This is a genomic window from Streptomyces sp. CS113 (assembly GCF_002188365.1).
Classification (GTDB): domain Bacteria; phylum Actinomycetota; class Actinomycetes; order Streptomycetales; family Streptomycetaceae; genus Streptomyces; species Streptomyces tendae.
This window is the reverse complement of sequence record NZ_KZ195574.1, coordinates 8374138-8429553: the sequence shown is the minus strand read 5'-3', so window position 1 is coordinate 8429553 and position 55416 is coordinate 8374138. Positions and strand designations below refer to the sequence as shown.

Here is a 55416-nt window from a genome sequence, read left to right as displayed (position 1 = left end):
AACGGGGTCGTCGGCCTCAAGCCGACGTACGGCCTCGTCCCCCGGCACGGCGTCACGTCCCTGTCCTGGTCACTGGACCACGTCGGCCCGATCACCCGCACCGTCGAGGACGCCGCGCTGGTCCTGGCCGCCCTGGCCGGACACGATCCCCGCGACCCCGCCTCCCTGACCGCACCCGCCACGCGGTACCGGCCGGCCGCGGGCACCGACCTCACGGGGCTGCGCGTCGGCGTGCCGCGCAATTACTACTTCGACCACGTCGACCCGGAGGTGGAAGCCGCCGTCCGGGACGCCATCGACCAGCTCGAAGCACTGGGCGCGCGCCTCGTCGAGGTCGAGATCCCCATGACGCGCTACATCCAAGCCACCCAGTGGGGCCTGATGGTGCCCGAGGCCACCGCCTACCACGAACGCACCCTGCGCACCGTCCCCGAGCTCTACCGGGCCGACGTGCGCGTCCTGCTGGAGGCCGGTGAACTGATGCCCGCCGGTGACTACCTGCGCGCGCAGCGCTCGCGCACCCTCATGCGGCGGGAGTGGGCGGCTCTGCTGCGGGAGGTGGACCTGGTCGCCGCCCCCACCGTCCCGGCGACCGCCGTCGAGGCCGGGCAGGAGACGATCACCTGGGCCGACGGCACGGCCGAGGCCGTGTCCGACGCCTATGTGCGCCTGTCGTCCCCGGCCAACATCACCGGCGTGCCGTCCCTGTCCCTGCCCGTCGGTCACGACACGACGGGCCTCCCTATCAGCATGCAGCTGCTCGGCCGGCCGCTCGGCGAGCACGTGCTCCTGCGGGTCGGTCACGCCTACGAACAGACCCGGCCCGCCCGCCGGCTCGCACACGTCGCGTGAACGAGACGCCACCCCTAGAGGCAATACTTTTGCTTTAGGCTGGTGCTCATGAGCAGGCAGATGGTGCGTCCCGGCGGGCGCAGCGCCCGGGTGCAGGCGGCGGTGCACGGCGCCGTGCGCGAGCTGGCCTCCGAGGTGGGGCGGGACGCCCTGACCGTACCGCTGGTCGCCCGGCGCGCGGGCGTGACACCGTCGACGATCTACCGGCGCTGGGGCGACCTCCAGGAACTGCTGTCGGACGTCGCGGTCGAGCGCCTCCGCCCCGACACCGCGCCCAAGGACCACGGCGCCCTGTACGCCGACCTGGCGGCCTGGGCCGAGCAGTTCCTCGACGAGATGGCCTCCCCCACCGGCCGCTCCTACATCCGCGACGCCCTGCTCGGCGACCCGGACGGCAGCAACGCCGGGCAGTGCTCCGCCTACGCCGCCGAGCAGCTCGGGACCGTCCTCACCCGCGCGGCCGGACGCGGGGACGACCCGCCCGACGTCGAGACCGTCATGGACCGCGTCGTCGCCCCCTTGATGTACCGCATCCTCTTCCGCCCGGACGGGCTCGACGCCCCGTACGCGCACCGGCTCGTCGCGGAGGTCCTGGGGCGGACCGCCCGCTGACCGGCGGCGCCCCCGCGACGTCGGCCGTCTCTCTCCCCCACGCGCTGCCGCCCGCCTTCGAAACGCTGGCGGAGCGCATCAGGGATCAGTGTTCCCGGTGCCCCGCCGCCCTCCAGTGGGTACGGAACCCGGCAACACCGCCTCGACGAGAGACTGGACATGACTGGACACGAATCCGCTCACCACCCGCCGCAACGCGTCGGCGTCGTCGCCGAGTCCCTGCCCGGGGAGACCCGCGTCGCGGCGACGCCCTCGACGGTCCGCCTGCTGCTCGGCCTCGGCTACGAGGTCGTCGTCGAGCCCGGAGCCGGCGCGGCCTCCGGGTTCGACGACGCGGCCTACTCCGCGGCGGGAGCGAGTCTCGGCGGAGCCTGGGCCGCGGACGTCGTGCTCAAGGTCAACGCGCCGTCCGACGCCGAGATCGCCGAACTGCGCGCGGGGACGACGCTGGTGGCCCTCGTCGCACCGGCGCAGCGGCCCGAGTTGCTCGAGGCGCTCGCCGCGCGGGACGTCACGGTGCTCGCCCTGGACGCGGTGCCGCGGATATCGCGGGCGCAGTCGATGGACGTGCTCAGCTCCATGGCGAACATCGCCGGGTACCGGGCGGTGATCGAGGCGGCGCACGTCTTCGGGCGGTTCTTCACCGGTCAGGTCACCGCGGCGGGCAAGGTGCCGCCCGCGAAGGTCCTGGTAGCCGGGGCCGGGGTAGCGGGGCTGGCCGCCATCGGGGCCGCCTCCAGCCTGGGCGCGATCGTGCGGGCGACCGATCCCCGGCCCGAGGTCGCGGACCAGGTCGCGTCGCTCGGCGGCGAGTACCTGCCGGTGCACGCCGCCCAGGAGAGCGGTACCGACGGCTACGCCAGAGCGACCACCGCGGACTACGACCGGGCCGCCGCCGAGCTGTACCACGCGCAGGCCCGGGAGGTGGACATCGTGATCACCACCGCGCTGATCCCGGGCCGCCCGGCACCCCGGCTGCTGACCGCCGAGGACGTGGCCGCGATGAGACCGGGCAGCGTCGTCGTCGACATGGCCGCCGCCCAGGGCGGCAACGTCGAGGGGACCGTCCCGGGCCGGAGCGTGGTGACCGGCAACGGCGTGACCGTCATCGGCTACACCGACCTGGCGTCGCGGCTGCCCGCCCAGGCGTCCCAGCTGTTCGGCACCAACCTGGTCAATCTGCTCCGGCTGCTCACCCCGGGCGGGGACGGCCGGATCGTCATCGACTTCGACGACGTGGTGCAGCGGACCGTGACCGTGGTCCGCGCGGGCACGGTCACCTGGCCGCCGCCTCCGGTTCCCGTGTCCGCGGCCCCACCTCCCACCGCGCCGGCGGCGGCGTCCGCCGCCGCACCGGTGGGCGCGAGAGCGCCCAGGATCACCCCGGCGGGGCGCTTCGGCCTCATCGCCCTCGGCATGCTGGCGACCTTCCTGCTGGTCGCCTTCGCTCCGGCCCAACTGGCGGAGAACTTCACGGTGTTCGCACTGGCGGTGGTCATCGGCTACTACGTGATCGGCAAGGTCCACCACTCCCTGCACACGCCGCTGATGTCGGTGACCAACGCCATCTCGGGAATCGTGGTGATCGGTGCCCTCGTGCAGATCGGGCACGAGAGCACCCTCGTCACCGTGCTGTCCTTCGTGGCGATCCTGCTGACGAGCGTGAACATCTTCGGAGGTTTCGCCGTCACCCGCCGCATGCTGTCCATGTTCTCGAGAGGCGAGCCCCGATGACGTCCATGACCGCCTCCCGCGCCGCCGACCTGGTGGCGGCCCTGCTGTTCGTCCTCAGCCTCGCCGGTCTCTCCCAGCACCGGACGTCACGCGCCGGCGTCGTCTACGGCATCGTGGGCATGGCCCTCGCCCTGGTCGCCACCGTCGTGGTCTCGGCGCGGAGCGTCTCCGCCGGGCCGGTCGCGCTGATCCTGCTCGCCACGGTGATCGGCGCCGCGGCGGGCCTGTGGCGGGCGCGGCGCGTGGAGATGACGCAGATGCCCGAACTGATCGCGGTGCTGCACAGCTTCGTCGGTCTCGCGGCCGTCCTGGTCGGCTGGAACAGCTACCTGGAGGTCGAGGCCCACGGATCGCGGGGCCGGATCGCCGCCGATCTGATCCGCATCCACCACGCCGAGGTGTTCATCGGCGTCTTCATCGGCGCGGTCACCTTCACCGGCTCCGTGGTCGCCTATCTGAAGCTGTCCGGGCGGATCAAGTCCCGGCCACTGACGCTGCCCGGCAAGAACGCCCTCAACCTGGGCGCGCTGGCCCTGTTCGTGGTGCTCACGGTCTGGTTCACCGTCAGTCCGGGTCTCCCGCTGATGGTGGCGGTCACGGTGCTGGCGCTCGCCCTGGGCTGGCATCTGGTGGCCTCCATCGGCGGGGGCGACATGCCCGTGGTCGTCTCGATGCTCAACAGCTACTCCGGGTGGGCCGCGGCGGCGGCCGGGTTCCTGCTCGACAACAACCTGCTCATCGTCACCGGGGCACTGGTCGGTTCCTCCGGTGCGTATCTGAGCTACATCATGTGCCAGGCGATGAACCGCTCCTTCCTCTCCGTGATCGCCGGTGGCTTCGGCATCGAGGCCCCGCCGGGCGGCGACGACGAGCAGGGCGAGCACCGCGAGATACGGGCGCACGAGGCGGCCGAACTGCTGGCGCGGGCGCGGTCCGTGGTGATCACCCCCGGTTACGGCATGGCCGTGGCGCAGGCCCAGCATCCGGTCGCGGAGCTGACCCGGCGGCTGCGCGAGCGCGGGGTCGAGGTGCGCTTCGGGGTCCACCCCGTCGCCGGGCGGCTGCCCGGGCACATGAACGTGCTGCTGGCCGAGGCGAAGGTGCCGTACGACATCGTCCTGGAGATGGACGAGATCAACGACGACTTCGCCGACACCTCGGTCGTGCTGGTCATCGGTGCGAACGACACGGTCAACCCCTCGGCGACCGAGGACCCCGCCAGTCCGATCGCGGGTATGCCGGTGCTGCGGGTCTGGGAGGCGGAACAGGTCGTCGTCTTCAAGCGCTCGATGGCCTCCGGCTACGCGGGCGTGCAGAATCCGCTGTTCTTCCGGGAGAACAGCAGCATGCTCTTCGGCGACGCCAAGCAGAGCGTCGAGGACATCCTGCGGGCCCTCGGCCCCGAGACCGGCCGAGAGCCCGCCGCCCCCGTACGGGGGGTGACGGCGGCGCGGTGACGCGGATGCTCAGGAGGGGGCGCGGGGTCGCCCCGGTGACACCGTCCGGGTGCGAGCCTCACCCGCGGGCCGGCTCGAAGGCCTGGGCGACGGCGAGGCTGTCCTCGTAGACGTGGTGGCGGGTGATGAGGCCGTTCTCGACAGTGAGGTGGAGGGCGAAGCGGGCGCGGTACGCGCGTCCGGTGGGGCGGGCGGTCTGGCGGATCTCGCCGAGTACGACCGCGTCGGTTCCGTCGACGAGGACGCGCTCCACCTCGGTGGCCGCCTGGTCCGGCACGTGGTGCGCGGCGAGCTCGCGGTAGTGGGCCGCCGCGTCCGCGCGGGTGGACCGGTGCCGGATCCAGGGCGTTGCGGGACGGCCGTGCTCGGCCTCCGGCCAGTCGAGTCTCCAGTCGCCCTGTTCGGCGTACAGCTCGGCGATGTGCCCGGCATCGCCCGTGCCGATCCTGCGCAGCAGCTCTTCCACGACAAAGCGGGTCCGCGTAGATGTGGGCGTGGCCATGGGGGACCTCCTCCGGAGCCGCATCCCGTCGATGCGGGGCTGCCGCCCATCCTGTCGACCCGCACCGGGCGGGGCGATTACCTCCGGAGTAGGGGCGGACTGGCCTCAGGAGCCGTCGAGCCACTGGGCGAGGGCGGCGGCCTCGCTGTGGTCCACGTCCTTGGTGGCCGTCAGCAGGGTCACTGTGGCGTCTGCCGAGAGGTCGCGCAGGCGCTCGACTGCGGCCTGGTGGTCGGGGTCCTCCAGCTCGGCGTAGTAGCGGCGCCGGAATTCGTCGTACCGGTCGGGATCGTGGTGGTACCAGCGCCGCAGATCGGTGGAGGGTGCGACGTCGCGCAGCCACTTGTCCAGATCGGCCTTCTCCTTGCTCATGCCACGCGGCCACAGACGGTCGACGAGCACGCGCTTGCCGTCCTGCGGTGCGGGGCTTTCGTAGATCCTCCGGTATCCGACCCGTGCAGCCATGACCCACCTTCCGGAGACGAGAGACGACCCGGGCAGCGCCCGTCCCTTGCGCTGTCCCGTCCAGGTGAACCGCCACGGCGGGCCCAAACACGGGCCGGCGGCGGGCCCTCGTCAGGGTCGCACGTGCGGCCAGCCGGCCAGTCCCTCCGTGCCGGGAGGCTGCGCGACGGCCTGCTCCACGGAGTCGTGGAAGGCGTAGACCGCCCCCAGGCCGCCGAGGGCGAAGACGTGCAGGAGCCGCCGGTCGGAGCAGGCGATCCGCAGTGATCCCTGATGGCTCCGGATGCTCTTGGTCACCGACACGATCATGCCGAGGCCCATGGAGTCGATGAACGGGGTGTCGCACAGGTCCAGGACGAAGTGCCGGTGGCCCGCGGAGAGGCGTCGGTCCACCTCGGCCCGGACGAGCGGCGCGAAGGCGATGTCGATCTCGTCGTCGGCCCGGACGACCGTCCAGCCGTTCGTCACCCGGCTTGCGACCTGCTCGTGCGGCCCTGCGACGCCCTGCTCGCTCACGCTTCGCTCTCCTGCCGTACTGTCCGATTTACCCGTCTCATCCAGGAAACGCGGGACGGCCGGGTGTCACAAGAGCCCGGTTTTCAGATGGTGAGCGAGAGCCCCCGGGACACCCGCTCCGCGGTGGTGAGCAGCGTCGCCACGGCGTCGTCGAGGCGGGCCGTGCGGCTGACGTCCAGGGAGATGCCGAGCGATCCGATGGTATCGCCGCGGCGGACCGGGACCGCGACGCAGGCGGTGCCCAGACGGTACTCCTCGATGTCGGTCACGGCCGGGCGGTGCGGGGAGGCGTCCAGGCGCCGCAGCAGCTCGGCGCGGTAGGTGATGGTCCGCGGGGTGAGGTCGTTCATCGTGTGGCGGGAGAGGTACTCGGCGCGGGCGTCGGCGTCCAGCTCGCGCAGCACGCTCTTGCCGAGCGCCGTGGCGTGTCCGGCGTCCTCGAACCCGACCCAGAGATCGACACGGGGGGCCTTGGGCCCGTCCACGATCTCCGCGACCCGGATCTCGCCGTCCTCGTAGAGGGTCAGGTAGGCCGCGGCCGACAGGCCGTCCCGCAGCTCGGTGAGCGTGGGACGGACCCTGCTCAGCGCCGTCTGGTCGCGGCTTCCCGCGTGCAGCGCGCCCAGTCTCTCCCCCAGGACGAACGTGCCGTCCTGGAGTTTGCGCACGTAGCCGTCGTGGACCATGGTCCGCAGCAGGTGATACGTGGTCCCCAGCGCCAGGCCCGTCTCGCGCGCCAGCTGCTTGGCCGGTACGCCGCTGTCGTGGGCGCCCACGGCTTCCATCAGCCGAAAGGCTCGCTGCACCGAGGAGATGAGCGTGGGGCCCTCCTGACCGCTCATCCCTCCACACTGCGCCCCACCGGAGGGGTCCGGCAAGTGCGCACTACGGCTTGATGCCCACCCCGGCCCACAGGCTGACCTGGGCGTCGGTGGGCGCGTCCGCCCCGGTGGCCGGTGCCGGTCGCCAGCGGTGGCCGACGGTCACGCCGGGTTCGAGGAGGTCGAGCCCGTCGAAGAAGCGCGTGACGTCCTTCTGCGAGCGGAACTGCACCGGCGTGCCCGCGCCGGTGTAGATGTCCGTGACCTTCTCCCAGGTGGGCGGGTCGAAGTCCGGCGTGCAGTGGCTCAGCGCGAGGGCACTGCCCGCCGGGAGTGCCGCCATCAGCCGGTCGACGATGCCGTACGGGTCGCGGGCGTCGGTGATGAAGTGCATCAGGGCGTTGAGCGACAGGGCGACCGGCCGGGACAGGTCGAGCACCTCGGCCAGCTCGGGCGCGGCCAGCAGGGAGTCGGGGTCGTTGACGTCGGCCTCGATGTAGGTGGTGCGGCCCTGCGGGGTGCTGCGCATCAGGCGCTCGGCGTACTTCAGGACGAGCGGGTCGTTGTCGGCGTAGACCACCCGGGCCTCGGGGACCACGGACTGCGCCACCTGGTGCACGTTCGGCTCGGTGGGGATGCCCGTGCCGATGTCCAGCCACTGCCGGATGCCGTGCTCCTGCGCCAGTACCCGGGTGGCGCGGTGCATGAAGGCGCGGTTCTCCCGGGCACACGTGAAGATGCCCGGGTAGGCCTCGGCGACCGCTTCGGCGGCCTGTTTGTCGACCGGGAAGTGGTCCTTGCCGCCGAGGTAGTAGTCGTACATGCGGGCCGAGTGCGGCCTGCTGGTGTCGAGGCCCCGCGCGGCGTGGGTGTTGCTCATCCTGCTCCCTTCGGAAGGCCGGCCGTGAGGTGGTCCGCCATGCCCTGCTTGACTCCCCGGACGAACGCGCCGATCTCCTCCGGCGTGTAGATGAGTGCGGGGCCGGACGGATCGGTCGACTGACGCACAGCGACGCGTCCGTCGGCGAGCCGTTTGGTCTCCACGCACTGTCCGCCGTTGGGTCCGCTCCACGGGCGTTCCCAGCCGCTCTCGCCGAGGTCGCGGGCGGGCATCCCGTTGTAGACGGGGTCGTCGGTGCTGCTCATGAGTACTCCTTGCGCATGCGGTTGAGGAGGGCCGTGCTGTCCCGTGTCGAGGTGAGCAGCGACATCCTGTTGTGCGCCTCCAGGTGGGCGACGACGTCGGCCCGTTCGTCCAGATACATCGACGCGGAGAGGATCTCGCTGTAGACGACGTCGGGCAGCTCCGGCTCCTCGAACCTGAAGTAGGTGAAGGGTGCGCAGGCGCCGACGTGGGCGCCGACGGCGAAGGGCAGGATGTCGATGCTGACGTGCTCCAGCTCGGACGCCTCCAAGAGCCGCTCGATCTGCTCGCGCATCACGTCCGGACCGCCGACGACCCGGTGCAGCACCGCTTCCTCCATGACCACCCAGAGGGTGGGCGCGTTCTCCCGCTCCAGCAGGCTCTGCCGCCGCAGCCGCAGCCCGACGCGGCGTTCCAGCTCCTCCTCGGAGCCGTTGGGAAAGCCGCCGCCCAGGACACCGCGGGCGTACGCGGGGGTCTGGAGCAGCCCCGTGACGTAATGGGGCTCGTAGGTGCGCAGCGTGCCGGCGCCGGTCTCCAGACTGACGTACGCCGTGAACCAGTTGGGCAGCACGTCGCGGTAGGCGTGCCACCAGCCGGGCTTGTTGGCCTGCTCGGCGAGCGCGACGAACTCCTCCGTCTCCTGCTGCCCGGCACCGTAGGTCTGTAGGAGCTTTTCGACATAGAGGGGTTTGAGGGCGACTTCGGCCTTCTCCAGCCGGCGGATCGTCAGGGGGGTGACCCGAAGTGCCTTGGCGGCGTCGGCCAGTGAGGCGCCCGCGCCCTGCCGCATCTCCTGGAGCCGACGGCCCAGGATCATGCGCAGCACCGTCGGGGCGCTGGTGCCCGCGCCGGACCGAGCTTCACTCACGCCCCACCTCCTGATGGGCTGTCACCGGCGCCATTGTGGCAGCGACTTGGTGATGACACCAGACTGAGCGGAGCTTCCTGAAATTATCAGGGATTCGGTTGCAGCCTGAACTGGACGGCGAGCATAGTTGCGTCTGTGAGCCCGCCCGTCCGACCGCCGTCCCCGCAGCGCCCGCCGAGGCCCGCTCCCCCCATCGCGACCGTCTCGACCGGAAGGCGATCACCGTGACCCCCCACACGAGCCCTTCGCCCGGGCTGTTACCGCCGACGCGTCCGGACCGGGAGCTCTGGTTCGACCTTCCCTCGCTCCGGATCAGTGTGCGGACGGCGCGCGACACGGTGCGCCGCCAGCTCCGCGCCTGGCGGCTTCCCGGCGACGTGTGCACCGACGCGGTGCTGCTCGTCTCGGAACTGGCGACGAACGCCGTGCTCCACTCGGGCAGTGACCGCATGCTGTGCGGCCTGTCGCTGACCTCGCGCGCACAACTGCGGATCGAGGTCCACGACGCCGGGAACACGTCGACCTGTCCGACCGGTACCCGTTCCGGCCCGCAGGACGAGAGCGGCCGGGGGCTGCTGATCGTGCAGCAGCTCGCGGACTCCTGGGGGACCGCGCGGTCCGGCCGCACCGGGGGCAACACCGTCTGGGCGGTTCTCCGGATCGAGCTCTGATGCCACCGGGACGGACCGCCGGAGACCGTGTCGACGCGGTTCCATGAGTACGAGCGTCGACGCGCTCTCCTGAGTACGGGCTGAGTATCCGCGCTCATGTCCCGGCGCGTGGCGCAGGCCACACTCCGAGGCATGACGAACCTCCCGCCCCCGGCCGAGGAACTGCGGATCCTCGACGCCGAGCTGCGGCAACTCGACCTGCGTCGCGACGTCCTGCTGCGACGCCGTGCGTGGCTGGTCCACACCCTGCGGGCGGCCGCCGCCCCGCAGCCCGCCCGGGGTGCCGGAGCGGCACCGGACGGCCGGCCCGCCGCCCCGGCCACCGGTGACCTCACCCGTCGGCCGGAGGCCACCGCGCCCGGCGTGCAGAACGTGCTGCTGGTCCTCGGCGGTGTACTGCTGACGATCGCGGCGATCGCGTTCACCCTCGTCAGCTGGGGTCACCTGGGCATCGCGGGGCGCGCGCTGGTGCTGGGCGCGCTGACCGTGGGGGCGCTGGGTGCCCCGGTGGCGTTGCTGCGGCGCGGGCTGAGGGCGACCGCCGAGGCCGTGGCCGCTCTGGGGACGGCGCTGACCGTCCTGGACGCGTACGCACTCCACGAGGTGGCGTTCACCGGCACGGACGGTGTCGGGTACACGGCCGCCGCGTCGGCCGTCCTGGCCGTGCTGTGGGCGGCGTACGGTGTGCGCCTCGGGCTCTCCCACCCCCTCCCGCTGGCCGTGGCGACCGCCCATCTGCCCCTGCCGCTGTGGGCGATCGCGGTCGGCGCGGGTCCGCTCCCGCTGACCGCCGTGCTGCTGGCGACCGCCGCCGGCGGCACCGCCGTGGCACTGCGCGCCGCGGCGGGGCCGGTGCGGGTGGTCGCCGTCGTCGGCGCGCTGGGGACGGGCACTGTCGGTGTGCTGTCGGCCGGGTGGCTCTGCTGGAGCGCGTCCGACCCCGGCTCGGCCGCACGGGCGGCGGCGCTGCTGGTCGGGGCGGCGGTGATCGCCCTGGTGGCCGGCTGCTTCGTGCCGCACCGGGAAGTCGCCGTGGCCGCCGCCGCGGGCGCGGGTCTGTGTCTGGTCGCCGGGGCCGGAGGAGTGCTGCGGGTCTCGGTGCCCGGCGAGTGGACGGTGCCGGGATGTCTGCTGTGCGCGATCGTGCTGCTCGCGGTGGAGCGGACGTCCCTTCCGCTGCCCCTGCGTCAGGGACTGGTGCGCGCTTCGGTGGCGGTCCAGGGTCTGGCGGTGCTGTGGGCGTTCCCACTGGTCGCCGGGAGTGTGCTCGGTCCGGCGGCCCAGGCCGTGACGCCCTGGTCCGGCGCGCCGCGGACCGTCCGGGACGCCGTGTTCGCGGACGTGCCCGTGCCTGCGTACACGAGCACCGTGCCACTGGTCCTCGCCGGGGTGGCCGTCGCGCTGGTGGTGGCCGGGCGCCGCACATCTCGGCGGCCGGCCGTCATGGTGGTGGCCCTCGTCCTCGGTTGGGCGGCCGTCTTCGTCCTCCCGGTGGCGCTCCACCTGCCCTACCCGGCGGGTCTGGTGACGCAGGCAGCGGTGGTCGTCGCGGCGCTGGTCCTCGCGGTGCGGTCCGACCGGGCCGGCGGCTGGCCGTCGCCGCCGGCCCTGACGGCCCTGCTGCTGGCTCTCCTCACCTCGGTCGACGTCGCCCTCCTCTCGCTGGCCTCCGAGTCCGCGACGATCGGTGTGCTCGTCGCCCTCACGGTCCTGTTCGGTGCGGCCGGCCGCCGTCCGGGGCACGCTCCGTTCACCGCGCCCGCCGCCCTCGCGTACGCCACGGCGCTGGCCTGCGCGCTCGGCGCGTCCGCCGGTCTGCGGCCGCCGCACACGGCGCTGCTCGTTCTCGTCGTGCCCGCGCTCGCCGCTCTGATCGCCTCGCGGTCGAGCGGGTCGCGGGCGACCGTGCCGGTCGAGGTGGCGGGTGCGGCCGCGGGTCTGCTCGCCCTCGCGCTCGCGGTGCCGGACCCGCCGATGCTGGCCCTGGTGCTCTCCCTTTGCGGTGTCATCGCGTCCGCCGCGGCGCTGCGCCCGGAACGGCGGGCGACCGGCTGGGCGGCCGCCGTGCTGTTCCTGGCCGCCGCCTGGGTGCGCCTGGCGGCGTGGGAGGTCGGCACGCCGGAGGCCTACACCCTGCCGGTAACCGGACCCGCGCTGCTCGTCGGGTTCCTGCGCCGGCGCCGCGACACGGCGGTCTCCTCGTGGACGGCGTACGGTCCCGGGCTGGCCGCCACCCTGGTGCCCAGCCTGCTCGCCGCCTGGGACGACCAGCACTGGCTGCGACCGCTGCTGCTCGGCGTGGCGGCGCTCGCGGTGACGCTGGCGGGCGCCCGGCAGCGGCTCCAGGCACCGCTGGTCCTCGGCGCGAGTGTGCTCGCGCTGGTGGCGCTGCACGAGCTGGCCCCGTACCTCACCCAGGTCGTCGGCGCGCTCCCCCGCTGGGTGCCTCCGGCGCTCGCGGGTCTCGTGCTGCTCGTCCTGGGCGCCACCTACGAGCATCGGCTGCGGGACGCCCGACGGCTGCGGGAGGCATTGGGGCGGCTGCGCTAGGGAGTGCCGCCCGGCGCCCCCGGCGAGATCCGGACGACACCCCCTGCGGTGGCCGCGGGCACGAGTGAGGGGCGCCGTGTCGAATTCGTGCAGCTTTGCGGTCGGGGTCATGGAACCCGGACGAGGCCACTCATCTTGCCGTGGGCCGCGGATCGGCTTCGTGGTAACACGAAGTGATCACATCGAAAGGGCCGACTCATGGGTATCTTCAGCCGTCGCCAGACCGCCACCGTCGAGCAGCCGGCGGCCGCCGCACCGGAGCGGTTCGCCGCGCGGTCCGCGACAGCGGCGGCCACGCTCGATCCGGCCCTTCGCGCGCTGACCGGGCACTGGACCATCGACCGCCCGCACAGCCGGATCGGCTTCTCCGTGCGGCACGCCATGGTCACCACGGTCCGCGGGGCCTTCACCGACTACGACAGCAGGCTGTACTTCGACGGGGCCAGCCCCTGCGACTCCCGGGCCGAGCTCGTGATCCGCGTCGCCAGCGTCGACACGGGCGTGGAGCAACGGGACGCCCATCTCGTCGGCAAGGACTTCTTCGACGCGCGGCGCCACCCCGAGATGACCTTCCGGAGCACCTCCACCACCCAGGAGGCCGCGGAGAGCTTCCGCATGACGGGGGACCTCACCATTCGCGGCACGACCCGCCCCGTCGAGCTGCAACTGGACTACCTCGGCTCGGTCGTGGACCCGTTCGGCTACGAACGGGCCGGTTTCGACGGGACCACCACCATCGACCGCAGGGACTGGGGCCTGGTCTACAACCAGCGGCTCGAGGCGGGCGGCAGCATGGTGAGCGAGAAGGTCCGCCTTCAGTTCGACATCTCCGCGATCCGCTCCTCCTGAACCGCACCGCGCCGGCCGGTTCTCACCCCGGCCGGGGCACCGGCCGCGGACGCAGCACCATGAGCGAGTCCTCCTGGGCCGCGACCATGGCGAAGGGAAACCGGTCGGCCTCGAGGCAGAGCGCGACGTCGTCGGGATGGACGCCCTGCCGCACGCCCCGCGCCAGTTCGGTGGCGGCACGGGACGCGGCGGCGCGGCGGAGGAACCCGGCGGCGTCCGCACCGTCCCCGCCGGCCCGGCCCGCGATGTACTGGGCGCACGCCAGGTCCTCGTCGGCCCTGCCGTCCTCGCCGGTGACCACGAACGTGACGCGCTCGGCGCCGCGTTCCCGCAGCAGCCGCGCCGTCGCCTCCGCGACCACGAAGCCGGCGCACAGCACCAGCGGCGCGTCCTTGACCGCGAGGGCACCGACCGTCCCCGCCGTGGTCTTCTGCACGACGGTCCGTCCGGCGAGGTCGGCGGAGCGCAGCAGGCCGGGGGAGTTGACCAGGTCGAAACCGGGCACGAGCGGGCCGTCCTTGAGCGCCACCCGGTCCGGGTGGCCCGCCGTGAGGTCCAGGGCCTCCTCCAGCGACCCGGCGAGCACGATTTTGTCCGCGCCCCGGGCAAAGGCCCACGCGGCCACGGTGAACGCGCGCATGACGTCCACGACGACTGCCACGGACGGGGCCTCGGTCACCTCGGGGATGCCGACGAAACGAGTGTCCATGCGCGTCATGATCGGGCACGCCCCGCCGGCCCGGCCACAACCCGCGGGTCCTACCGGCTTCAGGGTGCGCCTATGAGGCGGTCCAGCGGTGCCGCCAGGACGGGGGCGAGTGCCTCGGCGTACGCCTCCGAGAGGTGGCTGTCGTCGCGGTGGACCGCGGTGTCGGCGACGACCACGGGGCAGACGCCGGTGCGAGGCGCGCAGACCCAGCGGGTGGGGTCGACGACCGTGGTGCCCGTGGTGGCGGCGGCGGCCCGGACGGCGCGGCCGCGCGTCGCGTCCCGGATCGCCGCCGGCAAGTGGTGCGCGCAGGCGCGCAGTTGCAGCGAGTTCCGCGCGGCGCAGTCGACCGGGTCGCCCTTGGGCCACGGCGTGTCGAGCAGGGCGGCGACCCGAGCGCCGGAGGTGTGCAGGTCGCGGAAGGTGTGCTCGAAGCCGGTGGTCCACTGGCGCAGGGGGTCGTCGGCGGGGCGGGCCGGGTCACCGGCGTCCGAGGAGGAGACGACCACGAGGGCCGGGCGCAGGTCCCTGATCCGTTCCAGGGCGTGCGAGCGCCAGGTGTCGCAGGCGGTGTACGGCTTGTGGAGGTTGACGATGGTCACGTCGGCGACCTTGCAGGAGGCCTTGGTGAGCGGCACCAGTCTCCAGCCGCGCGCCCCCGCGAGCCGTCGCAGGGCGGGGAACCACTGCGCGGCGTGGGAGTCGCCGAAGAGCACGACGGTACGGGAGGAGGTCCGGTCTCCGTAGACGCAGGACCGCGGGCGGGTGGCGGCCCGGTCGACGTGGCAGCCGTCGCGGTAGAGCGCGGAGCGGGCGGACTTGACCCGCGGCAGGGGCGGCGCGAGGTTGCTCGGCAGGGCGGCGGGCGACGACGTCAGGAGTTCGGCGAGGCGGGTCTCCGGGTCCGGCGCCTCGGCGAGGGCCCGGGCCAGGGCGGGCGCGGGGCCGCCCGTCTCGATCGTCGGCGGTACCGCCGTCGCCGTCAGGGACAGCGCGGAGGCACTCGCGGTCAGCGCCGCCCCGAGCGCCAGGGCGCGGCGTGGGCGCCCCCGGAACGCCCGGTGGAAGCGGACGGGGTTCTCGACGAGGCGCAGGGTGAGCCAGGCCAGGGCCAGCGCCGCGGCGGACAGCGCGAGTGCGAGCGGCACTTCGGCGGTGCCGTCGGCACGCCCGAGCGCCGCCGGGACGGTCACCAGCAGCGGCCAGTGCCACAGGTACCAGCCGTAGGAGAGTCCGCCGAGCCACACGAGCGGACGTCGCTCCAGCAGCCGCCCCGCGCCGTACGACGTGGGCACGCAGCCGCCGGCCAGGACCAGTACGGCGCCCGCGACCGGCAGGAGCGCGTGATGGCCGGGGAAGGGCGTCTCGTCGTCGTAGCGCAGTGCCGCCACCGCGACGCAGACCAGGCCGAGCCAGCCCAGCGTTGCGGCGGGGGCGGGCGGCAGGCGGCGCAGCCGTGCGGTGGCCAGGGCCAGGAGCGCACCGGCGCCCAGTTCCCAGGCTCGGGTGAGGGAGCCGAAGTACGCCCAGGGTGCCGACATGTCCGTCACGACGACGCCCGCCGCGAACGAGAGAGCGCACAGGACGGCCAGCGGCACCACCACCGGCCCCCGCCGCCCGCGGGCGATCCGCCAGGTGAGCAGCAGGAGCACGGGCCACACCAGGTAGAACTGCTCCTCCACGGCGAGCGACCAGACGTGCTGGAACGGCGACGGCGGGCTGTTCTGCGCGAGGTAGTCCGTACCGCCCGCCGCCAGCCGGAAGTTGAGCGTGTACAGCGCACCGGCGAGGGCGTCGCCCGCGTACTCCGCGAGCCGCGCCTTCGACAGGAACAGCCATGCCCCGACGAGCGTGACGCCGATGACCAGGGTCGACGCGGGGAGCAGTCGCAGGGCCCGGCGGGCGTAGAAGGAGCGCAGCGACACCCGGCCGGTGGTGGCGAGTTCGCGCAGGAGCAGTGAGGTGATGAGGAAGCCGGAGATCACGAAGAAGACGTCGACACCGACGTAGCCGCCGCCGACCTGCGACACGCCGGCGTGGGAGAGCACCACCAGGGCGACGGCCACCGCACGCAGCCCCTGGATGTCCAGCCGCGGGGGGTGTCCTCGGGGCGGCGGCGCGGATCCGCCGGCCGCCGGGACGGTACGCGCCGCGGTGGGCGTGGTGCTGGTCATCAGGGCTTGGCTCCTCGGGACGACGGACAGCTGCGCCTGACAAGATCAGTGCGCCGCGCCCCGGAGTTCCGTCGCCGTCGCCCGACTTGGCCTCCACCGGGAAGGTTCAACCGGGTGCAACCAGCGGTTCAGCCCCCGTCCGGCCCGGCGACCGTCTCACCCGGGGACGGCTGCTCGGAGCCGGGTTGCGGGTCCCGCACCGCGGCGGTGAAGCGCGCCGCGAGTGCGGCGGCCGCGGCACACAGTTCCGCTCCGCCGTCGACACGGAAGGCGAACGGCACCCGCGCGAGCCATTCCTGCGCGTACATGTCCGGGTTGCGGGTGCTGCCGACCAGGACGCAGCCGTCTCCCAGGGGTTCGAGCCGGCCCATGGGCGGGCTGATCCAGGGGGCGACCTCGGCCTGCGGGGCGTCGAAGACCACGCGGGTGGCGAACCGCCACCCGGTGCCCAGGTTCTCCTCCAGCAGCGCCACGGGGTCGAAGCCGACGGGTGCGTCGAATCCCCGGTCGGTGCTCCGGGCCTCGCCGATCCGGTCCACCCGGTAGGTGCGGACGGCGTCCGCGCGGTGGGAGTGGCAGAGCAGGTACCAGCGTCCGTGGCGGACGACGAGCGACCAGGGATCCGCCTCCTCCTCCCACGTGCTGCCCGACTCGCTGCGGTACGTCAGCCGCACGCGGCGCCGGTGGGCGACGGCCTCGACGAGGGAGCTGGTGACGGCCGGGTCCGGGTGCGCCGCGTAGGGGTCGGGGGCGGCCGACGCGTACTCCCGCAGCAGGGCCGCCTGCCGTCCGACGCTCTCCGGCAGCGCCTTGACGACCTTGCCCAGGGCCGCCCCCACCAGGTCGTCGGCGTCGGTGACGGCCGGCCGCCCGCTGAGTGCCGCCATGACGAGGCCGAGGGCCTCGGCCTGCGTGAAGTGCACGGGCGGCAGTCTCGTCCCGCGTCCCAGCCGGTACCCGCCGTGCGGTCCGCGGGCCGACTCCACGGGGATGCCCGCCTCCCTGAGGATCCCGATGTAACGGCGCGCCGCTCGCTCCGTCACGCCCAGCCGCTCGGCGAGTTCGCCGGCCGTCGTGGTGGGGCGGGTGCGGAGGATCTCCAGGGTGCGCAGCGCTCGCGCGGTGGGGCTGGGGTCGTCGGGCACGGGAGCAGGCTAGTCGGCGCGGCGGACACCGGGAGCGAGTACGGGGAAGAATCCGGCAGTGGAACGTCCGGATCTGCTCCTACGGTGAAGCCAGGCAACGAAGGGAACCGATCATGGACATTCTGCTCATCGGCGGCCTGTGGCTGGACGGCTCCGCGTGGGACCGCGTCGCGGCGGAGCTGGAGTCGCTCGGCCACCGTCCGGTGGCGCTCACCCTCCCGGGACAGGGCGACGGAGCGGCGACCGCCACGCTCGACGACCAGGTGGCCGCCGTGCTGGCCGCGGTGGACGCGGCGCCCGGCAAGCCGCTGGTGGTGGGGCACTCCGCGGCCTGTGCGCTGGCCTGGCTGGCGGCCGACCGGCGTCCGGGGCGGCTGGCCAAGGTCGCGCTCATCGGCGGCATCCCGACCCCGGACGGGCAGCCGTACGCCGACTTCTTCGAGGTCAGGGACGGAGCGATGCCCTTCCCCGGCTGGGAACCCTTCCAGGGTCCTGACGCCGCCGATCTCGACGAGGTGGCCAGGGACGGGCTGGCGGCGGCCGCGATTCCGGTGCCCGAAGGCGTGGCCAGGGGTGTGGTGCGGCTGACCGACGAGCGCCGGTTCGAGGTGCCGGTCGTGGTCGTGTGCCCCGAGTTCACGCCCGCGCAGGCGCGGAAGTGGATCGACGGGGGTGACGTTCCGGAGCTCGCCCGGGCCCGGCGCGTCGACTTCGCGGACATCGACTCGGGCCACTGGCCCATGCTGTCCAGGCCTGCCGAGCTGGCCCGGGTCCTGGCCGCGGCGGCGGAGGCGGCCTGACCGGCGCCGTGCCGTTCCGTTCCGTTCCGTCCGTTCCGGAGCGGAAGGGCGGCCCCGGTTCAGGCGTGCAGCGTGGGCCGGTAGACGAGTTCCTGGATGTGGCCGTCGAGCGTGCGGGACTCGATCAACTCGAGGTCGAAGTCGTCCGCGCCCCCGAAGACCGGGTCCAGCCCGCTCCGCCCGGTGATCACCGGGTACAGGGTCACCTGGACGCGGTCGACGAGGCCGGCGGCCATCAGCGCCCGGTTCATCGACAGGCTGCCGTGCGAGCGCAGCGGCACCGCGGACTCCTCCTTGAGCCGGGCGACGACGTCGACGGCGTCGCCGCGCTCGACGCGCGCCTCCGGCCAGTCGAGAGGGCCTTCCAGCGTGGTCGACACCACCGTGGCCGGCAGGCTGCGCATCCTGGTGACCCAGGGGTCGCGCACCTCGGCCTCCTCGGTGGCGGCGGCCAGCATCTGCGCGAACAGCCGATAGGTTCGGGCCCCGAAGACCATCCGCTGCTCCTCGCCGTACAGGGCGAGGCGGTGGTCGAGGAGCTCGGGGCCCTGCTTGCCCCAGTAGCCGGTCCAGTCGCCGCCGGCGGCGCCGAAGCCGTCGAGGCTGGAGAAGACGTCGAAGGTGTAAGTGGCGGTCACGAGGCTTCTTGTACCACCCCTGTGGGGCGCGGCACGGCACGACACCCGGGGCCTGTCCGACGCGTTTCGCCGGACCGGCCCGTGGGTGCCGGACCGTGGGTGCCGGCCGGTGGGCCTCAGCGCTTCAGGGTGAAGGAGAAGTCGCCGCAGAGCCTGGCGTCCAGCCGGACTGCCGCGACCAGCTTCCCCTCCTCGGCCAGTCTCCCGGCCTCCGCCCGCGACAGGCCGCAGCCCTCGGCGACGAGCCGTACCGGACGGACCGGGATCCGCGCCGCGAAGCGCACCGACACGTCGATCACCTCGCGGTCCCGATTCTCCGGTCCCCCGGTGTCGAGACGCCAGGCACCGTCCCAGTCGAGGGCGACGCGGTTGCGGCGCAGCACCGCCGGGTCCTGGAGCAACTCGGCGGTGAGTGCGGGGTCGTTGTCGTGCAGCCGGTCCAGCAGGCCGGGACGTACGGCGCGGACGTTCGCCCGCTCCAGGAGTGTGAGTTTCGCGGTGTCGCCGCACTCGGCGCACAGCACGAGGAGCCAGGCGTCGATGCGCTTGTGGTGGGCGTTGACACGGAACTTGCCGCTCGCCCGGAAGCGTTCGGACGCGCACGCGTGGCAACGGCGTCGGACGAGGGGAAGGCGGGTGGGAGCGACCACCCAGGTGGTGAGCACAGGAGTACACCGGTTCCAGTGAGAAGTCCGCAGCAGAAAGGAGCGCGGCGCGCAGGCGCGACGCGCGACGGTTCAGCGCTCGGGAGGTCTCACAGGGTGTACAACGGCATGTCCTTCACCTGGACGACGTGGTTCACCGGCACGTTAACGGCGCGCGGCGGCGCCGCTCCACCGGTTTTCGGGCGCGTCGGGGCCCGGTGGGCTCAGTGGAGGCACAAGCAGAACGGGTGGCCGGCCGGGTCCGCGTAGATCCGCCAGTTGGTACCCGGGCGGAGCTGGTCCGTCCGCTCCAGGACGGTCGCACCGAGGGCGAGGGCCCGCTTCTCCTCGCCTTCGAGGTCGTCGACGTCGAAGTCCAGGTGGAGCTGTTGCGGGCGGTCCTGGCCGGGCCATTCGGGTGCCCGGTAGCCGTCCACCCGCTGACAGGCCAGCGGTGTGCCCTCGAAGCCGTGCACCTCGACCCAGTCGGTGTCGTCCGGATCGGCGACCACCCGCCCGCCGAGCAGCTCCGCGTAGAACTCCGCGAGCCGTACCGGGTCGGCGCAGTCCAGCGCGACCGCTTGCAGCTTTCGAATCACGTCCGGCACTCCTCGCTCCCGGGGCACTCGCGTTCGCCCGTGCGGGAGGGTCCTACCCGGGGGCGCGGCGGGCATGCACGACGGCCGCGCGGACCGGACTCCCCCGCTCTCTTCATCGCGCTTGGCGTTGCATGCACCGCGTGCACAGGTGTTCAAGGGCAGGCCGGGACGGCGACCGGGTCCGGCGGGGAGCCGCCGGGGTCGCCGATGCCGCGACCGGCCGCCCGGTCGGCACTCCGGACCTGTACTCGAACACCAACTACCTGATCGCGGATCACACGTCCCGGGGAGCCGACGCGTCGGTGGTGCGCAGGACGCGGAAGCGACCGGGGTGCGCCGGGTCCCGGTCGACGACCTGGACCGGCGCCCAGGCCCATTGCCATACGCCGATGTCCGGCACACGGGAGAAGCGGATCCGCCCCCTCGTGCCGTCGACCGAGACGCTCGCCCAGGATTCGGTGACCCTCGCCGGGCCGGTGCCGTGCGAACGCAGCACTTCGGCGAGGACCGTCACCGTGTCGTAGCCCTCGAAGGCGACGAAGGAGGGCGCTTGGTCCAGCCGCTCGCGCAGGGCCGCCCCGACGCGGGCACCGAGTGGGCCGAGGCGCTCGGGCAGGTAGCGCAGGAACGGGATGCCGGCGCCGTCCTCACCCAGCGACGCCATCCACTGCGCGAACTCCGGTTGCCCGGCCGGTGCGCCGATGAGGATCCCGGCCAGGCGCCGGTCACGGCGGACGGACCGGACGATCGACACGGCGGGCTCGGGGTGGCCGACCAGCAGGAGCAGGGCGGTCGCGTGCCGGTCGGCGAGTGTGTCGCACACCGTCGCGGGGGTCGACTCGCGCATGTCGACCTCGACGACGGTGCCGCCGTGCGGCGCGAGGTGGTCCCGCAGGATGCGGGCGCCGGACGCCCAGTAGACGCTCGGCTGGGCGGCGACGACGACGCGGCGGTGGCCCGCGGCGAGGAGGAAGTCCGCGTAGACGCGCCAGCCGTGGGACTGCGCCGGGGCCAGCCGCGCGACCCAGGGCGACGGCCGTTCGGTGAGCCCGTCGAGCACGGCCGACGAGCACAGGAAGGGCACGCCGAGGGCGTCGGCCCTGATCGCGGCGGTGCGCGCGACGACGCTGTGGTACTCCCCCGCGAGGGCTGCCACGCCCAGCCGGGCCAGTTCCTCCACGGCCGCCTCGGCCCGGTGCGGATCGGCCGCCGTGTCGCGGACCACCAGTTCGAGGGGTCTGCCCTCGATGCCGCCGGCGTCGTTGACCTCGCCCGCGGCCAGTTCCATCCCGGCGAGCAGGTGCCGCCCCGCCTCCTGCCAGCCGGGCCGGGTCAGCGGCGCGAGAGCGCCGATCCGCACGCACGTGGTCAACTCGTCCCGCCGGGGCGGACGTATCTCGGTCACCATGCCGGACATTGCATCACCACATGCGTCACCACATCGCACCACCACGGCGGTTCAGGTCACGTCCAGGTCGGTGTAGAGCATGTCGTGGTCCGAGTGCTCGGTGTGGACCACTCGGTGCTCGACGGGCGCGATGCCGCGCAGGAAGACGTAGTCGAACTTGCTCTGCCAGTCGGTGGTCGGCTCGCAGGTGCCGACGGGCGCGGGGTGGCACTCGGGGTCGGTGTCCGTGGCCAGGGACCACATGGGGTCGAGTTCGGAGGCTTCCGGTACCGCGTTGAAGTCGCCGACGACTATGGCGCGGTCGTCCCGGGCGACTTCCTCGGCGAGTACGCGGACCTGGTCCGTCCGGAACTCCTCCTGGCGCCGCTGGGCGAGGTGGGTGTTGAAGACCCGGACCGGCCGGCCGCCCACCTCGGTGGTGACCGCGAGGTATCCGCGGTCCTCGGAACCGCCGTCGGGGTACTCGACGTTGACACGGTCCGTGACCGGAGCCGCCGACAGGATGGCCTGGCCGAAGCCCCCCGGGCTCCACGGCGCTCCCCCGCAGCGGCCCCAGTTCTCCAGGACCGACCCGTGTGCGACGTGGTAGACGAGCCCGTGGTAGGCCTCCAGGTAGTCCCGGATCCGGTCGACGTCCCGTGCGCAGGCCTCCTGCATGCCGATGACCTGGGGCGCGTACGCGGCGATCTCCGCGGCGCGGTCGAGATTGCTCGCGTCGCAGGGGTTGCACAGGTTCCACGTCATGACCCGGTTCGGCACGATGTCCTTGACGGCTTCGACGGGCAGTGACCTGCCGGACAGCGCACCCCCGGGGGCGCTCGGACCCACCAGCGCCAAGCAGGCCAGCGCCACGGCGCAGACGAGCAATCGCGAGCCGCCCCTTTTGAGCACCGCCGCCTCCTGGATGTGGACACACATGGCAACCGACGTTTGTAGGCACGAGGTTATGGCACGTCCCGGTGCGCGCTCACCGGCATGTCCGGGAGCTGCCAGTCGCCGCCGCGGTCCTCCTTCGAGTGGCGCGCGACGAGCTCGGGGACGCGCAGGCGGCAGGCGAGTGCCGTGACCGCGTGGAAGGCGTCGACGGCCCGCCTGCTCCTGGGCATGGCCAGACGCAGGAGGTGCGGCTTCACCTCGGCCTGTATCGCGTCCACGAACGGCCGGAGCACGGTGTCGTAGCCGGCCAGGGCGGTGGGCAGGTCGCGGCCGTGCCGGTTGAGCCGGCCGGCCAGGACGTAGGCGCCGACCAGGCCGCCGGAGGTGCCCATGCCGCTGTAGGGGGAGGCGCAGTGCGCCGCGTCGCCGACCAGCACCACCCGGCCCCGGGACCAGGTGTCCGTGCGCACCTGCACGACCTCCTGGGAGTAGAAGCTCTCCGTGTGCCGCATCCCTTCGAGGAACCGCGCGGTCTGCCATCCCGCGTCGCGGAACCGGTCGGTCCAGAACTGCTTCTGCCGTTCGACCGGTTCCCGGTGGACGGCCGAGGCTTCCGCGGACCGCTCCCGCAGGACGAAGTAGACCTGGGTCTCGGTCGGGTTGTGGCTCCTGCGCATGATCATCCGGCCGCCGGGCGCGTTGCAGGTGTCCCGGATGCCGGTGTCCGACGCGATGCGCGGGACGAACCAGTAGGCCATGTGGACGCCCACCCGCCAGTACGGGTCGGGTGCGCCGGGCGGCAGCATCGCGCGGCGGATGCGCGAGCCCTGGCCGTCCGCGCCGACGAGGAGGTCGAAGGCCTCGGACGAGCCGTCGGAGAAGTGGGCGACGACGCGCCTCGCGTCCTGCTCGAATCGCTCCACGCTCGTGCCGAACACGTGGCGCACGTCCTGCCGCGTCGCTTCGTGCAGGATGCGCACCAGGTCTCCGCGCATGATCTCGTACTCGGAGGTCAGGGTCTGCCGGCCGCGGCCGGAGGTGTTGGCCATGATCGTCGCCCGTTTCCTGCCCCGGCCGTCCACGAAGGCGACCCCCGCCTCGTCCACGAGCCTGCTTCTGACGGCGTCGAGGAGCCCCATGCGCTCGACGGCGTCGATGCCCTGCCCCCGGAGGTCCACCTGCGCACCCGTGGCCCGCAGGGCGGGGAAGCGTTCGACGACGGTCACCCCGTGGCCGCCCCGGGCGAGCCAGTGGGCCAGTGCCTGACCGGCGACGCCACCGCCGCAGATGAGGACCTTCAGGCGGCCGCCGCTCGGCTCCGGTGATGCGTCGGACATGCCGCACACCCCTTTTTCTATCGGTGATAGGTACGCTTTGCAGAGTTGCCTATCAGCGATAGATTGTCAACGTGGCGAAGATGAACCGCGAGACCGTCCTCACCGAGGCGCTCGACCTGCTGGACGAGGTCGGCCTGGACGCCGTCAGTACGAGGCAGCTGGCCAGGCGTCTGGGCGTCGAGCAGCCGTCGCTCTACTACCACTTCAGGAACAAGAAGGAGCTGCTCGGCGCCATGAGCGAGGCCGCGATGGCGCCGCACGCGACGGCTCCCCTGCCGACGCCCGCCGACGACTGGCGGGACTGGTTCCTGGAGAACACGCGCAGCTTCCGGCGCACCCTGCTGCTGCGCCGCGACGGCGCACGGCTCCATGCCGGGAGCAGCCCCGGCGGGACGGACCTCGACCGGATCGCCCACAAGATGGCGTTCCTGAGCGCGGCGGGCGTACCGGAGGAACACGCGCGGACGGCGATGCTGGCCGCTGGCCGTTTCACCGTCGGCAGCGTCCTGGAGGAGCAGGCGGACACCGGCGACGGCGACGGCCCGGACCGTACGGCGGCCGGGTCGCCGGAGCTGCCCCCGCACGTGCCGCCGACGGACCACGAGTCGTCCTTCGAGGCCGGACTGGCCCTCATCCTCGAAGGCCTGGAACAGCAGGTGAGGCGCGCACGGTGAGCCACGACCGCCGGTGGGGCGACGCCTTATGCTCGCTCCCATGGATACCGAGGCGGTGCGCTCGTTCGTCCGCGCGGCCGAGCTGGGACAGCTGCGACACGCGGCCGACGAGCTGGGAGTGACGCAGCAGGCCGTCTCGAAGCGGATCGCCGCCCTCGAGCGCACGCTCGACGTCCGGCTGTTCACCCGCACCGCCCGAGGGGTCGAGCCGACCCTCGACGGACAGGCCTTCCTGCCGCACGCGCGGAGCGTCGTCGCGCACGCCGATCGCGCCGTCGCCGCGATCCGGCGGGGCTCGCGGGCGCTGCGGATCGACGTGCTCGGACTGCGGAGCGCGCAGGCCGTCATCCTGCACGACTACTGGCGCTCACGTCCCGAGACCGCGCTCGACGTGGTGACGCTCAGGGTCGACGACCCGCGGCTGGCGGCGTCCGCCGTGCGGGCGGGCGACGTCGACGCCTCCTTCCGCTCGGTCACCGATCCGGCCGCCCTGCCGCCCGAGCTGCGGATGATCCACGCGTTCCACTCCCCGCTGGAACTCGTCGTCGGCCCGCGACACCCGCTGGCCGCCGCGCGCACCGTGACGCCCGCCCAGTTGCGCGGGCACCGGATCTGGGTGCCCGGCATCGCGCCGGGCAGCGAATGGGCGGAGTTCTACGACCAGCTCACCGCCGCGTTCGGTCTCCGCGTGGACGCCGCCGGCCCGAACTTCGGCAACGAGGTGCTCCTCGACATCCTCGCCGACTCCGACGACGTGGCCACCCTCGTGGGCTCGCGCGACCGGTACGTCTGGCCGACCGCCCACGACCTGCGCCGGATCCCGATCGCGGGGCCGACGCTCGCCTACCCGCTCTCGCTCATCCTCCCCCGGGAGAATCCGCACCCGGCGCTGCGGGCCGTCGTCGACCACTTCGCCAGCCTGCCCCCGCTGCCCGAGGACAGCTGGCTGCCCTCCTGGGCCACGGCACCGCACCGCGACGCCGACGACCGCGGCGCGGGGCACGGCCCGCGCTGACGGCGGCCCGCGAGTCGACCGGATCTAGCGCCAGGAGCGGCGTCGATCCGGAGTCGGCGTTCCGGTGCGCCGCGAGGGCCGTCACCGCGCGAATCGCTGCGCCGATGCCGCGTCGTCGTCCGGCTTTCCATGGCCACCTCTCCGTGCGCCTGAGCCCATTCATGATCCGAACATGCCAAGACTGCGCCCCGGGGACGATGTTGGCCACAGTAAAGCCGAGACGCCAAGAGGTCTAGACCCCATACGTCTTACGTCACCCCCGGCCGATGCCGCATCATCCCTGGGAGAACGGCAGGTTGCATGGTCCAGACCAAGCGTGGAGGACTCATGGGAAGACGCACGAAGACACTGACGACGCTCGGCATCTGCTTTGCAATGGCAAGCACCCTGATGGGCGAGGCGCTCCCGGCGGCGGCCGACGGTCCCTCTGCCACCGCGGCGGCCGCGCTCCCGCCGGTCTCGCCGACACCTCAGTCCCTCACCCGCGCAGGTGACGACGTTCCGGTGACCGGACGCGTACTCGTCGTGGCGGACCGGGACTCGGACGCCGCCGCCCGGACCCGGCTCGTGCGGGAATTGCGGGCCCACGGCGCGGACCGGGTGGACGTCGTCACCCCCGGGAACGTTCCCCGGGCGTCCGCCGGTCTGCTCACCGTACGGCTGGGCCCGGCCGCGCGGCCCGACATCGCCGGGGCGCTCGGCGGCACGGCGGTGCCGGACCGGGCGGAGGGGTACGCGCTGCGCGTCTCGGGCGCGGGGCGCGGAGCCCGTGTCACCCTCGGCGGCACGGACGCCGCCGGGCAGTTCTACGCGGTCCAGACCCTGCGCCAGCTCTTCGTCCGGGCGGGGAGCGGCGGCTGGAAGGTGGCGGGCGTCCGGGCGAGCGACCACCCGTCGATGCCGCTGCGCGGCACCATCGAGGGCTTCTACGGACAGCCCTGGACGCACGCCGAGCGCCTCGACCAGATGGACTTCTACGGGGACGTCAAGGCCAACACCTATGTCTACGCGCCGAAGGACGACCCCTATCACCGGGGCAAGTGGCGCGAGCCCTACCCCGCGGACAAGCTGGCGGAACTGGGCGAGCTGGTGGACCGGGCCACGGCGAACCATGTGCGTTTCACGTTCGCCGTCTCCCCCGGCGAGTCGATCTGCTACTCCGACCCGGCCGACCGCGCGGCCCTGAAGGCGAAGCTCCAGGCCCTGTACGACCTGGGGACGCGCGCCTTCTCCATCCCGCTCGACGACATCAGCTACACCCGCTGGAACTGCGAGGGCGACCGGGCCGCGTACGGCGAGCCCGGCCGTGCGGCAGCCGCGAGGGCGCAGGTCGCCCTGCTCAACGACGTGCAGCGGAACTTCGTCGCCGGCCACGAGGGCGTCCAGCCGCTGCAAATGGTCCCCACCGAGTACGGCGACCTCACCGACACCGCCTACAAGCAGACGATGCGCGAGACGCTGGACCCGGCGGTCGTGGTGATGTGGACCGGCACGGCCGTCGTCCCGCCGAAGATCACCAACGACGAGGCCGACCGGGTCTCGACGCTCTTCGGCCGCAAGGTCTTCGTCTGGGACAACTACCCGGTCAACGACTTCGGCAACACCAGCGGGCGGCTGCTGCTCGCCCCGTACGACAAGCGCGAGGCCGGGCTGTCCGAGCACCTCTCCGGTATCGTCGCCAACCCCATGAACCAGCCCTACGCCAGCAAGGTCGCCGTCTTCGGCGCCGCGGACTTCAGCTGGAACGACCGGGCGTACGACGCGGACACCAACTGGCCGCGCGCCATGTCCTACCTCGCGGGCGGCGACCGCGCGGCCACCGACGCCCTGCTCGTCTTCGGCGACCTGGAGCACTTGGCCCCGACCTTCGGTGCCACGCCCTGGCAGCCGCAGGCGCCCGAACTCGCCCGGCGCGTGGCGCTGTTCTGGGCGGCGTGGGACGACGGGAGGCGTGCCGAGGCCGTCAAGGGGCTTCGCGGCTACGCCGCCGCCGTCGAAGGGGCCCCGGCCGTGATCCGGGGCGGAGCGGTGGACGAGGGCTTCGCCGTCGACGCGGCACCCTGGCTGGACGCCACCGAGTTGTGGGGCGCGGCGGCGAGGACGATGCTCGACGCGCTCGCGGCACGGCAGGACGGCGACGAGGAGACGTCCGACCGGCTGCTCACCGAGTCGAACGGCCTCCAGGAGCGGGCGCGGGCCGTACGGGTGGATCCGCCCCGCAACGCGTGGGGGAAGGTCCAGCCCAGGGTCGGGGACGGTGTGCTCGACGCCTTCCTGGTGCAGGCCGAGGTCCGGCTGCGGTTGTGGGACTCCGCGGGCGGCGGGGAGAACCTGGCCCTCAAGGGCACGGCCACCGCGTCCAGCGTGGAGCAGGACCTCGACCGCCTGGCGGCCGGGAACGTCAACGACGGCCTGCTGGGCACCCGTTGGGCCTCGGGCTACTCGGACGACGAGTGGGTCCGGGTCGAGCTGGCGGCCCCGGCGAAGGTCGCGGCGGTGACCCTGGCCTGGGAGGGCGCCTGTGCACCGAGTACGCCGTGGAGACCTCGCCGGACGGAGTGACCTGGCGGACCGGGGCCACCCGGCGCCCGGAAGCCTGCGGCAACGACGTCGTCCGGCTCGATGCCGACGAGGCCGTGCGGTACGTCCGGATGCGCGGTGTGCACCGGAAGACGACCTGGGGCTACTCCCTCTACGAGCTGGGCGTCTACGGAACACCCGCCCCCTGACCGACGGAGCACGCCGGAACGCCCGGCTTCCGCCCGCCCCCGGCAGTCACGCCGGGGGCGTCGCGCGAGGCTCCTGGCCCACGATCGCCCCGACGATGCGCAGCAACCGCTCCCCTGCCCGGTCGATGCTGCCGTTCTGTGTGCTGACCTGCGCCCCTTCGAGCAGGAAGGTGATCTGGGCGGCGACCTGCTCGGGATCGGGCAGCCCCGCCTCGGTGCACATGCCGATCAGCCTGCGGGTCTGGTGGGCCTTGTGCTCCTCGATCACCTGGCGTGCCGGGTGGGAGCGGTCGGGCAGTTCGGCGAGGGAGTTGACGAAGGGGCAGCCCCGGTAGGAGAGCGCCGGCAGCCCGTCGGCGATGAAGCGGGCCAGGCCCAGGATCTGCTCCCGGGGCCGGCCGGGGTGTTCGGCCTCGACGCGGTCGAAGGCCGCCCGGTACTCGGCGGCCAGGATCCGCAGCCATTCGGCGACCAGTGCGTCCTTGGTCTCGAAGTGCCGGTAGATCGCCATCTTGGTGGTCTCGGCCTTCTCGGCGATCGCCTGGACGCCCACGCGCCGGATGCCCTCGCTCTGGAAGAGCTCCTCGGCCGCGTCGAGGATGCGCTCACGAGGCGGCAGCTTCGCCACTCTGCCCGGTCTGGCGGCGGTCGATGTCATGCGCACTCCGTGGCGTCCGGTCGATGGGCCTCTGCACTCCTGCTACGGTACCAGTCCGTCCCACTCGATACCGCTCGGTATCGTTCGGGACTCATAGGTATCTTCTGATCTCCGGGGAGTGTGACAGTGAGAGTTTCCGAGTACGTGCGCCACGACGCGGTGGGGCTCGCGGAGCTGGTGGCCAGGGGCGAGGTGACCTCCGCCGAGGTGGCAGCCGCCGCGCACGAGGCCGTGCGGCGCGTCAATCCGCGGATCAATGCCGTGGTGGAGACCTGGCCGGCCGAGGACGTTCCGGCCCCCGGCAGCGCCCCGCTGGCGGGCGCGCCCTTCCTGATCAAGGACTTCGGAGTCGCGATGGCGGGCCGGCGCTCGGAGCTGGGCAGCCGCCTCGCGGCCGGGCACGTCGCCCGCTCCGACTCCTTTCTGATGCGGCGCTTCCGCCGCGCGGGTCTGGTGACTCTCGGCCGTACCGCGACACCGGAACTGGCCTACAGCATCACCACGGAACCGGTGCTGTACGGCCCGACCCGCAATCCGTGGGACCCCCGGCGAGGCTCCGGTGGCTCCAGCGGCGGCGCGGGCGCGGCCGTCGCGGCCGGAGCGGTCCCCCTCGCACACGCCACCGACGCCGCGGGCTCGCTGCGCATCCCGGCCGCGTACAACGGTCTCTTCGGGCTCAAGCCCACGCGCGGCCGGGTCTCCATGGGCCCCGCACTCGACGAGGGCTTCAACGGCCTGGCCGTCCAGGGCGGCGTCAGCCGCACCGTACGGGACAGTGCGGCGCTGCTCGACCTGATACGCGGTCCGGAACCGGGCGATCCCTACTTCGCCGAGCAGCCGTCCCGCCCCTACGCCGAGGAAGTCACGCGCCCGCCGGGCGCGTTGCGGATCGGGGTCCTCGCCCGGGCCTGGGGCGGACGCCGCACGGCCGCGCCGGTGGCCGACGCCCTGGAGCGGACCGTGCGCCTGCTCGAGTCCCTCGGCCACCGCACGGAGGAGGTCACGGTCGGCCTCGGTGCCGACTGGGAGGAGTTCGTGCTGGCCAACGCCCGTCTGTCGACGGCGAATGTGGCGGCCGCGGTCGACGACCTGGCCGCCGCCCTCGGCCGGCCCGTCGACTCCTCGTCCCTCGAGCCGGCGACGCTGGCCGCCCACCGCTACGGACAGCGGGTCAGCGGCCCCCAGTTCGTCGCCGCCCTCACGATCCGCAACCGCGTCGCGCGCAGCCTGGCCGGGTACTTCTCCACCCACGACCTGCTGCTCACCCCCACGCTGCCGGAACTGCCCCCGCGGCTGGGCGCCTACGGCGAGGGTGAGGAGTCACTCGACGGTCTCGGCTGGATCGACCGGCTCAACGACCGCTCGCCGTTCACCATGGCGTTCAACGTGGCGGGCACACCCGCCATGTCCGTGCCGCTGACGGCCGACCCCGGGACCGGGCTGCCGATCGGCATGCAGTTCGCCGCCGGTTACGGGCGCGAGGACCTCCTCTTCCGCCTGGCCGGACAGCTCGAACAGGCGCAACCGTGGTCGGACCGGACCCCTGACGTGTGGGCGGGGGACGCAACCGCCTCGGGTGCTTCCTGAGTACCGCCGGTCAGCCCGGCCCGGCCGCTTCCCGGGGAGGCAGGAACACCAACCGGTCGGCGACGGCGTCGAGATGCCGGGGCGGCAGGTTCATCGTGACGGACAGGTCGTCGACGGAGGTGAACCCGCCCACCGCCACCCGGGTGCGCACCGTCTGCGCGGCCCGTTCGTCGGACAGGGTCAGATGACGGGCCAGGGCCGTGGCGGGCACGTTGTTGACGTCGACGAGACCGCCGTCGGGAAACGGGCGGTCGGCCAGGTCGACGCGGCCGATGCCCAGTTCGAGCGCCTGGTGCGGATCGGTGGCGGCGATACCCCGCGCGGTCTCCCGCGCCGCACGCTCGTCGCGGTGCGCGGCGAGCAGGGCCCGCTGCCGGCTTTGCAGCGGGTACAGCGGCCCCGCGTCGGGGCGCTGCCACACCCGGGACCGGATCGCGAAGGCGTGCCCCGTCCCGACGAGGATGCTGAAGAACATGGCGGCGCCGAAGACGACCTCGTAGGTGGCGGACACGTCCGGGTCGAAGGTGACGAACAGCGCGGCGGCCATCCCGTAGGGCACGGTGGCCAGTGCCTGCGCCGGGCTCCTGGTGCGCACCGTCGCGTGGATCATCAGGGGCAGCGTCCCCAGACCCAGGGTCAGGACGGGGATCAACGCCCACAGGGAGGTGAGCAGCGTCCGAGTGAACCGGTCTCGTGTGCCGGCGGTGTGGAAGTCGGCCATCCTGCTCCCCCGTGTCCGTCTGCGCGGTGCTCCTACCAAGGTAGGGACTCCCCGACGGGTTTTCGCGGTTGCGGATATCCGTGTGCTTCCGGGCGCCCGGCGCGTTATCTTCGTGGCATGAACGTCATCGGCACCAGCATCTTCGCGACCGCGCGAGCGACCAGCTCGCCGGTTGCCGCCGCCTGACCTTCCCCCTCTTCCACCGGCGACCGGAAACGGTTCGTCGGTGGTTCACGTGGCGCTCCGCCACCTTCGCCTCGGTGCGAGGACCGCAGGGTTCCGTTCTCCGGTGCCTCTCCAGCCTCGAAGCGAAGGAGTCACCCCATGGACACCGAGCAGATCGTCCGCACGTTCGTCCAGTACTACGAGGAGCGCGGCCATCGCCGGATCACCGGCTCGACGCTGCTTCCCGAGCCGGGCGATCCCGTGCTGTTCACCAGCGCCGGCATGCATCCGCTCACCCCGTACCTGGAGGGCCGCCCCCATCCGCTGGGCCGGCGGCTGGTCAACGTACAGCGCTGTCTGCGCACCACGGACCTGGACGAGGTCGGTGACGGCACCCATCTGACGGTCTTCGAGATGCTCGGCACCTGGTCGCTGGGCGACTACGAGGGCACGCAGAGCCTCGACTGGGCCCACCGGCTGCTCACCGAGGGCCTCGGGGTCGACCCGGGCCTGCTGCACGCCACCGTGTACGGGGGCGACGGACAGGTCGGGCCGGACACCGAGTCCCGGCGGCTGTGGGAGGAGCGCGGCGTACCCGTGGAGCCGACGGTGGAGGACAACTGGTGGTCCAACGGGCCGGTCGGCCCGTGCGGACCCGACTCGGAGATCTTCCTGTGGAGCGGCGGCACCCCGCCCCGGTCCACGCCCACCGGCGACGACCGCTGGGTGGAGGTGTGGAACCACGTGATGATGCGCCACCGCCGGCTCGACGATGGCCGCCTGGTGCCGCTGCCGCAACGCAACGTCGACACCGGCCTGGGCCTGGAGCGCCTCGCCACGCTGCTGCAAGGCAAGTCGTCGGTGTTCGACTGCGACGTCTTCGAGCCGTGGCGGCGGCTGCTGCCCGCCCTGTGGCCGCTGGACGAACCGTCGTTCCGGGTGGTCTGCGACCATCTGCGGTCGGCCGTCGTGGTCGTCGGCGACGGAGTCCGCCCGTCCCACACCGGCCAGGGTTACGTGCTGCGCCGCCTGGTGCGGCGGCTGCTCACCGTGTTGTGGCGGGACGACCCCTCGCGCGGGCTCGGGGACCTGCCGGACGAGTTGATCACGCACACCCTGGACCACTTCCGGCAGGACGGCGACCCCGGCCTCCCCGGCCTCGTGCGGCGTCTGCTGGTGGAGGAGGAGCGCCGGTTCCGGCGGCTCCTGGAGCGCGGCAGGAACGTGCTCGCCCGGCCCCGCTTCCGGGGCCCGCTGGGCGAGGAGGACTTCCACTACCTGCGCGACACCCACGGTCTGCCGCGCGAACTGGTGACGGGCCTGCGCGAGGGCGTGTACCCGGAAACGGGCGGCGTGGGGAGCGTGCGGTCGTGACCGGCCGTCACCCCGTGCGGCGCGTGGGGCGCCGGCGGCGCCGGACGGCGCCGTACGTCGCCTCCAGCGCGGTCGTCGCCGCGTCGTAGGAGCGTTGGGCGACGCCGACGAAGAGGCAGTCGACGACGGCCAGTTGGGCGATGCGGCTGACGGTCGCGCCGGAGCGGAACGGCGTTTCCCGTACGCAGGTCGTCAGCACGAGGTCGGCGCTGGTGGCGAGCGTGGAGCCCGGGTCGTTGGTCAGGGCGATGGTGGTGGCTCCGCGTTCGGCCGCGGCCTGGAGGGGCTCGATGGTGTCCTCGGTCTCCCCGGAGTGGGAGACGGCCAGGGCCACGTCGCCGGGTCCCAGCAGGGCCGTCGCGGTGAGCGCCGCGTGCCGGTCGCTCCAGATGAAGGCCATCCGGCCTATGCGGTGGAGCTTCTGGTGCAGGTCCTGGCCGACGAACGCGCTGGCGCCCACACCGAAGATGTCGACCCTGCGGGCCCCGGCCACCGCGTCGACCGCCCGGCCCAGCGCGTCCACGTCGAGTTCGGCGCCCGAGTCCTCCAGGGCCCGGACCTCGTTGTAGATGATCTTGCTGACTATCCGGTCGAGCGAGTCCGTCGGGCTGATGTCGGTGCCGCCCTGCGCCGCCCGCTCGCCGCCCAGCGCGTGCTCCCGCGCGACGGCGGCGGCCAGGGCCAGGCGCAGTTGGGGGTAGTTGCCCGTGCCGACGGTGCGGCAGAACCGCATCACGGTGGCCGCCGAGGTGCTCGCCCGCTCCCCCAGCGCGTGGATGGACAGCTCCGCGACCTGTCCCGGGTCGGCGAGGACGACGTCGGCCACCCGCCGTTCCGAGGGGGCCAGGGAGGGGCGGGCGGCGCGGACGCGCGTGAGGATGTCGGCGAGCGGGCCGTCCTGGGCGGACGGCTCCGGCACGCGGGACGAGGACTGGCGGACCATGGCCCCTCCTGGATGTGGTGCACACAGGGTAAGGGGGTGACCCGGGGAGGTCAAAAAGTTACGCAGTGAGCAACGCGACGTTACTTATTGACATCCGGAGGGCGGCGTTCCCATACTCGGACGGCGATCCGCACCGGTCACCGACGACCCGGTGGCTCTCGACGTGCCGGGTCCCTCGGGCAAAGGGCAGGCCGTATGACTTCAGTAGTGGCGGTAGATCTCGGGAAGACCGGTTGCCGCGCCATGCTGTGGGACAGCTCCGACTCGTCACGGGCCGTCAGTTCCGTGGCCGGCGCGCCCGGTCTGGCGGCGCCCGACGGGGTGGCGGCGGCCCGTGCGGCCGTGCGCGCCGCGGTCGGGCCGCTCCTGCGGGAGCCCGGCGGCGCCCGGCCCGACGCGGTCCTCGTGGGTGCCGCCGGAGCGGCTTCCGCCCCCGCCGCGGCCCGCTCCCTGGTGGCTGCCCTCCTGGAGGACCTGCCCGTGAGGGAGGCCGCCGTCACCAGCGACGCCGTCACCGCCCACGCCGGTGCGCTCGGCGGCCGGGCGGGAGTGGTGCTGGCGATCGGCACCGGCTCGGTCGCGGTCGGCATCGGTGCCGACGGGACGTACGCGCGCGTCGACGGGTGGGGTCCCCTGCTCGGCGACGACGGCGGCGGCGCCCGGATCGGCACGGCGGGACTGCGCGCGGCCCTGCGGGCCCACGACGGGCGGGGCCCGGCCACGGCCCTGCTGGACGCGGCGGTCGGCAGCTTCGGCGACCTCGAACGGCTTCCGGCGACCGTCGGACGGGACGGCAATCCCGCCCGTACGGCCGCCTCGTTCGCCCCCGAGGTGGCCCGCGCCGCCGACGCGGGGGACGCCGTGGCCTCGGCGATCGTCCGGGAGGCGGCCGCCGATCTGGCCGAGACCGCGCTCGCGGCGGCCGGCCGGATCACCGCGGGCGGCGGCGATCCGCTGCCGACGGCCGTCACCGGTGGACTGACCGGTCTCGGCCCGGCCCTGACGGCGCCGCTGACCGCCGCCCTCACCGGCTCGGGACTCCCGCTGCGGCTCACGCCCCCGCTCGGCGACCCCCTCGACGGGGCCCGCCTGCTGGCGCTGGACCGCGCCACCCCTCATGCCTCCCTCGTCGTCCGCGTCCGCCGGACGACCGCCAACCCCTCCCCCACGCCGGCGACCCCACCGGCCAGTGCCTAGGAGCAAGCGTGCGCCAGCTCGACCTCGTGGTGATCGTGGTCTATCTGATCGGGATCGCCTGGATCGGCCTGCGGAAGGCAGGCCGGCAGAAGTCGGCGAAGGACTACTTCGTCGGTGAAGGCCACATGCCGTGGTGGACGGTCTCCTTCTCCGTCGTCGCCACGGAGACCAGTGTGCTGACGGTGATCAGCGTGCCCGGCGGCGCCTACAGCGGCCAGGGGTTCGGCAACGTCGAACTCGCCCTCGGCTACGTCATCGGACGCGTCGTCGTGGCCACCGTACTGATCCCCCTCTACAAGCGCGGCGGGTTCGTCAGCGCCTACCAGTACCTGGGCGACCGGTTCGGGCTGAAGTTGCAGGGGCTTGCCTCGGTCACCTTCGTATTCACCCGGCTCCTGGCCGAGGGTGTGCGGCTGTTCGCCTCCGCCATCCCCATCAAGCTGCTGCTCGACGAGTTCGGGGTGCACGCGAGCTACCGCGTGATCATCATCGTCATCACGCTGATCACCGTCGTCTACACCTACCTGGGCGGCATCAAGGCGGTCATCTGGACCGACGCCATCCAGATGGTGCTCTATCTCGGCGGCGCGGTCCTCGCCGTGGCGGTGCTCTCCGCCCACGTCGGCGGTGACGGCTACGCACGTGCCCTGGACGCCGGGAAGTTCCAGCTCTTCGACACCGACTTCAACCTGGCCCACATCCTGACCAGCCCGTTCGCCCTGCCCACGGCCATCATCGGCGGCGCCATCTTCGCCATGGCCTCGCACGGTTCCGACCAGCTGATCGTCCAGCGCGTGCTGGCGACGAGGACGCTGCGCGAGGGCCAGAAGGCCATGATCGCCTCGGGTGTCTTCGTCACGATCCAGTTCGCCGCCTTCTCCCTCGTCGGCGCGCTGCTGTGGTCCTACAACGAGGGCAAGTCCTTCTCCGAGCTGGGGCTTTCCAGCTCGGACAACCTGTACCCCGAGTTCATCCTGCACGGGCTGCCCGTGGTGGTCTCGGGCCTGCTGGTGGCCGGCATCCTGGGCGCCGCGATGGGCTCGCTGTCCTCGGCGCTGAACTCCATGTCGAACTCGACGGTCGCCGACATCATCCACAGCTTCTTCCGCACCACTCCGTCCGAGGAGGCGCTGCTCCGGCTCGCCCGCTGGATGACGCTGGTGTGGGCGACGCTCATGGCCGTCTTCGCGTGCGCGTTCAGCGCGAGCACCGGCAACGTGTACCTGACCGGTCTGACCATCGCGGGCTACACCTACGGCGCGCTGCTCGGCGCGTTCCTGCTGGGGCGGCTGGTCAAACGGGCCAACGAGGTCGACTCGATCGTGGCCTTCCTGGTCACCATCGGGGTCATGACGTACATCGTGCGCGGGGTGAAGATCGACGTCACCACGGGCGGGACCACGGTGTCCCAGGCCATCGCGGCCCAGTGGCTCGTGCCCATCGGCGTACTGATCACCCTGCTCGTCGGCGGTGTGCTCAGCCTGTTCCACCGGGCGCCGGAGTCCGCCCGGGGCGCGGCGGTCGACGAGGGGCCGGGCTCCGGACCCGACCGGTTGACCACGACGGCCGGACGGAACTGACCCCCTCCCGACCCGTTCAACCCTTCGCAGGAGTGCATCGTGCGTGTGATCGGCCTGATGTCAGGCACGTCCTACGACGCCGTCGAGGCGGCCGCCGCCGACCTCGAACTACGGGGTGAGGCCCTGGTGATGCGCCCGCTGGGCCATCTCTCCGCCCCCTACCCCGAGGAGCTGCGGGACCTGATCGCGGGCAGCCTGCCGCCGGCGGCGGCGACGCTCCGCGACGTCGCCCGCCTCGACACCGGCGTCGGGCAGGCGTTCGCCGACGTGGCCGTGCGGGCGGTGCGCGAGCTGTGCGGGGGCGCCGCCGATCTGGTGGTCTCGCACGGGCAGACCATGTACCACTGGGTGGAGGACGGCGCCGTGCGCGGCACCCTCCAGCTCGGCCAGCCCGCCTGGATCGCCGAGGCGACCGGTCTGCCCGTCGTCTCCGACCTGCGCGGCAGGGACGTCGCGGCCGGCGGTCAGGGGGCGCCGCTGGTGGCCATGACGGACGCTCTCACCCTGGCCGCGCTGCCGGGCGTCCCCGCCGCCCTCAACCTGGGCGGGATCGCCAACGTCACCGTCGTCGCCCCCGGCGCCGAGCCGCTCGCCTTCGACACCGGGCCCGCCAACGCCCTGATGGACGCCGCCGTACGGCACTTCACCGGCGGTGCGGCCGAGTACGACGAGGACGGGCGCCGGGCCGGGGCGGGCCGGGCCGATCCGGCGCTGCTGCGGGTGCTGCTGAACGACCCCTACTACGCCAGGCCGGCTCCGAAGAGCACCGGCAAGGAGCACTTCCACCTGCCGTACCTGCTGCGGGCGCTCGCGGCGGCGCCGGTCGCGGAACCCGACGACGTACTGGCGACCCTGGCCAGGCTCACCGCCGTCACGGTGGCCGACGCCTGCCGGGCGCACGGGGTGACGCGGCTCGTCGTGTCCGGCGGCGGGGCGCACAACCCGGTGCTGATGGGCATGCTCGGCGAGGAGCTGCCCGGGGTGGCGCTCGGCTCCAGCGACGCGCTCGGGCTGCCGTCCGACGCCAAGGAGGCCCTGGCCTTCGCCCTCCTGGGCTTCCTCACCGTCAACGGCCTGCCCGGCGCCATCCCCTCGGGCACGGGAGCGCGCCGGGCGACGCTGCTCGGCAGCATCACACCCGGGCGGGGTCCCCTGCGGCTGCCCGAGCCGGCCGGGCAGCCGCCCCGGGTGCTGCGCGTCATCGGCGGGCGCTGAGCGCCTCCCGGGCCGGGGTCGCCTCAGCCGAGGTCGCCGGTGCGGGCCTGCCGCCACAGGTCGACGTCGCCGTCGACGACCGCGTACTCGTCGATCTCGGCGAGTTCCTCGTCGTCGAAGGAGAGGTTGGCCAGCGCGGCCACGTTCTCGTCCAGTTGCCCGGGCCGGGAGGCACCGATGACCAGCGAGGTGACGCGCGGGTCGCGCAGCGCCCAGGCGAGCGCCAGCTGCGCCAGGCTCTGGCCGCGGCGGGCGGCGATGTCGTTGAGGGCGCGCAGCCGCCGGACGGTGTCCTCGGTGAGCCAGTCGGTCGCGAAGGACTTGCCCTGGGTGGCGCGGGAGCCCTCGGGCACGCCGTCGAGGTAGCGGCCGGTGAGCAGCCCCTGGGCCAGCGCGGTGAACCCGATGACGCCGAAGCCCTCGTCGGCGGCCGCGTCGAGCAGGCCCTCGGTCTCGATCCACCGGTTGAGCATGTTGTACGACGGCTGGTGGATGAGCAGCGGCGTGCCCAGGTCGCGGAGGATCGCGGCGGCCTGCCGGGAGCGTTCGGCGTCGTAGGAGGAGATGCCGACGTAGAGGGCCTTGCCCTGGCGCACCGCCGTGTCCAGTGCCGTCATGGTCTCCTCCAGCGGGGTGGAGGCGTCCAGGCGGTGGGAGTAGAAGATGTCGACGTAGTCGAGCCCCGTGCGCTTCAGGGACTGGTCGAGGGAGGCCAGCACGTACTTGCGGGAGCCGCCGCCCTGGCCGTAGGGGCCGGGCCACATGTCCCACCCGGCCTTGGTGGAGACCACCAGCTCGTCGCGGTAGGGCGCCAGGTCCTGCCGCATGATCCGGCCGAAGTTGATCTCGGCGGACCCGTAGGGCGGGCCGTAGTTGTTGGCGAGGTCGTGGTGGGTGATGCCGAGGTCGAAGGCGCGCAGGGCGATCCGCCGCTGGGTCTCGAACGGCTTGTCGTCGCCGAAGTTGTGCCAGTAGCCCAGGGACAGCGCGGGCAGGTCGAGCCCGGAGCGTCCGGTGCGGCGGTAGTGCATGGTGCCGTCGTAGCGGCCGGGGTCGGCGACGTGGTGCATTGGTGTTCTCCGGTGGGAAGCTGAGGCGGTGGCCCGTGACGGGGCGCCGTCAGTTTCTCACCGTCGTCGACGGCCTGCTCCCCCGGTCCGGCCGGCCCCGCACGGGCCCGATCGTCGGCTCCCGGTCAGGGGCGGGCCAGGACGAGGGAGGAGCCGCCGGCCCGGATGCCCTCGGCGGCCATCGCCCGCTTCTGGGGCTGCTCGACCTCGGACTTGTCGAGGAAGCCCGGTTCGGTGCTGATGGTGCTGGCCGGGTTGACGTTAGCCGATGATCATGCCGGTCTCAGCCGTGCACGACTGGTCGCCTGCGGCTTCCGGACCGTGGTCGCCGTCGACGCGGACGCGGTCGTCTCCCGCGCCGAGCCGGATGCCCGGGAGGCGCCGGACGTGCCGGACCGGTGGGCGGCCGTGGACGCCGTCGTGGTGGCGCTGAAGTCGAGAACGGCTCCCGTGCCGGAGGCGGTGGAGGAGTCGCGCCGTGCGCTGCGCGCCCTGCGGGCGATCGGCTGCCGGCGCTTCTACTTCAAGTACTGCTCGACGTTCGACTCCACGCCCCGCGGCACCATCGGACCGGTGGCCGACGCACTGCTGGCGGAGACCGGTGAGCGGCGCACGGTGGTGGTCCCCTCCTTCCCGGCGACCGGGCGGACCGTGTACCGGGGGCGGCCCTTCGTCCACGACGACCTGCTCGACGAGAGCCCCATGCGCCACCACCCGCTCACCCCGATGCTCGACTCCCGCGTCGACCGGCTGCTGCGGCCGCAGACGGACCACCCGGTCACCCGCATCGGTCTGGACACGGTCCGGGCCGGCGCGGCCCGCCTGCGCGCCGCGCTGGACGACGACGCCCACGCCGACGCGCTGACGGTCGTGGACGCCATCGACGACGAGGACCTGCGCACCATCGCCGCGGCCACCGAGGACTTCGGCCTGGTGACCGGCGCGGCCGGGCTCGCCGTGGGACTGACCGGCCCGCATCCGGACCAGGCACGCGCACGTCCCGCGTCCGGCCCCGGGGACCCCGGGGTCGTCCTCGCGGGCAGCGCCTCCGCCGCGACCCGGGCCCAGGTCTCCCACGCCCTGGGACTGCTGCCGCACCGGCGGCTCGACCTGACCCGGCTCCGCGCGGACTTCGACAGCGCCGTGGCCGACCTCACCGCCTTCGTGCGTGACCGGTGGGCACACGACCCCGTCCGGCTACCCCTGATCTACGCCGTCGCGGCGCCCGAGGACGTCGAGACCGACGCCCCGGCCGGCGCGGAGCCGGCGTCGGCCCTGGTGGAGAGGGCCCTCGCGGCCTGCGCCGGGGCACTCGTGGACGCCGGGGCACGGCGGCTGCTGGTGGCGGGCGGCGAGACGTCCGGGGCCGTGGTCACGGCCCTGCGCGCCCGCACGCTCGCCGTCGGGGCGCCCATCGCCCCGGGTGTCGCCTGGGCGCGCGCCGAGGTGTGCCCGTCCGGCGCCCCCCCCCCACACCGTCGATCTCGCCCTGAAGTCGGGGAACTTCGGCGGCACCGACATCTTCACGCAGGCATGGGAGCAGCTCGTATGACCGCCCTCGCACAGGAACTCGTCGCGGCGGCGGCCCACTTGGCCGGGCTCGGACTGAGCCCCGGCTCCTCGGGCAACGTCAGCGTCCGGGACGGCGACCGCGTCCTGGTCACCCCGACCGGAACGGACCTGGCCGCGCTGGACCCCGAGAACCTGTCGGTGCTCGACCTGGACGGCAACCGCCTCGACGGACCCGCGCCGTCCAAGGAGTACCCGCTCCACCTGGCCTTCTACCGACGCGAGGACGCCACCCGCGCCGTCGTCCACCTGCACTCCAGGCACGCCGCCGCGGCCTCCTGCCGCGCGCCCTGGTCCGAGCGCAGCGCGCTGCCACCGCTGACGCCGTACTTCGTGATGCGGGTCGGGCAGATACCGCTGCTCCCCTACGCCCCGCCCGGCGACCCCGCGCAGGCCGCGGACCTGGAGCGGCTCACCTTCCCCTGCCGCGCCGCGCTGCTCCAGAACCACGGCCCGGTCGTGGCGGGCACGTCCCTGCGCGCGGCGGCGGAGGCCGCCGTCGAGGTCGAGGAGGCCTCCGCACTCCATCTGCTCCTGGGGGACCGGCCAGTGCGCCATCTCACGCCGGCCGAGGCGACGGCGCTGGTCCGGAAGTACGGCACCTACTGGGAGCCGGCGAGCTGAGCTCAGGTGGAGACGGTGGTGACCGCGTCGACCCCGTACGTGCGGGCGTAGCCGTTCTCGGTGCCGACGAGGAGGTCGACGACTTCGAAGTACCGGTCCCAGAACGGCGTTTCGCGCAGGGCGTCGACGAGGAGCTGGTAGGCGTGGTGGTCCTCGGCCTCCCAGACCCAGACGTCGGTGACGCGGGCGGAATAGAACTCGGTGTCGTAGAAGCGTGACCGGACGCCGGTGGTCCGGGCCTCGATGACGGGGACGACCTCCGTGGTCAGGGCGTGCACCCGCTCCTCGACGGTCTTGGCGAGCCACTCGGGCGTGGTCTTGACGAGCATGAAGGCGGTGACGGGGGTGCGGAACGTCTCGTCGGACATGGTTGCTCCTTGTTCTGGCGGGGTGTTCGGGCAGGGACCGGCGTTCAGGACTGGACCGCGGGCTTGAGGGTCCGGGCGACCCAGTGCTCGAAGGTAGTCGGGGTGGCCGTCGCCGGGGTGCGCGTGACGCCCGCGTCGAGGCCGTCGTCCTTGGCCCGCTTCATCTCGACAATGCCGTCCACGAACTCCTTGTCGAGGCCGTGGCCGACCAGGCTGGTGCGCAGGTCGTCGAACGTCCGGCGTTCGTAGCGGACGGGGCGGCCGAGCCGCTCGGTCATGATGCGGGCCAGGTCGTTGGGCGACAGGTCCCGCGGGCCGAGCACCGAAACGCTGCCGGTGCCGGTCCAGGACCGGTCGAGCAGCAGGCCCGCGGCGACGGCGGCGATGTCCGCGACGGCCACGAGGGGCGCCTTGCGGTCGGCGTCGAGGACGTCGGTGAAGCAGCCGTGCTCCCGGATCGAACCGGCCTCCTCCAGGAGGTTCTCGAAGAACGACGGGCAGGCCAGGGCCCGGTGGGCGACGCCGGTTTCCGCGAGGAGGTCGTCCACGGCGAGGGTCGCCGTGACGAGTCCGGCGCGGCCCGCGACCGGGGTGCCGCGGCCGAGGGCGGAGACGCCGACGACGTGGCCGACGCCGTGCACGCCGAGCGCCCGCGCGGCGGGCAGAGAGAAGCGCCGGTAGGCGTCGTCCGGGGTGCGCGAGGCATCCGGCGGGACGAGCCAGAAGACGGCGTCGGCGCCGTCGAAGGCCCGGTCGACGACCGCGGGGTCGCCGTGCGAGCCGGTGACCACCTCGACGCGCTGGCGCACCGGGCCGGCCAGGCGTGCGGGATCGCGCACGATCACGCGCAGCCGCTCACCGTGGGCGGGGGCGGACTCCAGGAGCAGGGGCAGCAGTCGCCGCCCGATGTTCCCGGTGGGAGCAGTAATGACGATCATGAAAACCTCGTGGGTCGTGCCGGATCGGTATGCCCTCATCCTGGGAAGCCACGAGGTGTTGCCACAATGGGAACTTCAGCAAGGGATTGTTGCCTGGAATGGAATAATACTGGTGAACAGCACAGATCCGGTCGCGCCGGTCATTGACGCCAACCTCGCCGTGGCGCTCGACGCGCTGCTGGCGGAGCAGAGCGTCACTCGCGCCGCCGCCCGTATGCACACCTCCCCCGCGGCCATGAGCCGCACGCTCGGCCGGCTCCGCCGGATCCTCCAGGACCCCCTGCTGGTGCGGGCCGGGCAGACCATGGTGCCGACGCCGAGGGCGCTGGCCCTGCGGGACGAGGCCGCCGCGGTCGTCCGCCGGCTCGGCGCGCTCCTGGCCCCGGCCACCGGTGTCGACCCGGCCACGCTGCGCAGCACCTTCACCCTCCAGACGGCCGACCTGGTCGGCGCGGCCCTCGCCGGAGGTCTGCTGACGCTGACCGGGCAGGAGGCACCGGGGGTCTCCCTGCGGTTCCGGGCCGAGGAGCTGGAGGCCGGGCCGGCCCTGCGCGACGGGCGGGTGGATCTGGAGGTCGGGGCGATCGACCACGTGGATCCCGAGACCCGGGTCGAGCAACTGGTCACCCTGCGGATGACGGCGGCCGTCCGGCCCGGCCACCCGCTCACCGAGGGGCCGCTGACCCCGGCGCGGTTCGCCGCCGCCGAGCATGTCGCGGTCAGCCGCCGCGGCCGGTTCGACGGCCCCGTCGACGCCGCCCTCGCCGAGCAGGGCCTCAGCCGTCGGGTCGCCGTCGTCCTCCCGGGGCATCTGGCCGCCCTGTCCCTCGCCGCCCGCACCGACGTCGTCGCCCTGGTGCCCGCGGTGCCGGACGCCGCGGACTCCGCGCCGAGCCCGCTGACCGGGCAGGCCTCGCTCCTCGGGCTGCGCCTCCTCGACATCCCGCTGCCGCTGCCGCCGGTGGCCATCGGCATGGCCTGGCACCCCCGGCACACCGCCGACGGCGCACACCACTGGCTGCGCACCGCCGTGCGCCGGGTGCTGTCGGGCCGGCCTTAGTGCGGGAAGCTCCGGGGCGGGCGGGTCACGACGTCCTCCCTGAACTCGGCTATCCGGGACTGCACCTGGCGCATCAGGTGGGTGTCCTCGATGCGGTCCAGGTACAGGCAGCGAGCGGCGAGGCCCAGCAGGTCGAAGGCGAAGTACAGGGACATGAGCGGATTGACGAACAACTCGCTGCCCCGGGTGCGGTCGGTGAACCGGACGTCGCCGAAGGCACCCCGGACGGCCGCCGCGATGGAGCCGTTGACGATGCTGGGGTGCTCGGGCGTGTGCTCCTGGGCGTGTGACACCGCGTCGAGGTACAGCGCGCCCTCGCGGCTGGTGCGCGGGACGGAGAAGGCGCCCAGGTAGGCGCCCTCGCGCTCCAGCGCGGCGATGTTCTCCAGGACCTGCACGTGGTTGACGCCGTGGTAGGCGTCGACGCCGAACCCGAGCGAGACCACCAGGCGGTGGCGCGGGCCGTCCAGCCCGGCCAGCGCCGCCACGCTGGTGAGGTCCTCCTCCGGTGTCCCGAGTCCGGCCTCGTCGCCGCGCAGCAGGATGTCGGTGCCGCCGTCGACCAGGACCACGGCGTCGATGTCGTACCGCTCGATCAGGGCCGCGTAGGCGGCGCGCAGCGGCTGGACGCCGGTCTGTGGGAAGGCGTGGACGACGGCCGGGTAGCCGTGCCCCCGCAGCCACTGGGCGAGGGTCCGCTCCGGGAAATAGCGCTGGTGCGGGGCCGACTCGGGGGTGATGACGGCCAGGTCGGGTGCGGCCCAGGCGTCGTCGGGCAGTCCGGCGAGCGCGCTGAAGGAGAGGTTCGCCAGATGCACCTCCCGGCCCTGGTGCAGGAGGGACAGGGCCAGGGGCAGACCGGCGTAGATGTCGAAGCCGCCTCCCGCGCCGGAGACGAGGATCCGCTCGGCGTCCGCGAGCCGGCCGAAGAGCGGGTTCGTGTGCAGAGGCGTCATGTCGATCATTGTGGCGGGTCCCCGTCACGCCCGGGCCCGGTGGGGTGGCGCGGATCGGCGGTACCGCGGTGTCGGCACGCGCCGCGAGCGGTACGGCGACGGGGAGCGGGAGGGAAGGCCGGTCCCGGCGTGCGTCCGGCGGGCACGGTGTCGACGTACGGCCGACGGCACGGCACCGCCCGCCGCCCGGCGCGCCCGGAGTCGGCGAACGGCCGGCGACACGGCACCACCCGCGTGGCGTGCCGGTCCGCGTCCTCGTCGCCGCCGGCTCCGCTTGCGAGGGCGGGGCGGCGGCGGAGACTGATACGGACGACGGCACTCCGGAGGGTCCTGGACGGATGGGCGAGCACGCGATGCGTCCCGGCACCGGGACGCGGCACGGCCGACGGGCCGACGGGCTCCGCCCCGGTTCCGCCCGGCCCGGCCCGCCCCCGGACGGGATTGACGCGGCCGCTCCAGGGCACGCGTGCGGCGGAGACCGCGCGGGCCGGGGCCCCTGGCACGGTTCGGGCCTCGGCGGGACCGCTTCGCCGGGCAGGTCGGAGCGGGTCCCGTCTCCCGTATGTGTGCCGCGCGGTCCCCGGGCGCCAGCCACTCCCCGACGAAAGGCAGTCTCATGACGGACACCCCGCCTGCCACCACCACCGACTCCGGCGCACCGGCGGAGAGCGACGAACACTCGCTCACCGCGGGCCCGGCCGGTCCGGTCCTGCTCCAGGACGCCTACCTCATCGAACAGATGGCGCAGTTCAACCGGGAGCGCATCCCCGAGCGGCAGCCGCACGCGAAGGGCAGCGGCGCCTTCGGCCACTTCGAGGTGACGCACGACGTGAGCGCCTACACCAAGGCGGCCGTCTTCCAGCCGGGCACGCGCACCGAGCTCGTCGCCCGGTTCTCGACCGTCGCGGGTGAGCGCGGCAGCCCGGACACCTGGCGCGACCCGCGCGGCTTCGCGGTGAAGTTCTACACGAGCCAGGGCAACTACGACATGGTCGGCAACAACACACCGGTGTTCTTCGTCAAGGACCCGATGAAGTTCCAGCACTTCATCCGGTCGCAGAAGCGCCGGGCGGACAGCAATCTGCGCGACCACGACATGCAGTGGGACTTCTGGACCCTGTCGCCGGAATCCGCGCACCAGGTCACCTGGCTCATGGGGGACCGCGGCATCCCGCGCACCTGGCGCCACATGAACGGCTACACCTCCCACACCTACATGTGGATCAACGCCTCCGGTGAGCGCTTCTGGGTGAAGTACCACTTCAAGACGGACCAGGGCATCGAGTTCTTCACCCAGCACGAGGCCGACCAGATGGCCGCGGCCGACACCGACTACCACACGCGGGACCTCTTCGAGCACATCCGCGACGGCGACTTCCCGAGCTGGACGCTGCACGTGCAGGTCATGCCGTACGAGGAGGCCGCTTCCTACCGGTTCAACCCCTTCGACCTGACGAAGGTGTGGCCGCACGGCGACTACCCCCTCATCCCGGTCGGCCGCATGACGCTGGACCGGAACCCGACGGACAACCACGCCGAGATCGAGCAGGCGGCCTTCCAGCCCAACAACCTGGTCCCCGGCATCGGCCCGAGCCCGGACCGCATGCTGCTGGCCCGGCTCTTCTCGTACGCCGACGCCCACCGCTACCGGATCGGCGCGAACTACCAGCAGCTGCCCGTCAACGCCCCGGTGGTCGACGTCCGCACCTATTCCAAGGACGGTGCGATGGCCTACCGGAAGACGACCGATCCGGTCTACGCGCCGAACTCCAAGGGCGGTCCGGCCGCCGACACCGAGCACTACGGCACGCCGCCCAGCTGGGAGACGGACGGGTCCATCACCCGTACCGCCTACGTCAGCCACGCCGAGGACGACGACTGGGGCCAGCCGGGCACCCTGGTGCGCGAGGTGCTGGACGACGCGGCCCGGGACCGGCTGGTGGACAACGTGGTGGACCACCTCCTCAACGAGGTGACCGAACCCGTCCTCCAGCGGGCCTTCGAGTACTGGTCGAACATCGACAAGACCATCGGCGAGCGCATCGCCAAGGGCGTGCGGGCCAAGGCGGGAGAGAAGGACTTCAAGGCGGCCGAGCAGCGCAATCCGGCCCGGCAGTCCATGCAGGACAAGGCCTGACCCTTGCTCACCCCGGGCCCGGGACAAACACGTCGCGGGGCGCGCGCACCGGCTGCTAGCGTCCGCTCCGTGCGTTGATCTGCCGTGCGGCGGCCCCGGCCGCCGCGGACGGAGTGACCGCCCTCCTGTCGATGAGACAAGGAGGGCGGCTCGGCATGTTCCCCGTCAGGCAGCCCGGAGGTCCGCACATGTCCGCACCGCACCCGATGTCCTACGAGGCGTTCGTCGCCCACGCCGCCGCCGACCCCGCCGTCGTCGGCCTCGTCCTCAAGGGGTCCCAGGCCCATGAGGGCATGGTCACCCGGTACTCCGACCACGACCTGTACGTGGTGCTCGCCGACGGTGCGGCGGCCGGTCCGGGTGCCCTCGAGGGCTTCCGCTCCGCCCGGCTGGACGTGGTCGTCGTGACGGTGGCGGAGTTCGACCGGCTCGGCGACTGGGAGCGCTACGCGATCGCGCGGGGCCGGGTCCTGCTCGACCGGCTCGGTGGCCGGATCACGAGGACGGTGGCCGCCCAGGGGCGGCTCGGTGCCGCGGAGGCGTCGCGGGTCGCGGCCGCCCGGCTCGACGCCTACGCCAACGCGCACTACCGGTCGCTCAAGAACGCCCGGGACGGGCATCCGCTCGCCGCGCGGCTCGACGCGGCGGACAGTCTCGGCTTCCTGCTGGACCTGCTGTTCGCCCTCGACCGCCGCCCGCGCCCCTACAACAAGTACCTGGAGTGGGAACTGGACCGGTTCCCGCTCCCGGGATGGGACACCGGCCGGCTGCTGACCGCGCTCGGACGGATCACCGGGGCCGGTGACGCGGACGTGCAGCGGGAGCTGTTCGGCCGGGTCGAGGCCGTGGCGCGCGCGGCGGGTCACGCGGCGACGCTGGACGCCTGGGGCGAGGACCTCGGGCTGATGCGCCCCGCGGCGGGGCGGCGCGTTCCGTGACGACACACTACGTCAGTGACTGACATCGCGTGTTACTGTCGATGACAGCGGCTGTCATCGACGGTTCCGACGCCGTGCGCCCGCCGCTCGCGCTCGCGCCCGGCGGACCGGCAGTCGCCACGTACGGACTTTTCTGGAGGATTCTCATGCGTGTTTTCGTCACCGGCGCCTCCGGCTGGATCGGCTCAGCCGTCGTCCCCGAGCTGATCGGGGCGGGTCATCAGGTCGTGGGGCTCGCCCGTTCGGACGCCTCGGCCGAGGCGCTCACCGCCGCGGGGGCCGACGTGGTCCGGGGCACCCTGGACGACCTCGGCGTCCTGCGGCGGGCCGCCGCCGACTCGGACGGGGTGGTGCACCTGGCCTTCAAGCACGACATCGCGTTCTCGGGGGACTTCAAGGGCGCCGGAGAAGCCGACCGGAGGGCCGTCGAGGTGATCGGCGAGGCCCTCGCGGGCTCCGGCCGGCCGTTCACCATCGCGTCCGGGACCCCCTCGATTCCCGGCCACGTGGCGACCGAACGCGACGGCCACGACCCGGACCCGGCCGCGGCCGCCCGGGGCGACGCCCAGCACGTGCGGGCCGCCACCGCCGAACTGGCCCTCGCCCTCGCCGCCCGCGGGGTCCGCTCCTCCGTGGTGCGGCTGGCGCCGACCAACCACGGCGAGGGGGACAACGGATTCGTCCCGGCCCTCATCGGGATCGCCCGCGCGAAGGACGTCTCCGGGTACATCGCGGACGGCGCCAACCGCTGGTCGGCCGCACACCGCCTCGACTCCGCGCGGCTGTTCCGCCTCGCACTGGAGAAGGCCCCCGCGGGCTCGACGCTGCACGCCGTCGCGGAGGAGGGCCTGCCCGTGCGGGAGATCGCCGAGGTGATCGGCCGGCAGCTGAACCTGCCGGTGGAGTCGGTCCCGGCCGCGGACGCGGGCGCCCACTTCGGCTGGCTGGCGGAGCCTCTCGCGGCCAACCGTGCGGCGTCCAGCGTCCTGACCCGTGAGCTGCTGGGGTGGCAGCCCAACCGGCCCGGTCTCGTCGAGGACCTGGAGCAGGGCCACTACTTCACGTAGCCCGGCCCGGCTTCAGACCAGCTCGGGCTGCGGTTCCGCGGGGCGCGGCGGCTCCGGCTGCCGCACCGGCACGGCCTTCGCCTCCCACCGCCGGGTGGTGCGTACGTAGCCGACGATCACGGAGGCCATCGCGAGGAGGAGCAGCGGCCCGGCCGCCCACGGGTGCTCGGCCATCTCCACCGGCAGGTAGCGGTACGCCACCAGCAGTACGACGAAGACCGTCGTGCCGTGGGCGACCAGCCGGACGGCGCCGCTGTCCCAGCCCCGCGCGAACGCGCGCATCGCGGCCTCGACCGTGAGCGCGAAGACCACGCCGGCGACGAGGTCGGCGCCGTAGTGGTAGCCGAAGCCGAGCGTCGCGGTGAGGGTGGCGACCAGCCAGAACGTGCCCGCGAACCGCATCGCCCGGGAGCCCCTGCGGGAGTGGACGAACAGCGTCGTGGCCCACGCCGTGTGCAGGCTGGGCATGCAGTTGCGCGGGGTGATGTCGTCGAACGGGATCGCGTGCGGGGCGCCGCCCGGTGGCAGCGTGTCCGGCCACAGGTTGGCCACCGCCCACTGACCGCCGTCGGCACCGTAGGCGAAGACCGGCCCGACGACCGGGAAGACCATGTAGACGGCGGGCCCGAGCAGGCCGATGACGAGGAAGGTGCGCACGAGGTGGTGGCTCGGGAACCGCCGCTCGACCCCCACGTGCCGCAGTTGGTACAGCCCGACGAGGGCGGCGGCCAGGGGCAGCTGCCCGTAGACGAGGTGGAGCACGTGGCCGCCGACCGGTTCCGTGGCCTCGACGAAGCGGCCGACCAGCCACGAGGGGTTGCCCAGCGCCTGGTCGGCGGTGGCCACGTACGGGTCGAGCACCGCCTTGCGGGTCTCCGAGGTGATGAGCAGCCAGGTGTCCCCCGTCTTGTGCCCGGCCACCAGGAGCAGCCCGAGCCCCGCACCCTTGAGCAGCAGGGCCCGCTCACTGCCCCGGCGCCGCGTCACGGCGACCACCGCGCAGCCGAGGACCACCCACAGCGCGCCGTTGCCGAAGTTCATGTCGGCTCCGACCGCCCAGCGCACCAGCCAGAAGACGACGTCGATCCCGATCGCGGCACCGACCGCGACGAGGCGCTGCCGCCAGGTCAGCACCACCGTCGTCAGGGCGAGGCCGGCGTACAGCAGCGGCCCCGAGTCGGGCGCGAAGACCACTTCTCGCGCCTGCTCGGTGATCGGGCCCCGCACGCCGTAGTGGCGCGCGGCGAATTCCAGCGCGATCAGGAAACCGAGGGTCACCGCACCGGCCGCGGTCCACAGCAGGACCCGCGGCCGACGCAGCGCGGCGAGCAGGGCGCCGCGGTCTCTTCGCGAGGATATTCGTTTGGGTGGGTTTTGCACTTGTTCTGCCCGTTTACTAGGGGTCGGACGCAGCGGCCGCTCGTACGGATCGTCACGAGTTCGAACATGCTAACGGCACCCGTGCGCCGGCCCCGGGCCTCCGTCAGGCCGTGTGCTGGTAGGCCGGATAGGTCAGGTAGCCCGCGTCACCGCCCTGGTAGTACGTGGCCTCGTCCACCGGCGCGAGGGGCAGGCCGGTGCGCAGCCGCTCGACCAGGTCGGGGTTGGAGATGAAGCCGCGGCCGAAGCTGATCAGCTCCGCCCCGAGCCCGAGCCAGTGGTCTGCGTCCTCGCGCCCCGTCTGCTTGGGGCCCATCGGGAGCACCGGGTTCATGACGAGCGTGCCCGGCCACTGGCGGCGCAGCCCGATCAGCAGGTCCTCGTCGGCCGTGGCCTCGATGTGGACGTACGCGATCCCGAGGCGGGACAGCTCGGTCAGCAGCTCGGCGTAGAGCTCGGGAACGTCGGTCTCCTCGACGCCCCAGAACGTCCCCGCGGGCGAGAGGCGGATACCGGTCCGGGCAGCACCGATCGCCTCGACCGTCTCGGACACGGCCTCGACGGCGAAGCGGATCCGGTTGGCCACGGGGCCCCCGTAGCGGTCGGTGCGCAGGTTCGCGTTCGAGGAGAGGAACTGCGAGATGAGGTAGCCGTTGGCGCCGTGCAGCTCGACTCCGTCGAAGCCCGCGTCGACGGCGCGGCGGGCGGCGAGGGCGTAGGACCGCGCGTGCTCCGGCACTTCGGCGGTCTCCAGGGCGCGTGGCACGGGCACGGGCTGCGGACCGGTCGGGGTGAACACCTCTCCGACGGCCGGGACGGCCGAGGGCCCCACCGGCGTGGTCCCGTTGGTGTCGGGGTGGGAGACGCGGCCGCCGTGCATGATCTGGGCGAAGATGCGTCCGCCGTTGGCGTGCACGGCCGCCGTGACGGGGCGCCACGCGGCGACCTGCTCGTCGGTGTGCAGCCCCGGCGTCCCCGGGTTGGACTGCCCGACCAGGCTCGGCTGCACCCCCTCGGACACGATCAGCCCGGCCGTGGCCCGCTGGGCGTAGTACGTGGCCATCGACGGTGTGGCCAGTCCGCCCGCGGCGGCACGCACGCGGGACATCGGGGCCATCACCGTCCGGTTGGGAAGCGTCAGGTCGCCGAGCCGGTAACTGTCGAACAGAGACGTCATGTCAGGACTCCTTGGTCGTCCGCGGCCCGGATCCCGGGCACGACGGTTACGCTAGAACCTGACACTGACGTCAGAGGCAAGTAAGTGTGCCGCGGATCACAGCAGGGAGCAGGGCATGCGCATCGGAGAGGTGGCGTCGCGGGCCGGGGTCAGCGTCCGGTCGGTGCGCTACTACGAGGACCAGGGGCTGCTGGTCAGCACGCGCAGCGCCGGCGGCCAGCGCCAGTACACGGAGCACGAGGTCGAGCGGGTCAGGTTCCTCCAGCGGCTGTACGCGGCGGGCCTGTCCAGCCGCACCATCGCCGAACTGCTGCCGTGCGTCGACTCGCCCAGCGCGGGCAATTCCGACGACGCGCTGGAGCGCATGGCGCAGGAGCGCGACCGGCTCTCCGAGCACATCGCCGACCTCGTCCGCACCCGGGACGCGCTCAACGACCTGATGACCGCGGCCCGCGAATACCGGGACACGGAGTTTGCCTAAACATGTTAGGCAAGCTCATAATCTTCCACGACCGCCGGGCGATCGACGCGGCACCGGCCGGTGACGGATACGGAGGACGGCTGTGGCTCGGGCAGGACTGACCACCGAGAATCTGATCAGGGCCGGGGCCGAGACGGCCGACGAGATCGGCTTCGAGCGCACCACTCCGACCGAGCTGGCCCGACGGTTCGGCGTCAGGACGGCGAGCCTGTACTCGCACGTGAGGAACGCCCACGAACTCAAGACCGGGATCGCGCTGTTCGCCCTGGAGGAGCTGGCCGACCGGGCCTCCGAGGCGGTGGCGGGCCGGGCCGGCAAGGACGCGCTGACCGCTTTCGCGAACGTCTACCGCGACTACGCCCGTGAGCACCCGGGCCGCTTCGCCGCCACCCAGTTCCCCCTCGACGCGGAGGCGGCGGCCGCCGGCGCCGGGGTGCGGCACGCCCAGATGTCGCGGGCGATCCTGCGCGGATACCACCTCGCCGAACCGCATCAGACCCATGCCGTACGGCTGCTGGGCAGCGTCTTCAGCGGCTACGTCGGCCTGGAGGCCGCCGGGGGCTTCAGCCACAGTGCCCCCGACTCGCAGGAGAGCTGGACGGAGATCCTCAACGCGCTGGACGCCCTGCTGCGGACCTGGCCGACCACGTCCTGACCGGGCGGACGTCTGTGCGGGATAGGCTCTGATCCGCCAGCCCGGGACCGCCACAGGAGCGCCACAGGAGGAGTCGGCCATGGGCCCACAGGACCTGCCGGAGGCATCGGCCGCACCGGACACGGCCGAGCGTCTGCGGGCGATCGGCGACGAGTTGTCGGACCGATTCTACGAGCGGGCCGACGTCGTGCGGACCCTGCTGGTGACGCTGCTGGCCGGTCAGCACTCGCTGGTGCTCGGTCCGCCGGGAACCGCCAAGTCGGAGCTGGCCCGGGCACTCACCGGCCGGATCGTGGGGGCGTCCTACTGGGAGATCCTGCTGTCCAAGTTCACCGCGCCGACGCGGATGTTCGGACCCGTCGACGTGGCCGCGCTGGCCCGCGGCGAGTACCGCCAGGTCTTCGAAGGGCGCGCCACCACCGCGCACGTCGCGTTCATCGACGAGATCTTCAAGTGCTCCACGGCGGCGCTGAACGAGACGCTGGGCTACCTCAACGAGCGGATCTACCACCCCGAGAGCGGCGGCGAACCCGTCCGCTGTCCCCTCATCGGCGCCATCACCGCGAGCAACGAACTGCCCGACGGCGAGGACTCGGCCGCGATCTACGACCGGCTGCTGGTACGGATCGAGGTCAACTACCTGGAGGACCCCTCGAACTTCGCCGCTCTGGTCCGCTCCGCGGTCAGCCGCCCGGCGGCGCCGAGGCGGACCACCGTGGACCTCGCCGCGCTGCGGCACGCCGTGGCCGAGGCCGTACCCGCCGTGGAAGTGCCCGACGGGATCGTGGACGCGGTGTGCACGCTGCGCGCCGCCCTGCGCCGCAAGGAGCTGATCGCCTCCGACCGGCGCTGGCGGCAGGCGGTGGGCCTGCTCCAGGCGTCCGCCTACCTCGACGGACGCGCCTCGGTCGCCGAGACCGACCTGTCGGTGCTGACCCACGTGCTGTGGAACTCCCCCGCCGAACGCCCGACCGTCGAGCGGGAAGTGCTGCACCTGGTCAACCCGGACGCCAAGGAGGCCCTCGACCTCGCCGACACCATCGAGGAACTGGAGACCCAGCTCGACGCGATGGCCGGGCAGTCCCGCGAGGCCTTGAGCGAGTGGGTCATCAAGAAGGCGCACCACCAGCTGGCCATGGCGGGCAAGCGGCTGGAGAGACTGCGCGCGGAGGCGGTGGGCGCGGGCCGCTCCACGACCGCCATCGACCGGGTCACCGGCCGCCAGCGCGCCGTGCGCGCCCGGGTGCTCACCGAGGCCCTGGGCGTGGACGCGAGCACCGTGCAGGCCCAGCTCTGAGCAGGGGGCAGGACGACACCGTGGACGATGGCACGGGCGAGGACGCGGCCGGGGCGGCGAGCCCGCTCGGCGCGCTGGCGGACCTGGCCGGGAGCTGGCTGGCCCGCTCCGCCGCTGCCCCCGAACGGCACACCGGGGCCGTGGTCGCGGACCGCTTCGACCGCATCGCCTGGCACGACACCTACGAACAGGCGCCCGCGCTGCGGGAGTTGGCCGGCGAACTGGGCGAGCTTCACGCGCACACCGACGACCTCCTCACCGACGCCTTCCTGGCCGCGTACAAGGCCGCTCCGCGGCTGCGCGAGCCCACCGGGATGGCGCCCTCCCGGCTGGTCAACCACCGCATCGTCACCGCGCTGCTGGAGTCACCGGACTTCGCCGAGCTGCACCGGGAGACGGTCGGCGATCCGTACGCCGCCGCCATGGCCGTGCTCGCCCAGGGCACCGCGCTGCGCCGGATGCTGGACGACTCCCGCCCCGCCCGCGACCGGGACGAACGTGCGGCCCGGGCCGGGCAGGACGCCGAGGACGCGGCGGACGCCGTGGCCGAGGCGCTCCGGCAGGCCGCCGACGAGGCCGACGAGGAGGGCAGCGTCCCGGGGCCGGCGGCCGACGCCGTACGGCGGGCGGCCGAGGACGCGGAGGACGCCGCGAGACGGGCCGCTTCCGATGCCGCCCGGTCGCTGGCGGCGGCCGTGCCCGGCGTCCGTGCCGCCGCGCGCGGTGCGGTGGCGAAGTCGGCGGCGGCCGCGCGGGCGGAGGCCGCGCTGATGCGGGCCTGGGGCGTCGGTTCCGGCGAGCTGGAACGGATGCCCTTCGACGAGCGCGCCCGGCTGGCGGAGCGGCTGCGCGCCGGACGGCTCGCCGAGTGGGCCGAACTGATCGGCCGTTTCCGGCAGATGGCCGCCGGGGAACGGGCCCGCAAGGTGGAGAACGCCACCGGCGAGCTGATCGGGGTCACGCTCGGCGACGACCTCTCCCGGGTCATCCCGTCGGAGCGGGCGAATCTCGGGCTGCCCGCCCTGCGCGCGGTGTTCGCCGCTCGCTATGCCGCCGGGGAGCTGATGCTCTACGACAGTCAGGGCGAGCAGGCCACCGGCCGGGGCGCCGTCATCGCCTGCGTGGACACCTCGCACTCCATGTACGAGGCGGGGCCCGGCGGCATCACCCGGGAGGCGTGGGCGAAGGCGTGCGCGCTGGCCCTGCTGGACCAGGCGCGCCACGCGGGGCGCGACTTCGTCGGCATCGTGTTCTCCGCCGCCGACAAACTCCGGGTCTTCCGGTTCCCGGCCGGCCGGCCCGCCGACCTCACCCGCACCCTCGACTTCGCGGAGACCTTCCTCGGCGGCGGCACCAGCTACCAGCGGCCCCTGTCGGCCGCGGGCGACCTGCTCGAGGCGGAGTTCAACGACGCCGCCCGCACCCGGGGCGACATCGTGATGCTCACCGACGACGACTGCGGCGTCACCGAGGCGTGGATGCGGGACTGGAACGAAGCCAAGCGACGGCTGGGCTTCCGGGTCTTCGGCGTGGGCATCGGCGCCCCGCGCGTCGCGGCGGCCGGCTCGGTCCTCGCGGCACTGTGCGACAACCTCCGCTGCGTCGAGGACTTCACCGACGTCCACGCCGCCGCGGACCTGTTCCGCGTGATCTGACCCGGCCGCCCGGCGCCGTGCGCGGGCCGTCAGGGCTTGCGGGCCACCGCCCCGTACATCGCGATGTCCTCGTCCCGGATGCCCCGCTCCCCGGTGCCGTCCGGGCGCCACTTGTGGACCTGGACGATGCCCGGGTCGGTCAGCTCCAGCCCCGCGAAGAACGCGTGGGCCTCGTCGATGGTCCGCAGCCGCATCGGCATGTCGCGGGCCGCGTACTCGCGTGCGACCCGGCCCACCTCCTCGGGGGCGAACTCGGCGGTGCCGATGGTCATGGCCAGGTAGCTGCCCGAGGGCAGGGGTTCCAGGAGACGGCGGACGATGCCGACCGCGTCGTCCTCGTCCAGGACGAAGTGCACGATCGCGATCACGGTGAGCGCGACGGGCTCGGCCAGATCCAGCGTCTTGCGGAACTCCTCGGACTCGAGGACGGCTTCGGGACGCTGGAAGTCCGCCTCGATGTACGTCGTACGGCCCTCGGGCGTGCTGGAGAGCAGCCCCTGGGACAGGGTGAGGACGATGGGGTCGTTGTCCACGTAGACCACGCGTGACGCGGGGGCCACCGACTGGGCGATCTCGTGCAGGTTGGGCGAGGTGGGGATACCGGTGCCGATGTCGAGGAACTGGCGGATGCCCGCCTCCTCGGCCAGCCAGCGCACCGCGCGGTTCATCCAGTCCCGGTTGGCGCGCATGTGGACGGGCATCGCGGGCCATTCCCGGACCATCGCGTCACCCGCCTCCCGGTCTGCGGGGTAGAAGTCCTTCCCGCCCAGGATGTAGTCGTAGATCCGGGCCGAGTGCGCGTGCTCGGTGTC

General features: G+C 73.1%; 52 protein-coding genes and 1 pseudogene (2 of these 53 cut by a window edge). 27 read left to right on the top strand and 26 right to left on the bottom strand.

Annotated elements, in window-relative coordinates:
- The 4 genes from B9W62_RS38130 to pntB form a co-directional block, all read left to right on the top strand.
- Positions 1-852 carry the 3' portion of an amidase gene (locus B9W62_RS38130; protein WP_087811467.1) on the top strand. It extends 540 nt beyond the left edge of the window, so only the last 852 of its 1392 coding nucleotides appear in the window; its start codon lies off the left edge, out of view; it ends in the stop codon at positions 850-852.
- Positions 853-900: 48 nt separating this feature from the next.
- Positions 901-1464 (top strand): TetR/AcrR family transcriptional regulator, encoded by a 564-nt coding sequence (locus B9W62_RS38125; RefSeq protein WP_179235879.1) that lies wholly within the window; start codon positions 901-903, stop codon positions 1462-1464.
- 159 nt (positions 1465-1623) lie between these two features.
- A complete protein-coding gene (locus B9W62_RS38120; RefSeq protein ID WP_087811466.1) occupies positions 1624-3198 on the top strand; it encodes a Re/Si-specific NAD(P)(+) transhydrogenase subunit alpha in 1575 nt (524 codons plus the stop codon).
- Complete coding sequence (pntB, locus tag B9W62_RS38115; protein WP_179235878.1) at positions 3195-4655, top strand: Re/Si-specific NAD(P)(+) transhydrogenase subunit beta; 1461 nt, start codon at positions 3195-3197, stop codon at positions 4653-4655. The genes B9W62_RS38120 and pntB overlap by 4 nt, the downstream gene beginning before the upstream one ends.
- Before the next feature lie 58 nt (positions 4656-4713).
- Here the strand turns inward: pntB and B9W62_RS38110 are convergent, their stop codons facing one another.
- The 7 genes from B9W62_RS38110 to B9W62_RS38080 all read right to left on the bottom strand — a co-directional run bounded on the left by B9W62_RS38110 (position 4714) and on the right by B9W62_RS38080 (position 8974).
- Entirely contained in the window at positions 4714-5157 is a 444-nt protein-coding gene (locus B9W62_RS38110; protein ID WP_087811465.1) for a nuclear transport factor 2 family protein, read from the bottom strand.
- Positions 5158-5262: 105 nt separating this feature from the next.
- On the bottom strand, positions 5263-5622 hold the full coding sequence (locus tag B9W62_RS38105; RefSeq protein ID WP_087811464.1) for a DUF488 domain-containing protein: 360 nt from the start codon (positions 5620-5622) through the stop codon (positions 5263-5265).
- Positions 5623-5733: 111 nt separating this feature from the next.
- Positions 5734-6138 (bottom strand): STAS domain-containing protein, encoded by a 405-nt coding sequence (locus tag B9W62_RS38100; protein ID WP_087811463.1) that lies wholly within the window; start codon positions 6136-6138, stop codon positions 5734-5736.
- An 83-nt stretch (positions 6139-6221) separates the two neighbouring features.
- Entirely contained in the window at positions 6222-6980 is a 759-nt protein-coding gene (locus B9W62_RS38095; protein ID WP_179235877.1) for an IclR family transcriptional regulator, read from the bottom strand.
- A gap of 43 nt (positions 6981-7023) precedes the next feature.
- A complete protein-coding gene (locus tag B9W62_RS38090) occupies positions 7024-7839 on the bottom strand; it encodes an SAM-dependent methyltransferase (RefSeq protein ID WP_087811461.1) in 816 nt (271 codons plus the stop codon).
- Positions 7836-8105 (bottom strand): DUF397 domain-containing protein, encoded by a 270-nt coding sequence (locus tag B9W62_RS38085; protein WP_087811460.1) that lies wholly within the window; start codon positions 8103-8105, stop codon positions 7836-7838. Before B9W62_RS38085 ends, B9W62_RS38090 begins: the two co-directional genes overlap by 4 nt.
- Positions 8102-8974: a helix-turn-helix domain-containing protein gene (locus B9W62_RS38080; protein WP_087811459.1), complete on the bottom strand. Its 873-nt coding sequence runs from the start codon at positions 8972-8974 to the stop codon at positions 8102-8104. The genes B9W62_RS38085 and B9W62_RS38080 overlap by 4 nt, the downstream gene beginning before the upstream one ends.
- Before the next feature lie 224 nt (positions 8975-9198).
- Between B9W62_RS38080 and B9W62_RS38075 the strand changes: the two genes are divergently transcribed.
- The 3 genes from B9W62_RS38075 (at position 9199) to B9W62_RS38065 (ending at position 13044) form a co-directional block, all read left to right on the top strand.
- Entirely contained in the window at positions 9199-9645 is a 447-nt protein-coding gene (locus B9W62_RS38075; protein ID WP_179235876.1) for an ATP-binding protein, read from the top strand.
- Positions 9646-9777: 132 nt separating this feature from the next.
- Positions 9778-12195, top strand: coding sequence for an SCO7613 C-terminal domain-containing membrane protein (locus B9W62_RS38070; RefSeq protein WP_087812295.1), 2418 nt, complete (start codon positions 9778-9780; stop codon positions 12193-12195).
- A 198-nt stretch (positions 12196-12393) separates the two neighbouring features.
- On the top strand, positions 12394-13044 hold the full coding sequence (locus tag B9W62_RS38065; RefSeq protein WP_087811458.1) for a YceI family protein: 651 nt from the start codon (positions 12394-12396) through the stop codon (positions 13042-13044).
- Between the two features lie 22 nt (positions 13045-13066).
- Here B9W62_RS38065 and B9W62_RS38060 read toward each other — a convergent pair whose 3' ends face one another.
- The 3 genes from B9W62_RS38060 to B9W62_RS38050 all read right to left on the bottom strand — a co-directional run bounded on the left by B9W62_RS38060 (position 13067) and on the right by B9W62_RS38050 (position 17072).
- Positions 13067-13753 (bottom strand): 2-phosphosulfolactate phosphatase, encoded by a 687-nt coding sequence (locus B9W62_RS38060; protein ID WP_087811457.1) that lies wholly within the window; start codon positions 13751-13753, stop codon positions 13067-13069.
- A gap of 59 nt (positions 13754-13812) precedes the next feature.
- Positions 13813-15927 carry an acyltransferase family protein gene (locus B9W62_RS38055; protein ID WP_087811456.1) on the bottom strand — a complete coding sequence of 705 codons (2115 nt, stop codon included), beginning with the start codon at positions 15925-15927 and terminating at the stop codon, positions 13813-13815.
- A 128-nt stretch (positions 15928-16055) separates the two neighbouring features.
- Complete coding sequence (locus B9W62_RS38050; RefSeq protein WP_087811455.1) at positions 16056-17072, bottom strand: helix-turn-helix transcriptional regulator; 1017 nt, start codon at positions 17070-17072, stop codon at positions 16056-16058.
- A gap of 113 nt (positions 17073-17185) precedes the next feature.
- Here B9W62_RS38050 and B9W62_RS38045 point away from each other — a divergent pair, with 113 nt between their 5' ends.
- The gene (locus B9W62_RS38045) at positions 17186-17872 is read left to right on the top strand and encodes an alpha/beta fold hydrolase (RefSeq protein WP_087811454.1); all 687 of its coding nucleotides are present in this window, start codon (positions 17186-17188) and stop codon (positions 17870-17872) included.
- 59 nt (positions 17873-17931) lie between these two features.
- Here B9W62_RS38045 and B9W62_RS38040 read toward each other — a convergent pair whose 3' ends face one another.
- From B9W62_RS38040 to B9W62_RS38015, 6 genes are all read right to left on the bottom strand, one after another.
- Positions 17932-18510 carry a dihydrofolate reductase family protein gene (locus B9W62_RS38040; RefSeq protein ID WP_087811453.1) on the bottom strand — a complete coding sequence of 193 codons (579 nt, stop codon included), beginning with the start codon at positions 18508-18510 and terminating at the stop codon, positions 17932-17934.
- 116 nt (positions 18511-18626) lie between these two features.
- A complete protein-coding gene (locus B9W62_RS38035; protein ID WP_087811452.1) occupies positions 18627-19175 on the bottom strand; it encodes a DUF1062 domain-containing protein in 549 nt (182 codons plus the stop codon).
- 203 nt (positions 19176-19378) lie between these two features.
- Positions 19379-19753: a VOC family protein gene (locus B9W62_RS38030; protein WP_179235875.1), complete on the bottom strand. Its 375-nt coding sequence runs from the start codon at positions 19751-19753 to the stop codon at positions 19379-19381.
- Between the two features lie 274 nt (positions 19754-20027).
- A complete protein-coding gene (locus B9W62_RS38025) occupies positions 20028-21170 on the bottom strand; it encodes an ABC transporter substrate-binding protein (RefSeq protein WP_087811450.1) in 1143 nt (380 codons plus the stop codon).
- 42 nt (positions 21171-21212) lie between these two features.
- Entirely contained in the window at positions 21213-22079 is an 867-nt protein-coding gene (locus B9W62_RS38020; protein ID WP_087811449.1) for an endonuclease/exonuclease/phosphatase family protein, read from the bottom strand.
- A gap of 26 nt (positions 22080-22105) precedes the next feature.
- A complete protein-coding gene (locus B9W62_RS38015; RefSeq protein ID WP_087811448.1) occupies positions 22106-23374 on the bottom strand; it encodes an FAD-dependent monooxygenase in 1269 nt (422 codons plus the stop codon).
- 80 nt (positions 23375-23454) lie between these two features.
- On the opposite strand from B9W62_RS38015, the gene B9W62_RS38010 reads away from it, so the two are divergent.
- From B9W62_RS38010 to B9W62_RS41045, 4 genes are all read left to right on the top strand, one after another.
- Positions 23455-24048, top strand: coding sequence for a TetR/AcrR family transcriptional regulator C-terminal domain-containing protein (locus tag B9W62_RS38010; protein ID WP_087811447.1), 594 nt, complete (start codon positions 23455-23457; stop codon positions 24046-24048).
- A 40-nt stretch (positions 24049-24088) separates the two neighbouring features.
- Positions 24089-25063: a LysR family transcriptional regulator gene (locus B9W62_RS38005; RefSeq protein WP_179235874.1), complete on the top strand. Its 975-nt coding sequence runs from the start codon at positions 24089-24091 to the stop codon at positions 25061-25063.
- 327 nt (positions 25064-25390) lie between these two features.
- Positions 25391-27625: a glycoside hydrolase family 84 protein gene (locus tag B9W62_RS38000; protein WP_373433729.1), complete on the top strand. Its 2235-nt coding sequence runs from the start codon at positions 25391-25393 to the stop codon at positions 27623-27625.
- A complete protein-coding gene (locus B9W62_RS41045; protein WP_256976717.1) occupies positions 27601-27792 on the top strand; it encodes a hypothetical protein in 192 nt (63 codons plus the stop codon). The genes B9W62_RS38000 and B9W62_RS41045 overlap by 25 nt, the downstream gene beginning before the upstream one ends.
- A 46-nt stretch (positions 27793-27838) precedes the next feature.
- Here B9W62_RS41045 and B9W62_RS37995 read toward each other — a convergent pair whose 3' ends face one another.
- On the bottom strand, positions 27839-28450 hold the full coding sequence (locus B9W62_RS37995; protein ID WP_087811445.1) for a TetR/AcrR family transcriptional regulator: 612 nt from the start codon (positions 28448-28450) through the stop codon (positions 27839-27841).
- A 126-nt stretch (positions 28451-28576) separates the two neighbouring features.
- On the opposite strand from B9W62_RS37995, the gene B9W62_RS37990 reads away from it, so the two are divergent.
- Positions 28577-30037 (top strand): amidase, encoded by a 1461-nt coding sequence (locus B9W62_RS37990; RefSeq protein WP_087811444.1) that lies wholly within the window; start codon positions 28577-28579, stop codon positions 30035-30037.
- Between the two features lie 10 nt (positions 30038-30047).
- On the opposite strand, the gene B9W62_RS37985 is transcribed toward B9W62_RS37990, so the two are convergent.
- Positions 30048-30758: a ComEA family DNA-binding protein gene (locus B9W62_RS37985; RefSeq protein WP_087811443.1), complete on the bottom strand. Its 711-nt coding sequence runs from the start codon at positions 30756-30758 to the stop codon at positions 30048-30050.
- 324 nt (positions 30759-31082) lie between these two features.
- Between B9W62_RS37985 and B9W62_RS37980 the strand changes: the two genes are divergently transcribed.
- Positions 31083-32297: an alanine--tRNA ligase-related protein gene (locus tag B9W62_RS37980; protein ID WP_087811442.1), complete on the top strand. Its 1215-nt coding sequence runs from the start codon at positions 31083-31085 to the stop codon at positions 32295-32297.
- 7 nt (positions 32298-32304) lie between these two features.
- On the opposite strand, the gene B9W62_RS37975 is transcribed toward B9W62_RS37980, so the two are convergent.
- Positions 32305-33240, bottom strand: coding sequence for a MurR/RpiR family transcriptional regulator (locus B9W62_RS37975; protein ID WP_087811441.1), 936 nt, complete (start codon positions 33238-33240; stop codon positions 32305-32307).
- Positions 33241-33435: 195 nt separating this feature from the next.
- On the opposite strand from B9W62_RS37975, the gene B9W62_RS37970 reads away from it, so the two are divergent.
- Genes B9W62_RS37970 through B9W62_RS37960 form a run of 3 tightly spaced genes read left to right on the top strand, consistent with a single transcriptional unit; the run spans position 33436 to position 37232 of the window.
- Complete coding sequence (locus B9W62_RS37970; RefSeq protein ID WP_087811440.1) at positions 33436-34437, top strand: N-acetylglucosamine kinase; 1002 nt, start codon at positions 33436-33438, stop codon at positions 34435-34437.
- Between the two features lie 8 nt (positions 34438-34445).
- Positions 34446-36017, top strand: coding sequence for a sodium:solute symporter (locus B9W62_RS37965; RefSeq protein WP_087811439.1), 1572 nt, complete (start codon positions 34446-34448; stop codon positions 36015-36017).
- 39 nt (positions 36018-36056) lie between these two features.
- Positions 36057-37232, top strand: coding sequence for an anhydro-N-acetylmuramic acid kinase (locus B9W62_RS37960; protein WP_087811438.1), 1176 nt, complete (start codon positions 36057-36059; stop codon positions 37230-37232).
- Positions 37233-37255: 23 nt separating this feature from the next.
- Here the strand turns inward: B9W62_RS37960 and mgrA are convergent, their stop codons facing one another.
- The gene (gene mgrA / locus B9W62_RS37955; protein WP_087811437.1) at positions 37256-38302 is read right to left on the bottom strand and encodes an L-glyceraldehyde 3-phosphate reductase; all 1047 of its coding nucleotides are present in this window, start codon (positions 38300-38302) and stop codon (positions 37256-37258) included.
- 165 nt (positions 38303-38467) lie between these two features.
- On the opposite strand from mgrA, the pseudogene B9W62_RS37950 reads away from it, so the two are divergent.
- Both B9W62_RS37950 and B9W62_RS37945 read left to right on the top strand, forming a co-directional pair.
- Positions 38468-39688: pseudogene (locus B9W62_RS37950) on the top strand (four-carbon acid sugar kinase family protein); the annotation flags it as partial.
- Positions 39689-39850: 162 nt separating this feature from the next.
- The gene (locus B9W62_RS37945) at positions 39851-40495 is read left to right on the top strand and encodes a class II aldolase/adducin family protein (protein ID WP_087811436.1); all 645 of its coding nucleotides are present in this window, start codon (positions 39851-39853) and stop codon (positions 40493-40495) included.
- A 2-nt stretch (positions 40496-40497) separates the two neighbouring features.
- Here B9W62_RS37945 and B9W62_RS37940 read toward each other — a convergent pair whose 3' ends face one another.
- Positions 40498-40863: a darcynin family protein gene (locus B9W62_RS37940; RefSeq protein WP_087811435.1), complete on the bottom strand. Its 366-nt coding sequence runs from the start codon at positions 40861-40863 to the stop codon at positions 40498-40500.
- A gap of 44 nt (positions 40864-40907) precedes the next feature.
- Entirely contained in the window at positions 40908-41801 is an 894-nt protein-coding gene (locus B9W62_RS37935; protein ID WP_087811434.1) for an NmrA family NAD(P)-binding protein, read from the bottom strand.
- A 103-nt stretch (positions 41802-41904) separates the two neighbouring features.
- Between B9W62_RS37935 and B9W62_RS37930 the strand changes: the two genes are divergently transcribed.
- On the top strand, positions 41905-42861 hold the full coding sequence (locus tag B9W62_RS37930; protein ID WP_373433754.1) for a LysR family transcriptional regulator: 957 nt from the start codon (positions 41905-41907) through the stop codon (positions 42859-42861).
- Here B9W62_RS37930 and B9W62_RS37925 read toward each other — a convergent pair.
- A complete protein-coding gene (locus B9W62_RS37925) occupies positions 42858-43817 on the bottom strand; it encodes a DUF1152 domain-containing protein (RefSeq protein ID WP_087812294.1) in 960 nt (319 codons plus the stop codon). The genes B9W62_RS37930 and B9W62_RS37925 overlap by 4 nt on opposite strands.
- A gap of 616 nt (positions 43818-44433) precedes the next feature.
- On the opposite strand from B9W62_RS37925, the gene B9W62_RS37920 reads away from it, so the two are divergent.
- From B9W62_RS37920 to B9W62_RS37910, 3 genes are all read left to right on the top strand, one after another.
- On the top strand, positions 44434-45954 hold the full coding sequence (locus B9W62_RS37920; RefSeq protein ID WP_087811432.1) for a catalase: 1521 nt from the start codon (positions 44434-44436) through the stop codon (positions 45952-45954).
- Between the two features lie 188 nt (positions 45955-46142).
- Entirely contained in the window at positions 46143-46892 is a 750-nt protein-coding gene (locus B9W62_RS37915) for a hypothetical protein (protein WP_256976716.1), read from the top strand.
- Positions 46893-47038: 146 nt separating this feature from the next.
- Positions 47039-47959 carry an SDR family oxidoreductase gene (locus B9W62_RS37910; protein ID WP_087811431.1) on the top strand — a complete coding sequence of 307 codons (921 nt, stop codon included), beginning with the start codon at positions 47039-47041 and terminating at the stop codon, positions 47957-47959.
- A gap of 12 nt (positions 47960-47971) precedes the next feature.
- On the opposite strand, the gene B9W62_RS37905 is transcribed toward B9W62_RS37910, so the two are convergent.
- Positions 47972-49261 carry a phosphatase PAP2 family protein gene (locus B9W62_RS37905; protein ID WP_373433753.1) on the bottom strand — a complete coding sequence of 430 codons (1290 nt, stop codon included), beginning with the start codon at positions 49259-49261 and terminating at the stop codon, positions 47972-47974.
- A gap of 181 nt (positions 49262-49442) precedes the next feature.
- Positions 49443-50516, bottom strand: coding sequence for an alkene reductase (locus B9W62_RS37900; RefSeq protein ID WP_087811429.1), 1074 nt, complete (start codon positions 50514-50516; stop codon positions 49443-49445).
- A 115-nt stretch (positions 50517-50631) separates the two neighbouring features.
- Between B9W62_RS37900 and B9W62_RS37895 the strand changes: the two genes are divergently transcribed.
- The 4 genes from B9W62_RS37895 to B9W62_RS37880 all read left to right on the top strand — a co-directional run bounded on the left by B9W62_RS37895 (position 50632) and on the right by B9W62_RS37880 (position 54604).
- The gene (locus B9W62_RS37895; protein ID WP_087811428.1) at positions 50632-50997 is read left to right on the top strand and encodes a MerR family transcriptional regulator; all 366 of its coding nucleotides are present in this window, start codon (positions 50632-50634) and stop codon (positions 50995-50997) included.
- Between the two features lie 82 nt (positions 50998-51079).
- Complete coding sequence (locus tag B9W62_RS37890) at positions 51080-51652, top strand: TetR/AcrR family transcriptional regulator (protein WP_087811427.1); 573 nt, start codon at positions 51080-51082, stop codon at positions 51650-51652.
- A gap of 79 nt (positions 51653-51731) precedes the next feature.
- The gene (locus tag B9W62_RS37885; protein WP_087811426.1) at positions 51732-52949 is read left to right on the top strand and encodes an AAA family ATPase; all 1218 of its coding nucleotides are present in this window, start codon (positions 51732-51734) and stop codon (positions 52947-52949) included.
- 20 nt (positions 52950-52969) lie between these two features.
- The gene (locus B9W62_RS37880) at positions 52970-54604 is read left to right on the top strand and encodes a VWA domain-containing protein (RefSeq protein WP_373433728.1); all 1635 of its coding nucleotides are present in this window, start codon (positions 52970-52972) and stop codon (positions 54602-54604) included.
- A gap of 29 nt (positions 54605-54633) precedes the next feature.
- Here B9W62_RS37880 and B9W62_RS37875 read toward each other — a convergent pair whose 3' ends face one another.
- Positions 54634-55416, bottom strand: partial view of an SAM-dependent methyltransferase gene (locus B9W62_RS37875; RefSeq protein WP_087811425.1) — the 3' portion only. 33 nt of this gene lie beyond the right edge of the window; only the last 783 of its 816 coding nucleotides appear in the window; its start codon lies off the right edge, out of view; its stop codon occupies positions 54634-54636.

What these genes read in the sequence shown, in the direction of transcription:
- B9W62_RS38065 (WP_087811458.1), top strand. Translation starts at nt 12,394, where the DNA reads ATGGGTATCTTCAGCCGTCGCCAGACCGCCACCGTCGAGCAGCCGGCG.
- B9W62_RS38055 (WP_087811456.1), bottom strand. Translation starts at nt 15,927, where the DNA reads ATGACCAGCACCACGCCCACCGCGGCGCGTACCGTCCCGGCGGCCGGC.
- B9W62_RS37940 (WP_087811435.1), bottom strand. Translation starts at nt 40,863, where the DNA reads ATGTCCGACGAGACGTTCCGCACCCCCGTCACCGCCTTCATGCTCGTC.
- B9W62_RS37885 (WP_087811426.1), top strand. Translation starts at nt 51,732, where the DNA reads ATGGGCCCACAGGACCTGCCGGAGGCATCGGCCGCACCGGACACGGCC.
- B9W62_RS38045 (WP_087811454.1), top strand. Translation starts at nt 17,186, where the DNA reads ATGGACATTCTGCTCATCGGCGGCCTGTGGCTGGACGGCTCCGCGTGG.
- B9W62_RS37900 (WP_087811429.1), bottom strand. Translation starts at nt 50,516, where the DNA reads ATGACGTCTCTGTTCGACAGTTACCGGCTCGGCGACCTGACGCTTCCC.
- mgrA (WP_087811437.1), bottom strand. Translation starts at nt 38,302, where the DNA reads ATGCACCACGTCGCCGACCCCGGCCGCTACGACGGCACCATGCACTAC.
- B9W62_RS37935 (WP_087811434.1), bottom strand. Translation starts at nt 41,801, where the DNA reads ATGATCGTCATTACTGCTCCCACCGGGAACATCGGGCGGCGACTGCTG.
- B9W62_RS37970 (WP_087811440.1), top strand. Translation starts at nt 33,436, where the DNA reads ATGACTTCAGTAGTGGCGGTAGATCTCGGGAAGACCGGTTGCCGCGCC.
- B9W62_RS38095 (WP_179235877.1), bottom strand. Translation starts at nt 6,980, where the DNA reads ATGAGCGGTCAGGAGGGCCCCACGCTCATCTCCTCGGTGCAGCGAGCC.
- B9W62_RS38000 (WP_373433729.1), top strand. Translation starts at nt 25,391, where the DNA reads ATGGGAAGACGCACGAAGACACTGACGACGCTCGGCATCTGCTTTGCA.
- B9W62_RS37895 (WP_087811428.1), top strand. Translation starts at nt 50,632, where the DNA reads ATGCGCATCGGAGAGGTGGCGTCGCGGGCCGGGGTCAGCGTCCGGTCG.
- B9W62_RS37945 (WP_087811436.1), top strand. Translation starts at nt 39,851, where the DNA reads ATGACCGCCCTCGCACAGGAACTCGTCGCGGCGGCGGCCCACTTGGCC.
- B9W62_RS37915 (WP_256976716.1), top strand. Translation starts at nt 46,143, where the DNA reads ATGTCCGCACCGCACCCGATGTCCTACGAGGCGTTCGTCGCCCACGCC.
- B9W62_RS37985 (WP_087811443.1), bottom strand. Translation starts at nt 30,758, where the DNA reads ATGGCCGACTTCCACACCGCCGGCACACGAGACCGGTTCACTCGGACG.
- B9W62_RS38125 (WP_179235879.1), top strand. Translation starts at nt 901, where the DNA reads ATGAGCAGGCAGATGGTGCGTCCCGGCGGGCGCAGCGCCCGGGTGCAG.
- B9W62_RS37925 (WP_087812294.1), bottom strand. Translation starts at nt 43,817, where the DNA reads ATGACGCCTCTGCACACGAACCCGCTCTTCGGCCGGCTCGCGGACGCC.
- B9W62_RS38120 (WP_087811466.1), top strand. Translation starts at nt 1,624, where the DNA reads ATGACTGGACACGAATCCGCTCACCACCCGCCGCAACGCGTCGGCGTC.
- B9W62_RS38070 (WP_087812295.1), top strand. Translation starts at nt 9,778, where the DNA reads ATGACGAACCTCCCGCCCCCGGCCGAGGAACTGCGGATCCTCGACGCC.
- B9W62_RS37920 (WP_087811432.1), top strand. Translation starts at nt 44,434, where the DNA reads ATGACGGACACCCCGCCTGCCACCACCACCGACTCCGGCGCACCGGCG.
- B9W62_RS38085 (WP_087811460.1), bottom strand. Translation starts at nt 8,105, where the DNA reads ATGAGCAGCACCGACGACCCCGTCTACAACGGGATGCCCGCCCGCGAC.
- B9W62_RS38105 (WP_087811464.1), bottom strand. Translation starts at nt 5,622, where the DNA reads ATGGCTGCACGGGTCGGATACCGGAGGATCTACGAAAGCCCCGCACCG.
- B9W62_RS37910 (WP_087811431.1), top strand. Translation starts at nt 47,039, where the DNA reads ATGCGTGTTTTCGTCACCGGCGCCTCCGGCTGGATCGGCTCAGCCGTC.
- B9W62_RS37980 (WP_087811442.1), top strand. Translation starts at nt 31,083, where the DNA reads ATGGACACCGAGCAGATCGTCCGCACGTTCGTCCAGTACTACGAGGAG.
- B9W62_RS38005 (WP_179235874.1), top strand. Translation starts at nt 24,089, where the DNA reads ATGGATACCGAGGCGGTGCGCTCGTTCGTCCGCGCGGCCGAGCTGGGA.
- pntB (WP_179235878.1), top strand. Translation starts at nt 3,195, where the DNA reads ATGACGTCCATGACCGCCTCCCGCGCCGCCGACCTGGTGGCGGCCCTG.
- B9W62_RS38060 (WP_087811457.1), bottom strand. Translation starts at nt 13,753, where the DNA reads ATGGACACTCGTTTCGTCGGCATCCCCGAGGTGACCGAGGCCCCGTCC.
- B9W62_RS37975 (WP_087811441.1), bottom strand. Translation starts at nt 33,240, where the DNA reads ATGGTCCGCCAGTCCTCGTCCCGCGTGCCGGAGCCGTCCGCCCAGGAC.
- B9W62_RS38090 (WP_087811461.1), bottom strand. Translation starts at nt 7,839, where the DNA reads ATGAGCAACACCCACGCCGCGCGGGGCCTCGACACCAGCAGGCCGCAC.
- B9W62_RS38110 (WP_087811465.1), bottom strand. Translation starts at nt 5,157, where the DNA reads ATGGCCACGCCCACATCTACGCGGACCCGCTTTGTCGTGGAAGAGCTG.
- B9W62_RS38015 (WP_087811448.1), bottom strand. Translation starts at nt 23,374, where the DNA reads ATGTCCGACGCATCACCGGAGCCGAGCGGCGGCCGCCTGAAGGTCCTC.
- B9W62_RS37995 (WP_087811445.1), bottom strand. Translation starts at nt 28,450, where the DNA reads ATGACATCGACCGCCGCCAGACCGGGCAGAGTGGCGAAGCTGCCGCCT.
- B9W62_RS38025 (WP_087811450.1), bottom strand. Translation starts at nt 21,170, where the DNA reads ATGTCCGGCATGGTGACCGAGATACGTCCGCCCCGGCGGGACGAGTTG.
- B9W62_RS38010 (WP_087811447.1), top strand. Translation starts at nt 23,455, where the DNA reads ATGAACCGCGAGACCGTCCTCACCGAGGCGCTCGACCTGCTGGACGAG.
- B9W62_RS38020 (WP_087811449.1), bottom strand. Translation starts at nt 22,079, where the DNA reads ATGTGTGTCCACATCCAGGAGGCGGCGGTGCTCAAAAGGGGCGGCTCG.